This window comes from Brevibacillus brevis (assembly GCF_900637055.1).
Classification (GTDB): domain Bacteria; phylum Bacillota; class Bacilli; order Brevibacillales; family Brevibacillaceae; genus Brevibacillus; species Brevibacillus brevis.
The window spans coordinates 6092844-6150514 of sequence record NZ_LR134338.1 but is presented as its reverse complement, the minus strand read 5'-3'; the positions used below and the strand labels follow the sequence as shown (position 1 = coordinate 6150514).

The 57671-nt window shown below is 49.2% G+C and carries 61 protein-coding genes (2 of these 61 cut by a window edge); 59 read left to right on the top strand and 2 right to left on the bottom strand.

The window, feature by feature from the left end; all coding sequences use genetic code 11:
• From fsa to spoIIR, 13 genes are all read left to right on the top strand, one after another.
• Nucleotides 1–128: the end of a fructose-6-phosphate aldolase gene (gene fsa, locus EL268_RS29885; RefSeq protein WP_015893657.1), read on the top strand. 517 nt of this gene lie to the left of the window's left edge; the window shows 128 of its 645 coding nt (coding positions 518–645); its start codon lies off the left edge, out of view; it ends in the stop codon at nt 126–128.
• 79 nt (nt 129–207) lie between these two features.
• Complete coding sequence (locus EL268_RS29880; RefSeq protein ID WP_106654795.1) at nt 208–1491, top strand: UDP-N-acetylglucosamine 1-carboxyvinyltransferase; 1284 nt, start codon at nt 208–210, stop codon at nt 1489–1491.
• Between the two features lie 28 nt (nt 1492–1519).
• Nucleotides 1520–2482 (top strand): class II fructose-bisphosphatase, encoded by a 963-nt coding sequence (gene glpX / locus EL268_RS29875; RefSeq protein WP_106654794.1) that lies wholly within the window; start codon nt 1520–1522, stop codon nt 2480–2482.
• Nucleotides 2483–2545: 63 nt separating this feature from the next.
• Nucleotides 2546–3826, top strand: a complete 1281-nt coding sequence (gene rho / locus EL268_RS29870) for a transcription termination factor Rho (RefSeq protein WP_017252384.1) — start codon at nt 2546–2548, stop codon at nt 3824–3826.
• Between the two features lie 75 nt (nt 3827–3901).
• Entirely contained in the window at nt 3902–4804 is a 903-nt protein-coding gene (locus tag EL268_RS29865) for a M23 family metallopeptidase (protein ID WP_106654793.1), read from the top strand.
• A 70-nt stretch (nt 4805–4874) separates the two neighbouring features.
• Nucleotides 4875–6140 (top strand): radical SAM family protein, encoded by a 1266-nt coding sequence (locus EL268_RS29860; protein WP_106654792.1) that lies wholly within the window; start codon nt 4875–4877, stop codon nt 6138–6140.
• A gap of 106 nt (nt 6141–6246) precedes the next feature.
• On the top strand, nt 6247–6447 hold the full coding sequence (gene rpmE / locus EL268_RS29855; protein WP_106654791.1) for a 50S ribosomal protein L31: 201 nt from the start codon (nt 6247–6249) through the stop codon (nt 6445–6447).
• A gap of 84 nt (nt 6448–6531) precedes the next feature.
• Nucleotides 6532–7983 carry a cryptochrome/photolyase family protein gene (locus tag EL268_RS29850; RefSeq protein ID WP_106654790.1) on the top strand — a complete coding sequence of 484 codons (1452 nt, stop codon included), beginning with the start codon at nt 6532–6534 and terminating at the stop codon, nt 7981–7983.
• Between the two features lie 32 nt (nt 7984–8015).
• On the top strand, nt 8016–8591 hold the full coding sequence (locus EL268_RS29845) for a thymidine kinase (RefSeq protein WP_106654789.1): 576 nt from the start codon (nt 8016–8018) through the stop codon (nt 8589–8591).
• Between the two features lie 85 nt (nt 8592–8676).
• Nucleotides 8677–9180 (top strand): sporulation protein, encoded by a 504-nt coding sequence (locus EL268_RS29840; RefSeq protein ID WP_106654788.1) that lies wholly within the window; start codon nt 8677–8679, stop codon nt 9178–9180.
• Between the two features lie 235 nt (nt 9181–9415).
• Nucleotides 9416–10492, top strand: coding sequence for a peptide chain release factor 1 (prfA, locus tag EL268_RS29835; RefSeq protein WP_047069834.1), 1077 nt, complete (start codon nt 9416–9418; stop codon nt 10490–10492).
• A complete protein-coding gene (prmC, locus tag EL268_RS29830; RefSeq protein ID WP_106654787.1) occupies nt 10476–11366 on the top strand; it encodes a peptide chain release factor N(5)-glutamine methyltransferase in 891 nt (296 codons plus the stop codon). The genes prfA and prmC overlap by 17 nt, the downstream gene beginning before the upstream one ends.
• A gap of 111 nt (nt 11367–11477) precedes the next feature.
• On the top strand, nt 11478–12254 hold the full coding sequence (gene spoIIR / locus EL268_RS29825; RefSeq protein ID WP_106654786.1) for a stage II sporulation protein R: 777 nt from the start codon (nt 11478–11480) through the stop codon (nt 12252–12254).
• A gap of 58 nt (nt 12255–12312) precedes the next feature.
• Here the strand turns inward: spoIIR and EL268_RS29820 are convergent, their stop codons facing one another.
• Nucleotides 12313–13110, bottom strand: a complete 798-nt coding sequence (locus EL268_RS29820) for a DUF3298 and DUF4163 domain-containing protein (RefSeq protein WP_106654785.1) — start codon at nt 13108–13110, stop codon at nt 12313–12315.
• Between the two features lie 230 nt (nt 13111–13340).
• On the opposite strand from EL268_RS29820, the gene EL268_RS29815 reads away from it, so the two are divergent.
• From EL268_RS29815 to EL268_RS29775, 9 genes are all read left to right on the top strand, one after another.
• Nucleotides 13341–14420, top strand: coding sequence for an L-threonylcarbamoyladenylate synthase (locus tag EL268_RS29815; RefSeq protein ID WP_106654784.1), 1080 nt, complete (start codon nt 13341–13343; stop codon nt 14418–14420).
• 56 nt (nt 14421–14476) lie between these two features.
• Complete coding sequence (locus EL268_RS29810) at nt 14477–15037, top strand: manganese efflux pump MntP (RefSeq protein ID WP_106654783.1); 561 nt, start codon at nt 14477–14479, stop codon at nt 15035–15037.
• 33 nt (nt 15038–15070) lie between these two features.
• Nucleotides 15071–15541 (top strand): low molecular weight protein arginine phosphatase, encoded by a 471-nt coding sequence (locus EL268_RS29805; protein WP_106654782.1) that lies wholly within the window; start codon nt 15071–15073, stop codon nt 15539–15541.
• Nucleotides 15542–15681: 140 nt separating this feature from the next.
• Nucleotides 15682–16137 (top strand): ribose 5-phosphate isomerase B, encoded by a 456-nt coding sequence (gene rpiB / locus EL268_RS29800; protein ID WP_007725502.1) that lies wholly within the window; start codon nt 15682–15684, stop codon nt 16135–16137.
• On the top strand, nt 16138–16707 hold the full coding sequence (locus EL268_RS29795) for a TIGR01440 family protein (RefSeq protein ID WP_106654781.1): 570 nt from the start codon (nt 16138–16140) through the stop codon (nt 16705–16707).
• 19 nt (nt 16708–16726) lie between these two features.
• Entirely contained in the window at nt 16727–17977 is a 1251-nt protein-coding gene (locus EL268_RS29790) for a serine hydroxymethyltransferase (protein ID WP_106654780.1), read from the top strand.
• Between the two features lie 181 nt (nt 17978–18158).
• Nucleotides 18159–18788, top strand: coding sequence for a uracil phosphoribosyltransferase (upp, locus tag EL268_RS29785; RefSeq protein ID WP_047069825.1), 630 nt, complete (start codon nt 18159–18161; stop codon nt 18786–18788).
• 18 nt (nt 18789–18806) lie between these two features.
• The gene (gene wecB / locus EL268_RS29780; protein ID WP_106654779.1) at nt 18807–19955 is read left to right on the top strand and encodes a non-hydrolyzing UDP-N-acetylglucosamine 2-epimerase; all 1149 of its coding nucleotides are present in this window, start codon (nt 18807–18809) and stop codon (nt 19953–19955) included.
• Nucleotides 19956–20177: 222 nt separating this feature from the next.
• On the top strand, nt 20178–23342 hold the full coding sequence (locus tag EL268_RS29775) for a phosphodiester glycosidase family protein (RefSeq protein WP_106654778.1): 3165 nt from the start codon (nt 20178–20180) through the stop codon (nt 23340–23342).
• A gap of 140 nt (nt 23343–23482) precedes the next feature.
• Here the strand turns inward: EL268_RS29775 and EL268_RS29770 are convergent, their stop codons facing one another.
• Nucleotides 23483–23674 carry a hypothetical protein gene (locus tag EL268_RS29770; RefSeq protein WP_106654777.1) on the bottom strand — a complete coding sequence of 64 codons (192 nt, stop codon included), beginning with the start codon at nt 23672–23674 and terminating at the stop codon, nt 23483–23485.
• A 91-nt stretch (nt 23675–23765) separates the two neighbouring features.
• Between EL268_RS29770 and bioA the strand changes: the two genes are divergently transcribed.
• From bioA to mreB, 37 genes are all read left to right on the top strand, one after another.
• Nucleotides 23766–25148, top strand: a complete 1383-nt coding sequence (bioA, locus tag EL268_RS29765; RefSeq protein WP_106654776.1) for an adenosylmethionine--8-amino-7-oxononanoate transaminase — start codon at nt 23766–23768, stop codon at nt 25146–25148.
• A gap of 5 nt (nt 25149–25153) precedes the next feature.
• The gene (gene bioD, locus EL268_RS29760) at nt 25154–25873 is read left to right on the top strand and encodes a dethiobiotin synthase (RefSeq protein WP_106654775.1); all 720 of its coding nucleotides are present in this window, start codon (nt 25154–25156) and stop codon (nt 25871–25873) included.
• 20 nt (nt 25874–25893) lie between these two features.
• Nucleotides 25894–26889 carry a biotin synthase BioB gene (gene bioB / locus EL268_RS29755; protein WP_106654774.1) on the top strand — a complete coding sequence of 332 codons (996 nt, stop codon included), beginning with the start codon at nt 25894–25896 and terminating at the stop codon, nt 26887–26889.
• A gap of 15 nt (nt 26890–26904) precedes the next feature.
• Complete coding sequence (gene bioF, locus EL268_RS29750; protein WP_106654773.1) at nt 26905–28104, top strand: 8-amino-7-oxononanoate synthase; 1200 nt, start codon at nt 26905–26907, stop codon at nt 28102–28104.
• Nucleotides 28101–28838, top strand: a complete 738-nt coding sequence (locus EL268_RS29745) for an alpha/beta fold hydrolase (protein WP_106654772.1) — start codon at nt 28101–28103, stop codon at nt 28836–28838. The genes bioF and EL268_RS29745 overlap by 4 nt, the downstream gene beginning before the upstream one ends.
• Nucleotides 28807–29625 carry a malonyl-ACP O-methyltransferase BioC gene (gene bioC, locus EL268_RS29740; RefSeq protein WP_106654771.1) on the top strand — a complete coding sequence of 273 codons (819 nt, stop codon included), beginning with the start codon at nt 28807–28809 and terminating at the stop codon, nt 29623–29625. The genes EL268_RS29745 and bioC overlap by 32 nt, the downstream gene beginning before the upstream one ends.
• Before the next feature lie 100 nt (nt 29626–29725).
• The gene (locus tag EL268_RS29735; RefSeq protein ID WP_106654770.1) at nt 29726–31714 is read left to right on the top strand and encodes an ABC transporter substrate-binding protein; all 1989 of its coding nucleotides are present in this window, start codon (nt 29726–29728) and stop codon (nt 31712–31714) included.
• A gap of 149 nt (nt 31715–31863) precedes the next feature.
• Complete coding sequence (locus EL268_RS29730; protein ID WP_106654769.1) at nt 31864–33054, top strand: acetyl-CoA C-acetyltransferase; 1191 nt, start codon at nt 31864–31866, stop codon at nt 33052–33054.
• Between the two features lie 165 nt (nt 33055–33219).
• On the top strand, nt 33220–33393 hold the full coding sequence (locus EL268_RS29725; RefSeq protein WP_307724157.1) for an AtpZ/AtpI family protein: 174 nt from the start codon (nt 33220–33222) through the stop codon (nt 33391–33393).
• 13 nt (nt 33394–33406) lie between these two features.
• The gene (locus tag EL268_RS29720; protein WP_106654768.1) at nt 33407–33775 is read left to right on the top strand and encodes an ATP synthase subunit I; all 369 of its coding nucleotides are present in this window, start codon (nt 33407–33409) and stop codon (nt 33773–33775) included.
• A 111-nt stretch (nt 33776–33886) separates the two neighbouring features.
• Nucleotides 33887–34681: a F0F1 ATP synthase subunit A gene (atpB, locus tag EL268_RS29715; RefSeq protein ID WP_106654767.1), complete on the top strand. Its 795-nt coding sequence runs from the start codon at nt 33887–33889 to the stop codon at nt 34679–34681.
• Nucleotides 34682–34724: 43 nt separating this feature from the next.
• The gene (gene atpE / locus EL268_RS29710; protein ID WP_017252354.1) at nt 34725–34955 is read left to right on the top strand and encodes a F0F1 ATP synthase subunit C; all 231 of its coding nucleotides are present in this window, start codon (nt 34725–34727) and stop codon (nt 34953–34955) included.
• Between the two features lie 175 nt (nt 34956–35130).
• On the top strand, nt 35131–35634 hold the full coding sequence (gene atpF, locus EL268_RS29705; protein ID WP_106654766.1) for a F0F1 ATP synthase subunit B: 504 nt from the start codon (nt 35131–35133) through the stop codon (nt 35632–35634).
• Nucleotides 35631–36158, top strand: coding sequence for a F0F1 ATP synthase subunit delta (locus tag EL268_RS29700; RefSeq protein ID WP_106654765.1), 528 nt, complete (start codon nt 35631–35633; stop codon nt 36156–36158). Before atpF ends, EL268_RS29700 begins: the two co-directional genes overlap by 4 nt.
• Before the next feature lie 43 nt (nt 36159–36201).
• Entirely contained in the window at nt 36202–37713 is a 1512-nt protein-coding gene (atpA, locus tag EL268_RS29695; protein ID WP_106654764.1) for a F0F1 ATP synthase subunit alpha, read from the top strand.
• 74 nt (nt 37714–37787) lie between these two features.
• Complete coding sequence (atpG, locus tag EL268_RS29690) at nt 37788–38651, top strand: ATP synthase F1 subunit gamma (protein ID WP_048035081.1); 864 nt, start codon at nt 37788–37790, stop codon at nt 38649–38651.
• A 48-nt stretch (nt 38652–38699) separates the two neighbouring features.
• Nucleotides 38700–40109, top strand: coding sequence for a F0F1 ATP synthase subunit beta (gene atpD / locus EL268_RS29685; RefSeq protein ID WP_106654763.1), 1410 nt, complete (start codon nt 38700–38702; stop codon nt 40107–40109).
• Between the two features lie 27 nt (nt 40110–40136).
• Nucleotides 40137–40535: a F0F1 ATP synthase subunit epsilon gene (locus tag EL268_RS29680; protein ID WP_106654762.1), complete on the top strand. Its 399-nt coding sequence runs from the start codon at nt 40137–40139 to the stop codon at nt 40533–40535.
• 221 nt (nt 40536–40756) lie between these two features.
• Entirely contained in the window at nt 40757–41497 is a 741-nt protein-coding gene (locus EL268_RS29675; RefSeq protein WP_106654761.1) for a DUF6042 family protein, read from the top strand.
• 292 nt (nt 41498–41789) lie between these two features.
• Complete coding sequence (locus EL268_RS29670; protein ID WP_015893615.1) at nt 41790–42161, top strand: NADH-quinone oxidoreductase subunit A; 372 nt, start codon at nt 41790–41792, stop codon at nt 42159–42161.
• The gene (locus tag EL268_RS29665; RefSeq protein WP_007725455.1) at nt 42152–42670 is read left to right on the top strand and encodes a NuoB/complex I 20 kDa subunit family protein; all 519 of its coding nucleotides are present in this window, start codon (nt 42152–42154) and stop codon (nt 42668–42670) included. Before EL268_RS29670 ends, EL268_RS29665 begins: the two co-directional genes overlap by 10 nt.
• On the top strand, nt 42667–43926 hold the full coding sequence (locus tag EL268_RS29660) for an NADH-quinone oxidoreductase subunit C (RefSeq protein WP_106654760.1): 1260 nt from the start codon (nt 42667–42669) through the stop codon (nt 43924–43926). Before EL268_RS29665 ends, EL268_RS29660 begins: the two co-directional genes overlap by 4 nt.
• A 3-nt stretch (nt 43927–43929) precedes the next feature.
• Nucleotides 43930–45078, top strand: coding sequence for an NADH-quinone oxidoreductase subunit D (locus tag EL268_RS29655; protein ID WP_088909743.1), 1149 nt, complete (start codon nt 43930–43932; stop codon nt 45076–45078).
• Nucleotides 45075–46085, top strand: a complete 1011-nt coding sequence (gene nuoH / locus EL268_RS29650) for an NADH-quinone oxidoreductase subunit NuoH (protein ID WP_174769447.1) — start codon at nt 45075–45077, stop codon at nt 46083–46085. The genes EL268_RS29655 and nuoH overlap by 4 nt, the downstream gene beginning before the upstream one ends.
• Before the next feature lie 135 nt (nt 46086–46220).
• Nucleotides 46221–46634: an NADH-quinone oxidoreductase subunit NuoI gene (nuoI, locus tag EL268_RS29645; protein ID WP_007722093.1), complete on the top strand. Its 414-nt coding sequence runs from the start codon at nt 46221–46223 to the stop codon at nt 46632–46634.
• Between the two features lies 1 nt (nt 46635).
• Nucleotides 46636–47145: an NADH-quinone oxidoreductase subunit J gene (locus EL268_RS29640; protein WP_017252344.1), complete on the top strand. Its 510-nt coding sequence runs from the start codon at nt 46636–46638 to the stop codon at nt 47143–47145.
• A complete protein-coding gene (gene nuoK, locus EL268_RS29635; protein WP_007722089.1) occupies nt 47142–47453 on the top strand; it encodes an NADH-quinone oxidoreductase subunit NuoK in 312 nt (103 codons plus the stop codon). The genes EL268_RS29640 and nuoK overlap by 4 nt, the downstream gene beginning before the upstream one ends.
• A gap of 27 nt (nt 47454–47480) precedes the next feature.
• Nucleotides 47481–49394, top strand: a complete 1914-nt coding sequence (gene nuoL / locus EL268_RS29630) for an NADH-quinone oxidoreductase subunit L (protein WP_106654758.1) — start codon at nt 47481–47483, stop codon at nt 49392–49394.
• The gene (locus EL268_RS29625; RefSeq protein WP_106654757.1) at nt 49387–50919 is read left to right on the top strand and encodes a complex I subunit 4 family protein; all 1533 of its coding nucleotides are present in this window, start codon (nt 49387–49389) and stop codon (nt 50917–50919) included. Before nuoL ends, EL268_RS29625 begins: the two co-directional genes overlap by 8 nt.
• A gap of 3 nt (nt 50920–50922) precedes the next feature.
• Nucleotides 50923–52455: an NADH-quinone oxidoreductase subunit NuoN gene (gene nuoN, locus EL268_RS29620; protein WP_106654756.1), complete on the top strand. Its 1533-nt coding sequence runs from the start codon at nt 50923–50925 to the stop codon at nt 52453–52455.
• Nucleotides 52456–52558: 103 nt separating this feature from the next.
• Nucleotides 52559–52789, top strand: coding sequence for a DUF1146 family protein (locus EL268_RS29615; protein ID WP_106654755.1), 231 nt, complete (start codon nt 52559–52561; stop codon nt 52787–52789).
• Between the two features lie 98 nt (nt 52790–52887).
• Nucleotides 52888–53631 carry a YwmB family TATA-box binding protein gene (locus EL268_RS29610; protein ID WP_106654754.1) on the top strand — a complete coding sequence of 248 codons (744 nt, stop codon included), beginning with the start codon at nt 52888–52890 and terminating at the stop codon, nt 53629–53631.
• Nucleotides 53632–53649: 18 nt separating this feature from the next.
• Nucleotides 53650–54975 (top strand): UDP-N-acetylglucosamine 1-carboxyvinyltransferase, encoded by a 1326-nt coding sequence (murA, locus tag EL268_RS29605; protein ID WP_016740202.1) that lies wholly within the window; start codon nt 53650–53652, stop codon nt 54973–54975.
• A gap of 172 nt (nt 54976–55147) precedes the next feature.
• A complete protein-coding gene (gene spoIID / locus EL268_RS29600; protein ID WP_106654753.1) occupies nt 55148–56164 on the top strand; it encodes a stage II sporulation protein D in 1017 nt (338 codons plus the stop codon).
• Nucleotides 56165–56251: 87 nt separating this feature from the next.
• Nucleotides 56252–56986: a M23 family metallopeptidase gene (locus EL268_RS29595; RefSeq protein ID WP_106654752.1), complete on the top strand. Its 735-nt coding sequence runs from the start codon at nt 56252–56254 to the stop codon at nt 56984–56986.
• A 180-nt stretch (nt 56987–57166) separates the two neighbouring features.
• Nucleotides 57167–57451, top strand: coding sequence for a sporulation transcriptional regulator SpoIIID (spoIIID, locus tag EL268_RS29590; protein ID WP_003388385.1), 285 nt, complete (start codon nt 57167–57169; stop codon nt 57449–57451).
• An 81-nt stretch (nt 57452–57532) separates the two neighbouring features.
• On the top strand, nt 57533–57671 hold the 5' portion of the coding sequence (gene mreB / locus EL268_RS29585) for a rod shape-determining protein (RefSeq protein ID WP_047069792.1). 878 nt of this gene lie beyond the right edge of the window; 139 of the gene's 1017 nt are visible here — the first part of the coding sequence; it begins with the start codon at nt 57533–57535; the stop codon falls past the right edge of the window.

Below are 57671 nucleotides of genomic sequence, written 5' to 3'. Positions count from 1 at the left end.
AGGCAGCGCGCCGTGGTTCTCACTTCGCTACCATTCCAGCGAAAGTCTTCAAACAACTCATTGCCCATCCACTGACAGACAGTGGCTTGGAGAAATTCCTCGCTGACTGGGCAAGCATGCAAAAATAAGGACACGTGTTGAAAGTCCAAGCACCTTTTCCATTGGGGAAGGTGCTTCTTTCCCGATTACGCCTGAGGAGAGCAAAGCATGGATAAGCTGATCATCAACGGTGGAAAACCGCTCGCGGGGACGGTGACCATCAGCGGAGCAAAAAACAGCGCAGTCGCACTCATCCCAGCAGCGTTGCTGGCAGATGGACCCGTTGTTATTGAGAATCTCCCCCGTATTCAGGATGTAGGTATTTATCACGAGCTCTTGCAGGAAATGGGAGCTGACGTGCTGTTCGAAGAAGATTGGATGGAAATAGACGGACGCAGTATGAGGCTGATGCTCATGCCAAATGGTCGCATCAAAAAGCTTCGTGCCTCGTACTATTTGTGGGGAGCCTTACTCGCCAAGTTCGGTGAAGCGCAGGTTGGCTTGCCAGGTGGATGTGATTTGGGCCCGCGTCCAGTAGATTTGCATATCAAAGGCTTTGAAGCAATGGGCGCCGAGGTGGAGAACAAGAACGGCGTCATGACCATCCGTGCCCAAAATGGACGTTTGCAGGGTGCGCGAATTTATCTCGATCTGGTCAGTGTTGGTGCGACGATTAACATCATGCTGGCTGCTGCCAAAGCAGATGGTGTGACGATTATTGAAAACGCTGCCCGTGAGCCTGAAATCGTCGATGTAGCGACCTTGCTCAACAACATGGGAGCAAACATCAAAGGTGCCGGAACGGACATGATCCGCATTAAAGGCGTGGAACGATTGCGTGGATGCCGTCATACGATTATCCCCGATCGGATCGAAGCGGGGACGTATATGATTGCGGCAGCGGCTACGAACGGCAATGTTATGGTGGAGAATGTCATTCCAAAGCATTTGGAGTCTGTAACGGCCAAGCTGCGCGAAATCGGTGCGCAAGTGGTAGAACAGGATGACAGCATCCAAGTCATCGGACATGATTCTTATCGATCAATCGACGTGAAAACGAGTCCGTATCCGGGTTTTCCAACGGATCTCCAGCAGCCGATCACGACCTTGCTGACTCTTGCCAAAGGCTCAAGCATCGTGACGGACAATATTTACAGCTCGCGTTTTCGACATGTAGATGAATTGCGTCGCATGGGAGCTTCCTTGAAGATTGAAGGAAGATCCGCTGTCATCGAAGGCGGAAGCAAACTGAATGGTGCCAAAGTGGTAGCTTCGGATTTGCGTGCGGGAGCAGCTCTGTTCATTGCCGGCTTGGCAACGAACGGCAAGACAGAATTAGAAGGACTTGAACATATAGATCGTGGCTACGAAAACTTGGTGGGCAAGCTGCAAGCCTTGGGGGCCGATATTACTCGGGTAGGCCTGCAAAGTATGGAAAACCACCAGCGTTAACCAATCACCAGGAGAGGAGTCTTCCAGAATGGAACGCAGTTTAACACTTGAACTGGTACGTGTAACTGAAGCCGCTGCTTTGGCTTCTGCCAGTTGGATGGGTCTCGGAAAAAAAGATGAGGCTGACGATGCGGCAACGACCGCAATGCGCAATGAATTTATGAAAGTGCCGATGGATGGCGTCGTAGTAATTGGCGAGGGCGAAATGGACGAAGCGCCGATGCTATACATCGGTGAGCGTCTGGGCCAGGGAGTGGCTCCGGCAGTCGATGTGGCTGTAGACCCTTTGGAGGGAACGAATATCCTTGCAAAAGGAACATGGGGAGCGATTTCGGTCATTGCCATTGCAGACCGGGGAAATTTATTGCATGCTCCTGACATGTATATGGAGAAAATGGCAGTAGGGCCTCAGGCAGTCGGCAAGGTCGATATCAACGCACCGGTTCGAGATAACCTGAAAGCGGTAGCGCAGGCACAAGGGAAAGATATCAGCGATTTGGTCGCTATTGTGCTTGACCGTGATCGTCACTCTAAGGTGATCCACGAAATTCGTGAGGCAGGTGCGCGTATTCGCCTCATCTCAGACGGAGACGTAGCCGCTGCGATCAATACGGCTTTCCCGGATACAGGTGTAGACATTTTGTTTGGTTCTGGAGGAGCTCCTGAAGGTGTTCTGGCAGCTGTTGCCTTGAAATGCCTCGGGGGAGAAATTCAGGGCAAGCTCTTGCCACAAAATGAAGATGAGATTAAACGCTGTGTCAAAATGGGATTGACTAACCCTCATCAAGTGCTGTTCATGGATGATTTGGTGAAAGGTGATGACGCCATTTTTGCAGCGACTGGTGTAACGGATGGCGAGTTGCTCAAAGGGGTTCGCTTCCAAGGAACTCGAGCGACGACCAATTCCGTAGTTATGCGTGCAAAAACCGGAACGGTACGTTTCATTGAAGGGAACCACCGCTTAGAACGCAAGCCGATGAACGGTTTGTAAAAACAATTTTTGCATTTGTATGTTGAGCTAGTTTTTCAAGAGTAAATAAAGAGTGGTGGATGTATGTTACTTTCTGAACTAGAAGAAAAGAAGCTGACCGACCTCTATAAGCTGGCTAAGGAATATCACATTCCGTACTACTCCCAGCTGAAGAAGAAGGAATTGATTTTCGCGATTCTTCGGGCACGAGCGGAGCGGGATGGTCTCATGTTTATGGAGGGGGTTCTCGAAATATTGCCGGAGGGATACGGCTTCCTCCGCCCCATTAACTATCTCCCCAGTTCGGAAGATATCTACATCTCCCAGTCGCAGATTCGCCGTTTTGATCTGCGGATGGGGGATGTGGTATCCGGAAAAGCAAGACCACCGAAGGAGAATGAACGTTATTTTGGACTCCTTCAAGTAGAGGCAGTGAACGGAGAAGACCCTGAGACAGCCGCAGAGCGTCTTCATTTCCCCGCATTGACACCGTTGTATCCTCAAACCAAGCTTGTACTGGAGACAGCCCCTGCACGTGTTTCCACTCGCCTGATGGATCTTCTTTCTCCTGTTGGACTGGGTCAGCGTGGATTGATTGTAGCTCCGCCAAAAGCGGGGAAAACCATGCTGATCAAAGAAATTGCCAACAGCATTACCGAAAGCCGCCCGGATATTCACTTGTTTGTCCTGCTCATTGATGAGCGTCCGGAAGAGGTGACGGATATGCAGCGATCTGTCAAAGGAGAGGTAGTTGCCTCTACTTTTGACGAGTTGCCTGAGAATCACATCAAAGTTGCTGAGCTTGTCTTGGAGCGTGCAAAGCGATTGGTTGAGCACAAAAAAGACGTGGTGATCCTGCTGGATTCCATTACGCGTCTCGCTCGTGCCTACAACTTGGTTATTCCGCCAAGTGGTCGGACCTTGTCCGGTGGTATTGATCCGGCAGCCTTCCATCGTCCGAAGCGCTTTTTTGGTTCGGCGCGGAACATTGAGGAAGGCGGCAGCTTGACCATTTTGGCGACTGCTTTGGTTGAGACCGGCTCCCGTATGGACGATGTGATCTATGAGGAGTTTAAAGGAACCGGAAACATGGAGCTTCATTTGGATCGCAAGCTGGCGGAGCGCAGAATTTTCCCGGCGATCGATATCCGCCGTTCGGGTACGCGCCGCGAAGAGCTTCTGCTCACCAAAGAAGAGCTGGATAAGCTGTGGATGATCCGGAAGAACATGAATGAAACAAATGAGTTTGTAGACTCCTTTATTAAAAAGTTGGCAGATACAAAAACAAACGAAGAATTTTTGCAAACCCTTGAGTCTAAGCAACAGGGCAGAGGGAAAGCAGCTAGCACGACGGTGAGTTCATAATGACTCACCGTCATTTTTTTTGTGGTGCTGGCATACCGTTAGGAAGGGAGCTGGAAAAGAAGGAGGAGATGCTTCGTGGAGTACGTGCAAGTTAGCGCTCCGGTGGAGTCACAGATGGAAGCGAAAAAAGCAGTCGTGGAGCAAGCGCTATTTCAAGCGTTTAATCCCTACGCCAGTCTGGCTTCGCCTGCACCAGCAATAAAAGGAAATTCAGTGGTGTACGCTGTTCGGCAAGGAGATACGCTATCCGGTATTGCCCAGCGCTACGGTCTTTCTTTAAAAAATCTGGTAGAGGCGAATACCATTACGAATCCCCATTTGTTAAGTGTGGGTATGAAGCTAATCATCAAGCGTGATGAAGTCGGACATATGGTGAAACGGGGAGAAACACTGGATTACATAGCAAGGCGGTACGGTGTGAGTCGGGAATCGTTAATCGAGCGAAATCCGCTGCTTAAATGGCTGTCGGACAACCTGTATGTCGGACAGGTCGTGTATGTCCCCATCGATAAAGGCAATCCGATGTTGGGCAACGATCCGGAGCAGAAGCGAAGTGCCGTTCAAGCGGCAAGTCGACAAGTCGTCACGAGGATTCGCGGCGGCCTCAGTTGGCCTGTCAGAGAAGCTACGATTACAAGCGGATTTGGAGCCCGTTGGGGAAAAACACACAAGGGTGTGGATTTGTGGAATGAACAGGAATCAAAGACCCCGATCTTGGCAGCGAGGGCGGGAGTTGTGGTGGAGGCAGGCGCCAACCGGTCAGGGTATGGGCGGATGGTCGTGATTGATCACGGAGATGGCTTGCAAACCTTTTATGCCCATATGCGTCTCTTGCTGGTGTCACCTGGCCAAACCGTAGAAGCAGGTGAGATATTGGGATACATGGGGCAAACGGGTAACTCTACGGGCTACCATTTGCACTTTGAAGTGCGACAGGATGATGTGCCGATCAATCCACTTCCCTATCTTGCCAGGTAACCCTATACAATTTACATTGCTTTTTCAATGCGATACAATGGGCAAAGCAAAGAAGCGAGGCGATTTTCCCATGTATTTAGTTTACGCAGATGAAAAAGGCAATGTATACGACCACCCAGGTCTTTTTGCAGTGGCTCGTAACGGAGATATATTGACAGAAATTCTGGAAGAAGAACTGATCCCGCTTCCGGAAGGATCGACGCTGGTCAGTTTGCCGGACACCGAGCCGATCGGAATGGACCCTGACACAGGTGAAATGGTCAAGTTGGATGGCTGTACAGCAGTAGGCGCACTTGTGCCACAAGGAATTACAAGGCTCTTGCTGCCAGGCTACGTGAAAACGAACAAGGAAAGCAAGCTGCCTTTGTTTGGCTACTCCGCAGTGGTCTGGAAGGATAACCGCTTCTGGGTAACGGGGCGTGAGAGTGACGATATTTACAAATGGGACCCGTTGAACTTCCCGATGGATGAACTGCGCCAGCGAGTGGCAAAGACGTTGGAGACGTTTCCGCAAAACCGCATTTTGAACCACTTGTCCCACTGTGCGTTGGAGTACGAATGCTTGACGGCCTCCAATAACTTTTTCAACCGCTGGGAAGGCAGCTTGCCTGTTTCCTATACCTGTAATGCCGGTTGCTACGGCTGTATTTCCGAGCAACCAGATGACAGTGGATTCCCTTCTCCACAGACGCGGATGAACTTCAAGCCGACAGAGGACGAGCTGGTAGAAGTCATGTTGCACCACCTCAAGACACCAGAGAGCATCATCAGCTTCGGACAGGGCTGTGAGGGTGAGCCTTCTACGATGGCTTCCATCATTGTTCCAGCGATGCGTCGTGTACGGGAAACGACAGATATGGGCTTTATCAACATCAATACGAATGCGGGCCTGACGGATCACATCAAAGGCATTGTCGATGCCGGCCTTGATCTGATGCGTGTGAGTATCATCAGTGCGATTGACGAACACTATAATGCCTACTACCGCCCGCGCAACTACACGTTGGAAAATGTAGCGCGTTCTGCTGAGTACGCTGCATCCAAGGGTGTGTATACCTCCATTAACTACTTGTGCTTCCCTGGCGTGTTTGACCGCGAAGAGGAAATGGAAGCGATGATCGAATTCATCCGCAGAACAGGTATTAAACTGATTCAGTTGCGGAATCTGAATATCGATCCAGAGAGTTATCTGGCGATGATTCCAAAAGCGCAAGGCGAAGTATTCGGCATGAAGCAAGCCATCGAAATTTATCAGCAGGAGCTGCCAGATGTCGTAATCGGTTCGTTTACACATATTCCTCCAGATCAACTCCAGCGCAGGAAAAACATGGCGTAATCGGCCAACCAGTTGCATTTCGGCAGTGTTTCATGCTACTATCTGATATGTGTTTATATAACTCTGTTTCGGCAAACGATTCAGGGCGGAAAGAGGTGTAGAAGAGATGAAACAAAACATTCATCCTAAGTACAACGTAGTAACAGTTAGCTGCGCATGCGGTAACGAATTTGAATCCGGTTCCGTGAAACAAGCGTTGAAAGTGGAGATCTGCTCCAACTGCCATCCTTTCTTCACAGGAAAACAAAAATTCGTTGATGCAGGCGGCCGTGTAGACCGTTTCAAACGCAAATACAATCTGTCCTAATCAGAATGTATGGGAACAACCAGGTAGAGCAATCTGCCTGGTTTTGTCTTTTTCTGGCACTGATTTTTTTCGGGAGGACAAACGATGACTGCCATAGTTTGGTTCCGCCGGGATCTGCGCTTGCATGATCATGCTGCTCTGCACGCAGCCATGCTCGCAGGCGACCCGATTATTCCTGTTTATATAGTAGAGGATTCGCTTTGTCTTTCTTCGACTGTAGGAGATAAGCGACTGCATGCGCATTTTTCTGCGATAGCTTCACTCTGCGACGCTTGGGCTCAACTGGGAGGACGCCTCTTGATTCGCCACGGTAACCCACTGCAAGTGCTCTGTCAATTAGTGCAAGAGACAGGTGCAGATAAGCTGTTTTTCAATCGGGATTATACACCAGAGGCTCGCAAGCGAGACGAGTTGGTGTCAGAAGTGTTGAGCAGTCACGGCGTGTTTGTACATACATGCAAGGATTTGGTTTTGCATGAGCCCGGGGAAATTATGACGAAGCAGCGGACGCCGTATGCCGTTTTTACACCTTATCGCTGCGTTTGGCAGACGCTGCCTAAAGAGAGACCGTTCCCTCAGCTGTCAACATGGAATCTATTTGATCGGTTGAAGGAATTAGCGAGTGAGCCGGTTCCTACCGTGGAAGCGTTTGGACGAAAACGACCGATTGGCACCGAGTGGGAAATGGAGCAGTTCGGGGAGCGAGCGGCACGTAAACGATTGCAGCAATTTTTAGATGAAGACATTTATACGTATAAAGAAAAACGCGACATGCCAGGGGTGAATGCGACCTCCCGGCTATCTTTTGCCCTAAACGCAGGTACTCTGTCTATACGGACGGTGTATCATAGCGTACAGGAAGTGCTTGCTTCCGCGCAGGGTGAGCAGGTTGCCTCGATCGAAGCTTTTCTTACGGAACTCATTTGGAGAGAATTTTATCAGCAGGTTCTTTATTTCCATCCGCACACGACTGACCATGCCTACCTGCCACAATTTGAAACGGTCGCTTGGGAAAATAGGAAGGATTTTTTTACCCATTGGTGTCAAGGGGAAACGGGCTACCCGATTGTCGATGCCGCCATGAAGCAGTTGAATGAGACGGGATGGATGCACAATCGGCTGCGGATGATCACCGCTTCTTTTTTGACGAAGGATTTGCTTGTGGATTGGCGTTGGGGAATGGCCTATTTCGCACAGCAGTTGATCGATTTCGATGAAGCGGCAAATATCGGGGGTTGGCAGTGGAGTGCTTCGACTGGTACCGATGCGCAACCGTATTTTCGGATTTTTAATCCGGTCACACAAGGGGAAAAGTTTGATCCAGACGGTGCATTCGTCAAAAAATATCTTCCCGTACTGCGTGAAGTACCTCTACAATATATTCATAAACCGTGGGACATGCCGGAGCATATCCAAGAGCAAGCAGGCTGCAAGATTGGCTTCGACTACCCGATTCCTTGTGTGGACCATGCACAAAGAAGAAAGCTGGCCATGGCCTTGTTTCAGGAGGCAAAAGACCGCCATGCAAAGACTTAAGTAACGACTTTTAGGCAAAGGGAGACAGAGACGTGGCACAACTATATTTTCGGTATGGAGCGATGAATGCTTCCAAATCCATTCAATTATTGACCGTTGCCCACAACTACGAGCAATCGGGGAAAAAAGTAGTAGTGTTTACTCCAGCAGTTGATGATCGCTATGGCGTGGGAAAAGTTGCTTCGCGTGTTGGGATTAGCAGAGAAGCGATTCCGATTAACGAAGAGACCGATCTGTATCAAATCGTAGAAGCAGAGTCAGTCAAGCCGCATTGTGTGTTGGTTGACGAGGCTCAGTTTATCAGCCGCCACCATGTGGACCAGCTCGTCAGGATCGTAGACAAGCTGGGAATCCCCGTAATCGTCTATGGCTTGTTGAAAAATTTCAAGAATGAGCTCTTCCCTGGCAGCGCCGCTCTGTTGTGCGAGGCTGATAAAGTAGAAGAAATTAAAACGGTTTGTGTTTACTGCAATAAAAAGGCGACGCATATTCTCAAGTTCAAAAATGGACAACCCGTCTACTCTGGGGAGACGATTGAAATTGCTGGGAATGATACATACAGCAGCGTCTGTCGCAAGCATTACTATACCCCTCCAGTTACCGAATAAAGAAAGCATAAGCCACCCCTGTTTGTCCCGTGCATGAGCCCAAGAGGCGATGCGCAGACTAAGCAAAACAGGAGGTGGCTTTTTCATGTGGACACAACCTAATTGGCTTTTACGCAGCTCGCGTGTCGTTCTGGGCTTGGTTGTACTTACGACTGTCCTCACTGTCGGATGCGGGGGAAATACGGCTAGGCAGCAGGGCTACAGTCCGGATATGAGGAATACGCAGCACGATATGAAGATCAGAGGGGATCAAAGTGGCAATACCCTGCAAGGACGTGCGCCTGTTGCTGCGGATCGTGACCCGTTAATGGGGCGCAATCAAAATCCGAATATGGTTATCGGCCACTGGAACTCACGCAATACCCAAGTCTACGCGACCAATATGGAGAGGATCGCCATGTCGGTAGAAGGTGTGGAAAATGCTCGCATCACACTCAGCGATGCCAATGCATATGTTACTCTTGACCTTGTGCATAACATCACTGCGAATCAAGCGCGAACCATCGAGCAGCAGGTGATTTCGCTTCTTCAGGAAAGAATCCCGCGTTACGATTTTCACTTAACCTCGCATGACGGTTACCATCGCTGACAGGTGAGCAGGACGTATGTAGCAAGGCTCGGCATAGCCGGGCCTGTTTGGCATCGGTAAAACATTTCCAGTAATAATGCGCTTTGACTTCTTGCGCCATTCCTCCTATAATTTATCTGTTATAACCGTTTTTATGGTAGATAGCATTTTATCGCAATTCATATCTAACATACATGCTACCAAGGCTTCGCCTGCGCCAAAAGGCTATTATTCTTTGCGATGGGGTGAAATAAAAATGTTTACACGCTTATCTGCAGTCGAAGAGCGTTTTGAAGAAGTAACCAACCTCCTATGTGACCCCGACGTCATTAGTGATACAAAACGCTTGCGTGAACTGTCCAAGGAACAATCTTCGTTGGAAGAGACGGTAACGACATACCGTGAATATAAATCAGTGGTGAGTCAAATCGACGACGCGAAAGCGATGCTGGAAGAGAAGCTGGATGACGAGATGCGTGAAATGGTCAAGCTCGAGCTCAATGAATTGTCAGCACGCAAGGAACAACTGGAAGATCGCTTGAAGATCCTGTTGCTTCCAAAAGACCCGAACGATGAGAAAAACGTGATTGTGGAAATCCGCGGTGCTGCGGGTGGCGATGAAGCTGCACTGTTTGCCGCTGTGCTTTTCCGTATGTACACGCGTTTTGCAGAGCGCAACGCTTTTAAAATTGAAGTGTTGGAGGCAAGCCCAACCGATATCGGCGGATACAAGGAAATTGTCTTCTCGCTGTCCGGTCGTGGTGCCTACAGCAAAATGAAATTCGAAAGCGGCGCGCATCGTGTGCAACGCATCCCGGCTACCGAATCCGGCGGACGCATCCATACTTCTACTGCGACTGTACTGGTTCTGCCAGAAGCAGAAGACGTGGAAGTGGAAGTACACGAAAAAGATATCCGCATCGATACGTTCTGCTCCAGTGGTGCAGGCGGTCAGAGCGTTAACACGACCAAGTCTGCGGTTCGCGTAACGCATATTCCTACAGGTATCATGGTTTCTTGTCAGGACGAGAAATCCCAGCATTCCAATAAAGACAAAGCGCTGCGTGTATTGCGCGCTCGTCTGTATGATTTCTACATGCAACAACAAAATGCGGAAGCAGATGCTACGCGCAAAAGCTTGGTGGGTACTGGTGACCGAAGCGAGCGCATCCGCACGTACAATTATCCACAAAGCCGCGTGACCGACCACCGCATCGGTCTGACCCTGCACCGACTGGAATCGGTATTGGAAGGCGAATTGGATGAAGTGATCGACAACCTGATCCTGCATGAACAAACGGAGCTTTTGAAAAGCCATGCACACTCAGCTTGATTGGTCTGATGTCACGACGATTCGAGAAGCCCTCTTACGGGCTTCTTCCTTTTTGCGGGAAAAAGGGACAAAGGATCCTTTGTTCGAAGCGGAGCTAATGATTCGTCACTGTCTCGACTGGGATCGGACGCGCTTTTTAATGGCGATGACGGATTCTATCGATGCAGAAACATTGGGGAAGCTGGACGGACTGTGCATGCGCAGGGCGAATAACGAGCCATTGCAATACATGTTTGGCGAACAGGAGTTTTACGGGCGTTCTTTTACGGTGCGACCAGGTGTGCTGATCCCTAGGCCGGAAACGGAAATACTGGTGGAGCAAGTGATGGCTGCCGCTGCAAAGCTCTGGCCTGAGCGGGAAGAGCTGGCGGTGGTGGATATCGGCACAGGGAGCGGAGCCATCTGCATTACGCTCGCGTTAGAAAAACCGCAATGGCGCGTGACTACGGTGGACCTGTCTCCTGAGGCAACGGCAATCGCTCGGGAAAATGCAAGTCGTCTTGGTGCAGATGTCCGCTTTCTACAAGGGGATTTGGTGCAGCCGCTTTTGGAAGCAGGCGAAAAGGTAGACATCCTCGTGTCCAATCCGCCTTATATCCCGAGTCGTGATGTCGAGGAGCTGGACGATGAAGTGCGCGTACATGAACCTCGCTTGGCTTTGGATGGCGGCGAAGATGGTCTGGATTGCTATCGTCGACTGTGTGAGGCGTTGCCGAATCTATTGAAAGAAAGAGCGGTCGTAGCGTTTGAGGTAGGCATTTATCAGGCTGGAGATGTAGCGGCATTGATGCGGGCATCCGGTGTCATGGATGAAGTAGAGATTGTTCCAGATTTGGCGGGGATCGAGCGGGTTGTTATCGGAGTGAGACGATAGCGCTGACTCGTCTCGCCTTTTTTACATAGGGAATGAATGTTTGAAATCGTGTGAATCTGTCCATACTGATTGCTAAAGAGAGAAGATCAGTATAGAGGGAGACGGATAACGATGAAACGGATGTTGTTGATGGCATTTAGCCTGTTTATGCTTATGATGAGCTGGGAGGGACAGCTTACTTCGGCCAATGTGTTGGATAATGGGCCGATCCCTCAGGAATCCGTTCGCTTGCGTATTATTGCGAACAGCGATTCTGTCCAAGATCAATGGTTAAAGCGCGAAGTCAGAGATGCGATTATCGCTCAAATGAATACGTGGGCGGAAGATATCGAGACTTTGGAGGAAGCAGAGCTAGTGATTCAATCACAATTGCCTGTCCTTCAACAAGTCGTAGACAAAACGATCAAGGAGCGCGGTTTTTCGTACAAAGCTGTAATCGACTTTGGCCAAGTCCCTTTTCCGACGAAGCTGTACGGCTCCTATGTGTATCCTGCGGGTAATTACCGAGCAGTCCGTGTTCAAATTGGAGAGGCAAAAGGTCAAAACTGGTGGTGTGTCCTGTTCCCGCCGCTCTGCTTTATTGACATGTCCAATGGCGACGCTGTACAAGCCGAGCCAACTCCAGAGCCTGAAGAATCGGAGCAAACGACAGCAGCTGTACCAGAGGAAGACTATGATCGGTTTGATAGAAAGCCAGTAGCGGTCTTACCCTTAGAAGAGAACGAAGTAGGGCGACATTCCGAATCAAATAGTGTGGACGCTGAGCAAACAAAAGTAGAGGCAGAAGAGTCCGAAGAGGTAGAAAAAGTAAAGGAAATAACCGCCTCTGCTCCTGAAGTAGAAGTGAGATTTTACTTATGGGAAAAAATTGAGAGCTGGCTCTCCTAAGCTGGACATAAAAAACGACACCCGCCGCATGTGCAGGTGTCGTTTTGAATTGCTATCCTTACTTTTTGAACAAAGCCTCACGAATCTCAGGCTTCAACAGACCTTGGTAACGATGAGCAGGGATCGCGAACTCTGGCATTCCTGCTGCATAAGCGGCAATTTCGTATTGACCAAAGTGGATCATCAAGTTGCCATCTTTAAAGGAGAATCCTTGATCCTCTCTGATGCTTTCGAATCCATCGTAAGGATTAAAGCCATCCGTCTGGGTTTTTTCTTTGATTTGTTGTGCAATGATTTGAGTGAGAATGGTACGGTAGTCATAGCCAGACTGGAACAGGTCAGCCAGCTTCAATTGTTTTGCCTTGGCTTGATTATCGATGGTGTAATACGTAACATCCGTCATGCCATGTGCTCCGCCTGTATAAATGTATGTCTGTACCGAGAAAGAAACGAGCTTGCCGGCATTGTGTACCTCATAGGAGATGTCGAGCGAATGAGGACGTGGCTCCCAGCCGTGTTTTTTCGCTTCTGCCGCATCTTCTTTGCCGGCTTTTTGTCCTTCCGCCAAGCCTGTTTGTGCTTCTTTCAGCAGAGTAGCGTTCAGTTTTGCTTCAAAAGCTTTATCCTTCATCCCGCTAATCACTGGGATGGATACTTTACCTTGAAATTCTTTCGTATCGACCGTAATGGTTTTTGGTGTGAACACGACACCGTTAGCTTGTGGCTTTGGCGCTTGTACAGCAGGCTTTGTGGAGGGTGCAGGTGAAGCAGGTGCTGCAAATACTGGAGCAGCGACGGCTGTTAACAATACAGCTGTGCCAAGCAGGCTGGAAGCTAAGGATTTAAAAGATGACATTTCATTCACGGTCCTTTCGATAAAGGGAAAGTTATTGTTTTGTTTTCGTATTCATTCTACTACAAGCCTATGACGGATGAAGTTAAAAAAAGGTAACAATGTTCCGTTTTCCACGCTGTTCAGAAAAGTTATTCACAAGTTACCCACAGCCTGTTGAAAACTTTTTGGTGCACATCTATACTTAAGGCACTCCTTACAAAGAAACGAGCTAGAGAAAGGATTTTTTAACGATGGAAATGAATTTTGTGACAAAAGTCTGGTCTGTGGATAACGATGTGGAAAATCAGCATAGTTGTGCACAGATTGTGGATGCAGCCCGTTTTCTTCGAGAAGGGGCAGTTGTCGCGTTTCCCACGGAGACGGTTTACGGCTTGGGAGCGAATGCATTATCAGATGAAGCAGTGGAAAAAATATTTACAGCAAAAGGCAGACCCAGCGATAATCCGCTGATTGTACATATTGGAGCGTGGGACCAGTTGTCCACGGTAGCAAGTGAGGTTCCGGAGAAAGGGAAAAAGCTGATGGAGGCGTTTTGGCCTGGACCCTTGACGGTGATTTTGCCAAAAACGGATCAGGTAGCTTCGCTGGTAACGGCAGGACTGGATTCAGTCGGGGTTCGCATGCCTGATCATCCGATTGCCTTGGCGCTGATAAAGGAAGCGGGAGTACCGATTGCAGCTCCGAGCGCCAATCGCTCTGGACGTCCGAGTCCAACGACAGCGGCGCATGTATTGGCTGATTTGGATGGACGCGTAGCAGGTGTGGTCGATGGTGGGGCAACAGGTGTTGGGGTAGAGTCTACTGTCATTGATGTGACGCAGGACCCGCCTATGATTCTGCGGCCAGGGGGCATCACACGGGAGCAAATGGAACCAGTGATTGGCTATGTGGAACTCGACCCTTCTTTTCAAGTGGGAGCAGCCGAGGCACCGCGCTCTCCAGGGATGAAATATACGCATTACGCTCCTGAAGGGGAAATGTGGCTAGTGTCAGGAGAGAGTGAAAAAGTTCGGGTGAAAATGGAAGACATGCTGCAACAGGCGAAGCAGCACGGTCAAAAAACGGGTGTGCTCGCAAAGGAAGAAACAGCTCCGTTTTGGCAAAGCCACGCGGCGGCAGATGTCGTTCTGGTGGTCGGATCACAAGCGGATCTGGAAGTGGTTGCCCAACAGCTTTATGCTGTGCTGCGGGAATTCGACGACCAAGAAGTGCAGTATATTGTTGGTGAGACTTTCCCGCGAAACGGGTTGGGTATGGCTGTGATGAATCGCTTGGAAAAGGCTGCTGGAGGCCGTGTCTTGTCCGTGTAAACCTGTCCTAAACTCCCCCTTGTCCGCATAAGGTGAAGAGACGGGAGGGGAGCTGCTTGGACCAGGTGTTATTCCAATGGGGGCAATTTTTGACGTTGCTCATTATTGCTTTCGCCTTAAGTATGGATGCCTTTTCGTTGGGAATTGGCGTAGGAATGGTCGGGATTCGGTTACGAGAGATTGTCAAAGTAAGTATCACCATCGGACTGTTTCACATTATGATGCCGATCATTGGGATTGTCGTTGGAGCATACTTGTCCGATTTGGTTGGAGATATAGCCGTGTTTATTGGCGGCGGTGTCCTGATGATCATTGGCTTGCATATGCTATGGAATGGCTTCGTCCAAGGGGATCAAAAAAGTGTGTTGAAGACAAAAGGGTTCGGACTTATGCTCTTCGCATTAAGTGTCAGCCTGGATGCTTTCACCGTCGGCTTCTCGTTCGGCTTGATCGAGGTCAATCGAATTTTGGCCATCTCCCTTTTTGGAATCATGGGTGCCACCATGTCTTACTTCGGTTTATTGTTAGGCAGGAGTGTGGGAGGGTGGCTTGGGGATTATAGCGAATTAGTAGGTGGACTTATTTTGTTTGGTTTTGGGTTAAAATTTATGATATAACCGGACTAATTAAGAGGAGAGGAGGAACGATACGTGAAACGGATACTATTCGTCTGTACGGGAAATACGTGCCGAAGCCCGATGGCAGAAGCGATGTTCCGTGCGAAGACAGACGGACAGGGACTTGAGATACGCTCAGCTGGAGTGGCGGCATTTGCCGGTCAGGATGCCTCCTTGCACGCCAAACAAGTATTAGATGAGCGAGGAATTGCCCACGATCATAAGGCCAGCAAGGTAGACGAAGGGTTGATTGAATGGTCTGATGTCATTTTGACGATGACGCACGGTCATAAGCGCGCGATCTTGACGTATTTCCCCTCAGCGGCTGAAAAGGTTCATACCCTGCAGGAGTTCGTTGGGATAGAAGGCTTTAGTGATATTGCCGATCCATATGGGGGATCACTGATGGATTATCGCAGGTGTGCCGAAGAAATCGAAGAGTCACTGGAAAGGCTCTCCATGATGTTTAAGGACCCAGGTCTTCGTAAATCAGTGGATGAATAAGGTGCTGGTGTATAGCCAGGGCCTTGTTTTTTATGAGAGTACGAACGATTTTTTAATGACCAGATAAAAATGTTCACTTTTTACTTATTGTTTTTTGATGTATACTAGACGAAGATTATGAGACAAGCGAGGGATGACAGATGAAAGTAGCACTTGCTGCTGATCACGGTGGATACAAGCTAAAAGAGGAGATCAAGACTCTGCTGGCCTCCATGAACATCCAGACGGAAGACTTCGGCTGCACCTGCGAGGAATCGGTTGATTATCCCGATTATGCTTTGCCAGTAGCAGAAAAGGTGGCAGCGGGGGAGTTTGATCGAGGCATTCTCGTTTGCGGAACAGGTATCGGCATGTCAATCGCAGCCAACAAGGTTCCAGGCATTCGTTGTGCACTCGTGCATGATACGTTTTCTGCACGCGCTACCCGTGAGCATAACAACACGAATGTGTTGGCGATGGGTGAGCGGGTCATTGGACCGGGTCTTGCGCTTGATATCGTGAAAATTTGGTTGGAAACAGAGTTTCAAGGTGGTCGCCATGAGCGTCGTGTGGAAAAAATTTCCCAAATTGAAGCGAAGCATGCGGGAGTGAAGTAAGTGGATTTATCCGCTATCGAAAAACAAATCAGTGACATTGTCGCAGAAGTAGCCGATATGGCAGAGCTTGCAGCCGGACAACTCATGGTGATTGGATGCAGTACCAGCGAGGTGCTCGGGGAGCATATCGGAAAAGCTGGCAGCCAAGATGTAGCAAAAGCTCTGTATCGTGGAATCCAATCTGTTGTAGAGAAACGCGGCTTTGCTGTTGCCTTTCAATGTTGTGAACATTTGAACAGGGCTCTGGTCGTCGAGCGCGATGTGGCATTGCGATACGGACTGGAAGAGGTTTCGGTTGTTCCCGTTCCGACTGCTGGAGGCTCTATGGCTGCGCATGCATTTACACAGTTCACGGATGCAGCCCTTGTGGAGCAAATTCGCGCGCATGCAGGCATAGACATCGGCCATACGCTTATCGGCATGCATCTAAAGCATGTGGCAGTACCGGTTCGTCCGACATTGCGTCTCATTGGACAAGCACATGTTACGGCAGCGCGCACACGTCCCAAGCTGATTGGCGGACCGCGCGCCGTGTATGAGAAGACACTACCGAATGAAAGCTGCACGTAAAAGAGGAGGAGAAACTACTATGCTAGATTTTTTGCGTAAACAAGACCCGCAAGTAATGGAAGCCATCCAATTGGAGCTCGGAAGACAACGCGACAAGATTGAGCTGATTGCTTCTGAAAACTTCGTAAGCCGCGCAGTTATGGAAGCAATGGGAACCGTTTTGACGAACAAATACGCAGAAGGTTACCCAGGCCGCCGCTATTATGGTGGTTGCGAGTATGTGGATATCGTGGAAAACATCGCGCGCGACCGCGTAAAAGAAATTTTCGGCGCTGAACATGCAAACGTACAACCACACTCCGGTGCTCAGGCGAACATGGCTGTATACTTCACGATTCTTCAGCCAGGCGACACTGTACTGGGAATGAACCTGTCCCACGGTGGTCACTTGACGCATGGTAGTGCAGTAAACTTCTCCGGTACTCTGTACAATTTCGTTGATTACGGTGTAGATGAAGATACTCACCTGATCAACTATGAAGTTGTTCGTGCAAAAGCATTGGAGCACAAGCCAAAACTGATCGTTTGTGGCGCGAGTGCTTATCCGCGTACGATTGATTTTGCCAAGTTCCGTGAGATCGCGGATGAAGTGGGCGCATACTTCATGGTGGACATGGCGCACATCGCTGGTCTGGTTGCGGCAGGTCTGCATCCAAACCCAGTACCGCACGCGCATTTCGTTACTTCTACGACGCACAAGACTCTGCGTGGACCACGTGGCGGTTTGATTTTGTGCAAAGAAGAATTCGCGAAAGGCATCGACAAATCCGTATTCCCGGGCGTTCAAGGTGGTCCGTTGATGCATGTGATCGCAGCAAAAGCGGTTGCCTTCGGCGAAAACCTGCAACCAGAGTTCAAGGATTACGCAACTCGCATCGTCAAGAATGCACGTGCATTTGCTGAGGCATTGACGGCAGAAGGACTGACGCTCGTTTCCGGCGGAACGGATAACCACCTCGTATTGGTTGATGTAAGCAAAATCGGCCTGACAGGTAAAGTCGCTGAGCATCTGTTGGACGAGGTAAGCATTACTACGAACAAGAATACCATCCCTTACGATACACAAAGCCCGTTTGTTACAAGCGGTGTCCGCATGGGTACGCCAGCAGTAACGAGCCGTGGTTTTGATGAGGAAGCAATGAAAGAAGTAGCAGCGATTATCGCTCTGACATTGAAAAACCCAGAGGATGCTGCGAAGCACGAGGAAGCACGCCAACGTGTGGCAGCTTTGTGCCAACGTTTCCCGATGTACGAAGGATTGAATATCTAAGCAAGGCAACGAGAAGCAGACCCAGTGGAAATTTTCCCATATGGGTCTGCTTTTTTTTCACTTGTCCACTGTTGATAGGGATCAAGGATGCGAAAAAGTACGAAGATTAGGCAAATTGACGGAGCCACTCTCACCAGCTATTATGGAAAGGATGCATTGATAGGGAAACGGAGGAAATGACATGAGCCGTGTATATGTGTTTGACCATCCGCTGATTCAGCATAAAGTTACGTATATTCGTGACAAGAATACAGGGACCAAGGAATTTCGCGAACTGGTAGATGAAGTGACTACTCTGATGGGCTATGAAATTACTCGTGATATGCCGTTGGAGGAAACCACCATCGAAACGCCAGTGGCTACCTGTCAGTCGAATGTAATTGCTGGTAAAAAAGTAGGGTTGGTACCGATTCTGCGTGCTGGTCTTGGTATGGTGGATGGCCTGATGAGGCTGATCCCTGCTGCCAAAGTAGGACACGTAGGTCTTTACCGTGATCCGGAAACCCTGCAGCCTGTTGAGTATTATGTGAAGCTGCCATCCGATGTTGCTGAGCGTGAGTTGATCGTAACTGACCCGATGCTGGCGACTGGTGGTTCTGCTGTTGCCGCTCTTACTGCTTTGAAAAAACGTGGAGCGAAAAACTTGAAATTGATGTGCCTCATCGCTGCTCCAGAAGGCATCAAGCTGGTTCAGGACGAGCATCCTGATGTAGATATTTACGTAGCGGCTGTTGATGAATATTTAAACGACCATGGATACATCGTGCCAGGCTTGGGCGATGCGGGTGACCGCTTGTACGGCACGAAGTAATCAGAGAGGGAAAAACGGATGAAAACTGTAAAAGTAATGACGGTATTCGGCACACGTCCGGAAGCGATTAAAATGGCGCCGCTTGTCCATGAATTGAACAAGTACAGCGAACAGATCGAATCGGTTGTTTGCGTGACGGCCCAACATCGTCAAATGCTCGATCAGGTTTTGGACATTTTTGATATTCAACCAGACATTGATTTGAACATCATGAAGGATCGCCAAACACTGGTGGGTGTAACCACTCGCGCATTGGAGAGCCTGGATGAAACGATGAAGGAAGTAAAACCAGACATTGTCCTCGTACACGGGGATACGACAACCACTTTTGTTGCGAGTCTGGCTGCTTTTTATAATCAAGTCGCGATCGGGCACGTGGAAGCGGGGTTGCGCACATGGGACAAGTACTCGCCGTTCCCGGAAGAGATGAACCGTCAGTTGACAGGGGTAATGGCTGACCTTCACTTCTCTCCGACCAATGGATCGGCTGACAATCTTCGTCGCGAAGCAAAGCCGGAAAAGAGCATCTACGTGACAGGAAATACAGCGATTGACGCGCTGAAAACAACGGTTCGCGAGGATTACACGCATCCGGTGCTTGATCGCGTAGCTGGTCAGAAGCTGGTGCTGATGACGGCACACCGCCGCGAAAATTTGGGCGAGCCGATGCGCCGTATTTTCCGTGCAGTTCGAAGACTGGTGGACGAGCATCCTGAGATTGCTGTTGTGTATCCGGTTCACTTGAATCCTGCTGTACAAGAAGTGGCGCAGGAGATTCTCGGAAACCACGATCGTATTTCGTTGATCGAACCATTGGATGCCCTTGATTTCCACAACTTCGCTCGTCGTGCCCATCTCATCCTGACCGATTCTGGCGGGGTGCAAGAGGAAGCGCCGTCTCTTGGCGTACCAGTTCTGGTTCTGCGCGATACGACAGAACGTCCTGAGGGTATTGAAGCAGGCACGTTGAAGCTCGTGGGAACCGACGAAGAGCAAGTTTATGCAATGGCAAAAGAATTGCTGACCAACCAAGCGGCTTACGATGCAATGGCGCACGCTGTCAACCCGTACGGGGATGGCGAGGCTTCCCGCCGTATCGTAGAAGCAATCCTCTATCATTTTGGTTTGCGAGCTGAACCACCAGAGCCTTTCCAACCAGGTCAGTAACATACAGCTAGGAAAACCCGCCAGGTACCGTTCGTCAAAACCGGGCGGGTTTCTTGTTGGAGAGGGATATTTTAGTTTTGATGACTGACGATTTGGTATGTTTTTCTAATAGAGAATCAAGAGAATTGGCGAAACTATCCATGACCTTTTGCGTCTAATATTTAGTTGCTTGGCTTAGAGGGTAGAAAGACAGAGTTTGGAATACGGAGAGGAGTTACCAACATGAGAGCGCAAAGGATAGTGACGCTGCTCACGGCCACGACCATGGCCTGGGGAGCTTTTGTTCCGTTTGTGCCGTTTGCGACCAATGTCGCACACGCCAGAGCGGAAACCAGTGCATTGAATATGATGTGGCAAACCCCAATTGGTGAAGGGACCACTTTGCAGAAATATACGAAATCATTTGCCAACCAAGTAGTCACGATCATGGTGACCAAGGTTGACATGAATAATCCTTACGTTGAGGTCAAACCGGTATACGGAACGAAAGGCAAGCTGACAGACAGGCAGACGGTTACACAAATGGCGCGTGAAACAGGAGCTGTAGCAGCGATCAATGCCGACTTTTTTAACATGTCGAAGCGGGGAGCGCCGTTTGGCATTGTCATGAAAGATGACGAACTCATTTCTTCCATGGGCTTGGTCTCCTACTGGTACGCGCTAGGCTTGACTGGAGACAAGATGGCTATCGTCGACAAGTTTGGCTTTGGCGGCAAGGTTACAGCTCCTAATGGCGCTACCTATTCGATTCAAGGAGTTAACAAGGAAGAGTACAACCCGAGTGATGGGCGAAAAAGTCACCAGAACCAACTGAACGTCTATACCCCTTCCTTTGGCAAAAACAGCTTGGGGACCATATCGGGCTACAAAGATGTCGTCGAGATTCTGTTTGTAGACAACGTAGCCAAAGAAGTTCGTGTGAATCAACCTGGCGTATACATACCTTACAACGGCTATGTCCTTTGGGGACATGGAGCAGCAGGAGCCTTTCTCAAACAAAACTTCCCAGTAGGCGCTACTGCAACAGTTGAGTACCAAACAACACCGCAGACACTCGACTTGAACCATGCGGTGGGTGGCAATGTCCTTTTAGTCGATCAAGGGAAAGCACTTTCGTCCTTTCCAGCGGACAAGTCCATCACGAACAAAACGGCACGCACAGCGGTCGGTGTTTCCCAGGACGGGAAGACCTTGTACATGGTCACGATCGATGCGAGCCAAGGTGTTTATTTGGACGAACTGGCAAAAATCATGGCGGAGCTCGGCTCTTATCGGGCTGTAAACTTTGACGGTGGTGGCTCTACGACCATGGCAGCTCGCATGCTGGGTGAGACACACGCGAATCTGGCGAATAAGCCGAGCGGCGGTGCTGAGCGTCGAGTGCCTACTGGACTGGCCGTATACAACACGGCACCTGCTGGAGAATTGAAAGGCTTCCAAATCGATGTACCGGCAGATGTGCTTATCGGACAATCTATCCCGCTCAGCGCATCCAAAGGATATGACGTTCATTACCAGCCATATGCGATCAATGCAGGCGACGTGAGTTGGGATGCGAGCCAGTCCGAAGCAGGAACCGTAAATGGCAAGCAATTCACACCAGCTCGCTCCGGCAAGATCACATTGACAGCGCGATTGGGCAATGTGACGCAAAATAAAGACATTCAAGTCATTTCCGGCAACGATGTCCAGCAAATCATCGTTTCCCCGAATCCGATCACGATTGCACCGGGACAATCCCTTAATCTCGATGTCAAAATCAAAACGAAGAAGGGCTCTACCGTACAAGCAACGCCACTTAGCGTAAAAGCGAGTGTCGATTCTTCTGTAGCAACGATTAACGACAATCTGCAACTGGTAGCAGGCAATGAGCCGGGCAACGGAAACCTGACGATTACGTATGATGGCGTGGCGACAACCGTACCATTTGCCGTCGGACAATTTGAGCAACCATGGCTCACCTTCGATAATCAGGCAGGCATGTACCATGCGGCAAATCCATCCAGCATCAGTTCCGCTGGCTCGTTCGCGCTCGTTTCTGATCAGACATTCCGCACGAAAAAGGCAGCGAAGCTGGTGTACAACTTCTCTGGAGCACCTGCGAACAACATGCGGATTTCGTACGGCGTTCTGGGGGCAAAGCCTGTGACCATCCCTGGCAAACCACTCGGATTGGGCTTGTGGGTCAATGGTGACAACAGCGGACATTGGCTCCGTGCAGAAGTAGTCGATGCAAACGGCAAGCCGGTCTATGTCGATCTGGCAAAAGAGATCGATTGGACAGGCTGGAAGCAGGTCAAAGGCTACTTCCCGAGCAATGTTGCGTATCCGTTGCAGCTGAAGAGTGTGTATGTCGTTGACCAAGCCAATGATGGCATTACACACGACAAAGGAACACTGTACTTCGACGAATTCTCGCTCCTCTTGGGCAACCAGACAGGTCAACCGAGCGATGCGGCCGTTGTTCCTGAACTGCCAGGCAGCATGTCCCTCGGGGCGGAGCTGGATCTCCATTATTCCTTTGCAAATACTGCACCTTACCTAGATAGTGCGCTCATTGATGTGGAGTCGATTGTGACCCAGCCAATGCCAGGCTATGTGCCTGCTGATTATTCGTTTACGATTAAGCCGGGCGAACTAAAAGCGGGACAAGAGGACGCGATTTCCACTTCTTCGATTCAGTTGACCTTAGCACCGAAGCAATGGCTCGCTGGAAAAGGCGTTGGACTCTTGTACGTAAACGAAGTGAACAATACATTGGATCCGCTGCTTGGAACCATGAATGCTCAAGGGCAGTGGGTATATGAAGTCAACGGCTACGGCAAGTACATTCCGTACTACCTAGACAATGCAGGCACGAGCAGCGCTGGATTTACCGATATCACGAAGCATCCAGCCAAGGCGGAAATCACCTACATGGCGGAAAAGGGCTACGTGAAGGGTTTGACGGAGACGACGTTCGGTCCAGAGGTTTCCTTGACCAGAGCACAGTTCGTCACCCTGCTCGCGCGCACTTTTGAATGGGACCTCCCTTCCTCGCCAAAGCTGAAATTCAAGGATAAGGTGCCTTCCTATGCGCAAGGTGCCGTACAGGTTGCTGTTTCCAAAGGCCTGGTGAAAGGGTATAAAGATAACACCTTCCGTCCGGATCAGCCAGTGACTCGCGCAGAGGCTGCAGTCATTCTCGATCGTCTCGTGAATAAAAAGGGAGCGACGAAAAAGGTATCCGATAAAGGGACCTGGCCATCCTGGGCATCTACATCCATCAACAATATGGTCGGACTCGGTCTGATTGATCCAGTTGGAGGAAATTATCAGCCGAATAAACCGACGACGAGAGCAGTGTGTGTCGTAGCGCTTTATCGCATCCTGCATCAAGATAAATAGACGGAGTATAAAAGGTCAAGCTTCTCTAACGAAGAGGAGCTTGGCCTTTTTCTGTCGCCTTCCGGAGTTTTAGAAGGTATTGATGAACTGACAAAGCTGGTGAGAAGAAAAAGTGCAGGGCTCGTAGACCTTGACAACGCCTACCCAGTCGGAACTTGCAAAAGGGGACCACGCTTGTCGAACACTTCTTCCTTGAGAAGCTTCCGCCCGTAGGGTGGCTTTGGCTCGACGGTCCCCTTTTGGAAGTGTAGACGGACAGTAAATCCCCCCTGCTGGCGTGTCAGAGTCGAAGAGAACTGCGCTTTTTCTTCTCCTCCACTATGTTGACTCAAACCAGAAGGACCTTCTTGCTAATTTTTCAAAGTCGAGAAAAAAGCTTTGCCAAAATAGGTTAACCAATTTAAAATAACGGTTAACAAATATATGTTAACCAAGGTTGTGATTTGGTTGTTAAATAATTATGCAGAGCTCTCCGCCAAAAACAAGCAATACGTTTGGCATCCCTTCACCCAAATGAAAGACTACGTCGCACAGGAGCCGTTAATTATTGCGAGAGGAGAAGGGATCAAGCTGTTCGATGTGAACGGCAAGGCTTACTACGATGGTTTTTCCTCAGTGTGGTTGAACGTCCATGGCCACAACGTTCCCGAGCTGAATCAGGCGATCACGGACCAGCTCGACCAGATTGCCCATTCTACCTTGCTCGGCATGGCAAACGTCCCATCCATTTTATTAGCGGAAAAGCTGATCCACCTCGCTCCAAAAGGATTGAGCAAAGTCTTTTACTCTGACAACGGGGCAACGGCGGTCGAAATCTCACTGAAAATGGCGTTCCAATACTGGCAAAATCGCGGGCAGACCGGCAAGCATTCGTTTATCACGATGAACAATGCCTATCACGGAGATACGATTGGAGCCACCAGTGTGGGAGCCATCCCTCTCTACCATCAGGTCTACAAACCGCTGCTCTTTTCTCCGCATGTCATTCCATACCCTTATCCATACAGGCAAGGCGGCGAAGAAGCAGCCGTTCAGGCCACATTGAGCAGTCTGGAAAGCTTGCTGAAGCAAAGAGCTCATGAGATTGCGGCGATGATCGTGGAACCAGTCGTTCAGGGAGCAAGCGGCATGATTATCATGCCGGACGGTTGCTTGAAAAAAATCGCGGAGCTGTTGCGCGCCTACGATGTATTGCTGATCGCCGACGAAGTAGCGACAGGATTTGGACGCACGGGCAAAATGTTCGCTTGTGAGCATGATGAGGTCGTGCCAGACATCATGGCGGTCGCGAAAGGGCTCACGGGAGGGTATTTGCCAGTAGCGGCTACCTTAGTAACCGAGCAGATTTATGATGCCTTTTTCGCCGACTATGAGGAACAGAAAACCTTTTTCCACGGACACTCATTCACGGGAAATCCACTTGGCTGTGCAGTTGCGCTCGCTAACCTGCGGCTGATGGAGGAGCGCGAAGTCGTTCAACAAGTAGCACAAAAAGCAATCGATCTAGATCAATTGCTAAAGCCACTTCGCGACCTGTCTCATGTAGGAGAAATCCGGCAAAAAGGCTTGATGGCGGGAATCGAGCTGGTTCGGGATAAAGAGATCAAAGAGCCTTATCACTGGAATGAGCGGGTCGGTGTGCGTGTCTGTCAGGTAGCGAGAGAAAAAGGGCTTCTGACACGACCGTTGGGCAATGTTATCGTTTTTATCCCACCGCTAGTATCTACAACCGAGGAATTGGCTGACATGGTTCGGATTTTGGCGGAATCGATTCAGGAAGTAACGTCAGGTGATACGGAGGAGTGATTGGTATGGCTGATCGGCCCTTTTCCGGATTGTTCATCACAGGAACAGATACAGGGGTGGGCAAAACGGTTGTGACTGCCGGAATCGCATCCGTGTTGCGTGAGACAGGAGTGGACATAGGGGTTTGGAAGCCAGTCCAGTCAGGTGCACGAGCACATGATGAGGGCAGTGACGCTATGCACTTGAGATCGTGGAGCGGAGTGCCTGACGCGTGTGAGGAGATAGCCCCGCTCTGTTTTGAGGCACCGCTTACCCCTTTATTGGCTGCGGAAGCAGAGGGGAAAAGCTTGACTATGGAGGAAGTACTTGCTGGAGGGCGACCTCTGATGGAACGTTATCCGGCACTCCTTGTCGAAGGAGCAGGTGGTCTGATTGTTCCATTGACCCCAACCGAAACGATGGCGGATCTTGCTGCTCGACTGAACCTGCCGATGCTCATCGTGGCTCGGGCTGGGCTCGGCACGATTAACCATACGCTCTTGTCCGTTTGGTATGCACGGGAACTCGGAATCGAAGTTGTAGGTGTCATCCTGAATCAAACCAACTCAGCTGGTGTCATCGATGAGAGTGTCAAAACAAACGCGAGCATGATTGAGAGCTATGGGGGAGTTCCCGTATGGGGCGTGCTTCCATGGATAGACCAACCGTTTGAGCGCCAGCAGTTGACACAGCTAATCCGAGAATGCGTAGACATCGGTCAGTTGTGTCAGTGGAGCCATAAATAACAAGAAGGGGAGACGAGAAAATGAAGCAAAGCACCTGTCTGGATTGGAAGGGATACGCTCATAAAGCGATGAACAAAGAAGAGTTTACGCAGGAAGAAGCAATGAAGGTGTTGCAAGCGCCAGATGATGAGCTGCTGCTGGTCATGAACGAAGCTTTTCGCGTCAGAAAGCACTTTTTCGGAAAAAAGGTCAAACTGAACATGATCATCAACGCCAAGAGTGGCCTATGCCCGGAGGATTGCGGTTACTGCTCGCAGTCGATTGTCTCGAATGCACCCGTATCCAAGTACACGATGCTGGACAAGGAGACATTGCTCGCAGGTGCGCGAGAAGCCATGAATCGAAAAGCAGGTACATACTGTATTGTCGCCTCAGGGCGTGGTCCCACGGAAAGAGAGCTGGGCCAGGTCATCGAGGCAGTCAAAGAAATCCGCGAGACGATGCCGCTGAAAATTTGCGCGTGCTTAGGGATATTAAGCGACGAACAAGCGACGCGCCTAAAAGACTCAGGTGTTCACCGCTACAACCATAATCTCAACACGAGTCGCAACCATTACGAAGCAATTACGACAACACATACGTACGATCAGCGTGTACAGACGGTTGATACCGTGAAAAGAGCAGGGATGTCGCCATGCGCAGGCGTGATCATCGGCATGGGAGAGAGCGATGAGGAGATCGTCGAAATGGCGTTTGCCCTGCGCAATCTTGACGCAGATTCCATCCCGATCAATTTTTTAAATGCGATTCCAGGAACACCGTTGGAGGATAAAGGACGCACCCCGGCAATGAAGGCTCTTCGTGTTCTAGCCTTGTTCCGGTTTATTTGCCCGGATAAAGAAATTCGCGTTGCAGGTGGTCGCGAAGTGAATTTGCGCACCTTGCAGCCGCTCTCCTTGTATGCAGCTAATTCATTGTTCGTGGGCGACTATTTGACTACGCCCGGGCAAGAAATCACGACAGACCATCAGATGATTGAAGACCTCGGGTTTGAAATCGAGCTGTGTGCGCTGTAGGACAGTAGGTCTGCCATGAACAAACGATACACATGGTTGGAAAAAGAATACGATTCATTGCGGAAACAATCGTTGGCAAGGGAATGGAATACCGTAGAGTCAGCCAGTGATCGCACAGGCACGTGGATTCAGGTCGAAGGAAAACGATTATTAAACCTGTCATCGAACAACTATTTGGGCTTGGCCCACGATCAACGAATCGTGGAAGCTGGCAAGATGGCGGCAGAGGAGTGGGGGGCAGGAGGAACTGCCTCTCGTCTCGTCCATGGCAACTACGCTTTGTACGACGAGCTGGAAAAGCAGCTTGCGGCGTGGAAAGAGCGAGAAGGTGCGCTTGTCTTTGCGAACGGCTATCAGGCAAATACGGGGGTAATTGCAGCACTTGCCGGAAGAGGCGACGCTGTTTTTAGTGATCGGTTGAATCACGCCAGCATTGTCGATGGGATCGTGCTCAGTCGGGCGGAGCATTTTCGGTACAGACATAACGACATGGAGCATCTGGAATTTTTGCTGAAAAAGCACCAGGATGCAAGACGGAAGTGGATTGTCACGGACAGCATATTCTCCATGGATGGTGATAAAGCCCCTCTTCTTGAATTGGTACAACTGCGAGATCGTTACGATGCCATGCTGATGGTTGACGAAGCCCATGCAGGGGGAGTGCGTGGTGAAGAAGGGCAGGGCTTGTGCCACGAGCTGGGCATCGCCGGACAAGTCGATGTTTTGATGGGAACCTTCAGTAAGGCATTTGGTGTTTATGGGGCATACGTATGCGCAGATGAGATCATCATTCGTTACTTGATGACAAAAGCGCGCTCACTGGTGTATTCGACAGCTCTGCCTCCTACTGTGATTGGCTCGAATCTGGCGGCGTTGTCTGTGGTGCAAACAGAGTCTTGGCGAAGAAAAGCAGTGAGGCAGAATGCGCTCATGTTTCGCCAGTTGCTTCGCTCACGCGGGTTTACCGTAGACGAAGAAGATACGCCAATCATCCCGCTCACATTAGGAGAAAATGAGTGGACTTTGCAATTCAGCAAAAGGCTTCGGCAGCGAGGGATTGCAGCAGTGGCGATTCGACCCCCTACCGTGCCAGCAGGAACCGCACGTATCCGCTTTACGGTGATGGCTGCCCATACGTTCGAAGAGCTGGAGTGGGCTTGCGAGCAAGTGAGCGATATCAGAGACGAGCTTCTTAGAGGAGGGACGATAACGTGAGAAAAGTGATGCTGTGGCTAACCGGGTGGGGAATGCCGGAATGCAGTTGGGATGCAGTTCGCTCACAATTTCCTTCCTATCAGCACATCATTCCTACTTATTCGGACGTCACTGACTCCTTGCAATTTTACGAGAGAGTAGAAGAGGCAGTCCGCTCTCTGTCGGCGCAGGAACTGATTGTTGTGGGGTGGTCCATGGGAGGCATGCTCGGAATGCGCCTCGCTGCCCAGTACCCAGTCTCAGGACTTGTTTTGATCGGCACCACAGCACGTTTTACCTGCGAACAGCAAGACCTTCGCAAAGGGTGGTATCCTGTTGTTTTGCAAAGGATGAAAAGGCAGCTTTCCGTAGCACGCGAGCGGGTGATGGACGTATTTGTCGAACAGATGCTAACACCAGGAGAGCGTGAGCTAACAGACTTGCGCGTGGGGGTGGATAGCCAGAAGTGGAGTACGGCGGCATTGATTGCGGGCTTGTCCTATTTAGAAGAAGAGGATTGCCGCCCGTTCCTGTCTTCGCTGACTACTCCCACTCTCGTTATTCATGGAACGGAGGATGCTATCTGTTCGCTCGCAGCCGGAAAAGAACTGGCGAGTAGCATTACGGGTGCGAATTTCGTGCAAATTCCTGACTGTGGTCATGCTCCGCATGTATTTGTTCCAGAGGTTGTAGGAGAATCGCTAAAGAGGATGGTGGAGCAGCTTGCAGAAGAGGGCAATCAGCAGCCGATTTAGTGAGAAGGCTGCCTCATACGAAAAATATGCACGCGTGCAAAAGAAGATGGCCGATCATGTGAGTCAAATGGTGACAGAAATAACGAACGAGAATGAGGTGCGAAACATTCTGGAGATTGGCTGCGGGACAGGGGGATTAACCCGCGTCATTCGCAGCCATTTTTCTGATGCCCATTACGAAGCGGTAGAGATGGCGTCAGGTATGCTGGAGCAGGCAAGGAACAATCTGGAGCAGTACGGCCTGATTTGCTCATTTTTTCAAGCCGATGCCGAAGAATGGGTTTGGGAACAACAGGCGAAGTCGAAGGATTTGATCGTTTCAGGAGCGTGTTTTCAGTGGTTTGCCAAGCCAGCGCATACGCTAAAAGGATTGGGAAGAATCCTGAAGCCCGGAGCACCTTTGGTATTTTCGACATTTGGACCCGATACTTTTTGGGAGCTGCATGATTCGTTTGCGAATGCACATGCGATTTTGGGGGAAAAGGGAGTACGCCATGGCTTGGAGTTTCTCTCTGCACGTGATTGGCACGGGCTTTTGGAGCAAGCAGGGTTTACGGATATAGAGGTGATTAGGAAATATGAACGGCTAACTTATCCGGGGGTACGGGAGTTCTTGCATGCCGTGAAAGCAGTGGGCGCCAGTGCAAGTATGGAGCAAGGGAGCGGTCTTGGGCGCAGAAAACTTCTTGGAGAAATGATTCGTTACTATGAGCAGACGTATAAAAGAGAAACGGGGATTCCAGTCACCTACGAAGTTATTTACGTTCGCGCCGTTTCATCGATGTAATGCGCTTTCTATAGATATTTGCTATAGAAATGAGAATGGTTATCAAATAGAATGAATAGAAGAACGATGGGAGGGCTATCAAGGAGTTGATTGTAGGACAATGAACGTGAATGATCATATTTTTCTATGGAATCAGGCAAGTGTGCGATTACATGATGTACGGCATATCGTCATGCGAGCCGGAGAGCAGCTGCGATCCTATCAATTGCCGGCTAGTGCCTTTCTATTCTCGGTGAGGGGCAGTGGGCTGATTCGTCTTGATGGGAATGCGCATGCTATTAAGAATTGCTATATGGCCCATGCTGGCAAAGGTACTTACGTGGATATCGAGGAAATCAAGGGTGAGCTGGAATACTATCTGATTTTATACAAAGCTCATTTGCCGTTGCCTTGTCGGCAAGAGCTGCTACGTTTACTGGAGCAAACACAACCTTTTCACATCCAATACGGCTTTACTCCCATGCATCAGGCAAATGTATTTGTCGCAATATCACGTATGCAGCAAGCATGGAATCAGAACGGCAACCTGGACAAGCTGCGAGCCAAGGCCCTGCTTTATCAACTCGTATGTGAGCTAATGGCACAGATGGAGTCGCAAGGAATCGGAGTAACGGTACCGAATTTGGTCGTTCAGGCCGTCAGGTATATCGAGGAGCATTACGCAGAGGCTTTCACACTCGATGATTTTGCCGCGCTCTTAAACTGTAGTCCCCGATCCCTGCAACGCACTTTTAAAGCCCAGCTAGCGGTCGGTCCTATCGACTATCTGATCCAGGTGCGCATACAAAAAGCGCAGGAACTGCTGCGTCAAACGAATTTGGGGCTTAAAGAGGTAGCGGAATCAGTAGGTTATACAGACAGCTATTATTTCAGTCGTATCTTTAAAAAATATACAGGCTTCTCCCCTTCTGTGTATAAGGAAAATCAGCTGACATCGGAAATTCGTCGCCAAAGTCCATCACTCTTGTCGCGATATTCCATTGCTGGTCAAAAGCTGTGGAAATATAATGATCACATTGAAAATGAAAATCAAAGTCATTTGCGATCAAGAGATGGGGGAGCCGTACCGATGTATAAGAGTACAAAAGCGATGCTGGCGCTGAATCTGATGCTTAGCCTTACCTTGCTGCTCGGAGCCTGCTCAGCTGGCGGCACGAATACTAGCAATACGGGGAGTACAGCCACTGGCGCTACGAATCAGGTAGCGACGCAGTCGAATACAACGCAACCCGCCGCGAATCAAGAAGCGAAGAAAAGCGAACCGCGTACGATTAAGCACATGAAAGGCGAGCTGAAGCTTGATTTTAAACCAGTGAGAATCGCCGTGCTGGATACACAATATGCAGATCAAATGATTGCCTTGGGCGAATTGCCTGCAGGCAGTGTGATTACAACGGGGGACGGTACGAAGTTTCCCGAGTATCTCATGGACAAACTAAAAGATGTACATGTACTCGGGACAAAGGACGAGCCTAATTCCGAAGCGGTCGTAGCTATGGAGCCTGACTTGATTATTTGCACGGAGTTCCAGGATAAAATCTATGATAACCTGTCCAAAATCGCTCCAACCATTATGTTTGGTCGAAACGAGGACTGGCGGGAGACACTGCTTACATTCGGAAAAATTCTTGAAAAAGAACAAGAAGCTGAGCAAATCGTAAAGGACTACCAGGAGAAAACGAGCAAATTGAAAGCGGAACTGGCAACCAAACTCAAGGGTGAGTCTGTCGCACTGATTCGTCCGCGTGACAATGCCATTCGACTGCATACCATTGAACACCGTACAGCTGCCATCTTATATACCGATTTGGGGCTGACTCCGCCTAAGCAAGCCATGGATAAATCAGATACTGCTACGATGATTTCGCTAGAGGTAATGCCAGAGCTGAAGGCTGGTCACTTGTTTGTCGTAACGGACAAAGCCAATCAAGCATTGACAGATGAGTACAAAAACAGCTCCATTTGGAAAGGCTTGAAAGCTGCCAAGGAAAACAAGGTCTACGAGGTAAACACCACGGTGTGGATCGCCTATTACGGCCCGATTGCCATTAATAACGTCGTCGACGAGATTGCAGAAGCACTCCTGTAAAAAACGGGACCGTCACTCTCTTATTCTCATGAGAGGTGACGGTTTTTTCATCATGATGGAAAGAAAGCGATTTCTTTGCAGGAATTATCCGCAAAAGATGGAATTTTAAGAAGGTTGCCTATCCTGTGTATTCGAGGGGTGTGTGGAAGATGAGTCAAAGAGAAATCGTCATTGCGAGTGCTGTGCGCACTGCTATAGGTAGCTTTCAAGGAACGCTTGCAGGTGTCAGCGCGACAAAGCTGGGCGGGATTGTACTGGAAGCAGCGCTAGAACGTGCAGGTGTTTCCAAGGATGCGGTCGATGAAGTGATTATGGGGAATGTACTGTCAGCAGGCTTGGGTCAAAATCCGGCGCGCCAGGCTTCTATTCACGCTGGCCTTGCTCATGAAGTTCCCTCCCTGACAATCAACAAGGTTTGTGGTTCAGGTCTAAAAGCCGTTCATCTGGCCGTTCAGTCAATCCTTGCAGGTGAGGCAGAAGTTGTCTTGGCTGGTGGGATGGAAAATATGAGCCAGGCACCATACTTAATGGAAGGTGCGCGCTCAGGCTACCGCATGGGAGATCAGAAAGTTGTAGACTCCATGATTCGTGACGGGCTGTGGTGTGCTTTCAACGACTACCACATGGGCATTACAGCGGAGAATCTTTGCACCAAATACGAAATCGGACGCGAAGAGCAGGATGAATTTTCAGCGTGGAGCCAGGAAAAAGCTCAGCAAGCGCTCACTAGCGGCCGTTTTCAAGAAGAAATCGTGCCGGTCCCGATTCCGCAGCGCAAGGTTGATCCGGTGCTGTTTGCCGTGGACGAATTCCCGCGTGCTGGCGTGACAGCCGAAGCGCTAGGCAAGCTGAAGCCTGCATTTAAAAAGGATGGAACTGTGACAGCTGGAAATGCATCCGGCATCAACGATGGAGCAGCAGCTCTCTTGATTATGACACGCGAGAAGGCAGAAGAGCTGGGAGTGAAGCCTCTAGCCCGTATCGTAGCCAATGCGAGTGCAGGTGTTGATCCGAGCATTATGGGGTACGGTCCTGTTCCTGCGACTAAACGCGTACTGGAAAAAGCGGGACTGTCGATTGCTGACATCGATTTGATCGAAGCAAACGAAGCTTTTGCCGTCCAATCGCTGTCTGTTGGCAAAGCATTAGGCTTTGATCGCGAGAAGCTGAATGTCAACGGCGGAGCCATTGCTTTGGGACATCCAATCGGTGCGAGTGGCGCGAGAATTTTGGTCACGCTCGTGCATGAATTGCAAAAGCGCGAAGGGGCAAAATATGGGTTAGCGACTCTTTGCATTGGTGGTGGACAAGGGGTCTCCACAATTGTCGAGAAAATTTAATTTTTAAATTGTGAACGCTTTGTGTACACAGAAACGCTTGCGTTGACAAAGGGAATAAATCTTCGTTAATATGGATGAGGGCATTTGGAAATTGTGTGCCCTCTCCTTATGTGAAAGGAGAAGGATAAACTGGCGAAACTTGACAATCCATGGCGAGCACTTGGTTTGGTCAGCGTACTTGGTCTTGACTTTGCCATTTGTGTGGTTGCCGGTTTTATGATCGGCAGATACGCGGATCGCCTACTAGCGACTGATCCTTGGTTCTTGCTTATCGGCTTGATTACAGGGATTGCTGTTGGTGTATACACTGTCTATCGACTCATTCGCCCGTATCTGTAGGGGGTGACGAACGATGGAAGCGTTTGCTTTAGCGATGCGAAAGACTTTTCGCTATTCTTTTTGGTGTTTGGCCTTGTTTGTAATCCTATTAGTTTTATTGCCTGATCACAAAGTTTTCTTACAGAGTTTGTTACTCGGAACCGTGGCAGGAATCATTAATACCATCGTTCTGGCTGGCAAGGTCTGGGTCGTAGGGCAAATAGCAGATAACCCTGATGTAAGACCAAAAGGAACAGGGACGATGCTCCGGTTTATGATTGCCGGCCTTTCAGCCTATCTTACCTTTCTTTTTCCTCACATCTTCATGTTATCTGGGGTCCTGCTTGGATTGTTTTTGATCCAAGGGATCGGCTTTCTACTCGTATACCGCAATTTCAAATAGATTTGGTACAGCTTTACTAAACATGAAATGAATTAACAGAGAGCGTTCGATAGCAGTGCTTAGACAGATGTTTCGGACAACCTCTATCTATTGATGGAAAGGGGTGAAAAGATGGGTCATCATTATACGTTACGGTTTGAGTGGGCTGGCATGGTATTTGACATCGCTACTATTCTTATGATGCTTCTTACCGCACTGCTTGTGTTTGTTTTCCTAGTTGTAATGACGCGGAAGCTGGAAACCGGAGTTCCGGGTGCCAAGCAAAACGCAGTCGAGTGGATTTTTGACTTCGTCAAGAATGTTTCCGCAGGATACATGGATCATAAGAAAGTCATGATGATGATGACGCTTGGTATTACGCTGTTCCTCTACATCTTCATTGGGAATCAGCTGGGTGTTATCGCCAACGTGACTACAGTGCACAAAGGTGAGATCAGCGAAGGCGTTATGAAGATGCTGACTGTTGCTACTACGCCAGAAGCCGAAGCGAAAAAGCGCGAAACCGTTGAGCACGAGCTAGCTGAAAAAGGGGCTCACGTTGTCTGGTGGAAATCGCCAACTGCTACGCCAAGCGTAACATTTGGTTTGGCATTGGTGGTATTGCTTTACTCCCACTACCTCGGTATCAAGAAAAGTCCAGGTGGTTGGTTCAAGCACGTATTCCTCAACCCGATTCACATTCTTGAGGAGTTTATCATTAAACCGTTGACGCTTCCTCTGCGTTTGTTCGGTAACCTCTTTGCAAAAGAGATCATGATTGCCTTCCTGTTGAGTGGGGGTATTTTGGCCGCAGCACCATTGTTTATCTGGCTCGGCTACTCCGTCTTCGTAGGTGCAATTCAGGCGTTCATTTTCTTGACTCTTTCTATGGTTTACATTTCACAACTTGTGAATGATGAACACTAAAATCTAGTTTTGGTTAACAACAATTTAGGGAGGTATTTTTAACATGGAAGTTATGGGTGTAGCTATTGCTATGGGTCTTATTTTCGGTTTGGCAGCACTTGGTGGTGCTTTTGGTGCAAGTAACGTAATCTCTAAAACAATTGAAGGTGTTGCTCGTCAACCTGAAGCTCGTGGTAACCTGATGGGTATCATGTTCCTCGGTATGGGTCTCGTAGAGGCGATTCCAATTATCGCTGTAGCTGTAGGCTTCATCTTGATGGGTCGTCTGGGCTAAGCGAACAGTTGAACAGTATTAAATAGGCGGAGGGTCACCTTCGCCTATCTTTTAGTAGGGAAAAATCAGGCTTCGGCCACAAGCTTGGCATGGAAGTCTTCTAGTAATAATTCTGGTAAGTACGCAAAGAACTTATTGCAGAATCTTTCGTTTGTCAGGAAGGAGTGAACTAAAAATGGTTGAGTTTGGAGCCGTATCCCTGGAATGGGGCACATTACTACTCCAGGTGATTATTTTCGTTTTGCTGTTGATCGTTGTTTCCAAATATGCAACAGGACCGATTGCGAACGTATTGGAAAAGCGCCGTGCTCATGTTGAGAACGAGCTCGCTACTGCGGAACGCAACCACAAGGAATCCGAAAAGCTTTTGGCTGAACAACGCCGTCTTTTGGATGAAGCTCGCGCTGAATCTAAAGCGATCATCGACCGTGCTGCAAAGCAAGCGTCTGATGAAGCAAGCAAAATCGTTGCTGAAGCACAAGCAGCTTCTGAGCGCATGAAAGCAGATGCAAGTGCTGAACTCGCTCGTGAAGTAGAAAAAGCAAAACTCGAACTGCGTGAGCAAATGACTGGTCTTTCCGTGCTCTTGGCTTCCAAGATCATTGAGAAAGAACTGGACGAAGCAGCTCAAAAGTCTACTGTTGACAAATTTCTCGCACAAGTGGGAGATCGCCTATGAGTAGCGCAGTAGGGAAACGTTATGCTCGCGCTCTCTTTGAAGTAGCGAGTGAGCGTAGCAAGATTGATCAGGTGGAAGCAGACCTGGGTGCAATCGTAGAAGCGGTTGAAGGCAACGAAGATCTGAAAAAGATCATGCTGCACCCGCACATCGCAGCAGATGCAAAAAGCCAGCTCGCTGACGAATTGTTCAAAAGCCATGTAGGGGAAGAAACCTTTAATTTTCTAAACGTCCTGATTGAGAACGGACGCGAAGTTGATCTGGTTGATATCTACCGTTCTTTTGTACAATTGGCGAACGAAGCTCGCGGATTCGCAGATGCGATTGTGACAAGTGCAAAGCCGCTTTCTGCTGAAGAACAAAATGAGCTGGCTGAGAAGTTCGGCCAAACGCTGAACAAAAAGCTGCGTATGACAGCAGTCGTAGATCCAGCGATTCTCGGCGGCATTATTATCAAAATTGGCGACCGTCTGTATGATGGCAGCCTGAAAACAAAGTTGGAAACCTTTGCGCAAAAGGCGTAAAGTTCGATGGCTTTTAAGAAGTTGGATGAATGGGGTGAATTAAGTGAGTGCAATCAGACCAGAAGAGATTAGCTCCCTCATTAAAGAGCGGATCGCTAACTTTAAATCTGAAATCGAAGTTGTGGATGTAGGCACAGTCATCCAAGTAGGTGACGGTATTGCTCGTGTTCACGGTTTGGAAAAGGCCATGCAAGGGGAGCTTCTCGAGTTCCAAAATGGCGTAATGGGTATGGTACTCAACTTGGAAGAAGATAACGTGGGTGTCGTTATTATGGGACCTTTCCGCGACATTAAGGAAGGCGATACTGTAAAACGTACCGGCCGCGTTATGGAAGTTCCAGTAGGGGAAGCGCTGCTCGGCCGCGTTGTAAACCCACTGGGTCAACCAATCGATGGTCAAGGCCCTATTGCAAATAACGGTTTCCGTCCAATCGAGAGCCCAGCTCCTGGCGTTATGGCACGTAAATCCGTACACGAGCCGCTCCAAACAGGTATCAAAGCGATTGACGCGATGATCCCAGTTGGTCGTGGACAGCGTGAGTTGATCATTGGCGACCGCCAAACTGGTAAAACAGCAGTGGCGCTCGACACGATCATCAACCAAAAAGGTAAAGATATGATTTGTATCTACGTTGCTATCGGTCAAAAGCAATCCACCGTTGCAAACATCGTAGAAACTCTGCGTAAAGCAGGGGCTCTGGAATACACAATCATCGTTTCTGCTACTGCGTCTGACCCAGCTCCAATGTTGTACCTGGCTCCATATACAGGTGTAACAATGGCTGAGTACTTCATGTACAAAGGCGGACACGTTCTGTGCGTATACGATGACCTGTCCAAACAGGCTGCTGCATACCGCGAAATGTCCCTCTTGCTCCGTCGTCCTCCAGGTCGTGAAGCATATCCTGGTGACGTATTCTACTTGCACTCCCGCTTGCTGGAGCGCGCAGCGAAACTGTCTGATGATCTGGGCGCTGGTTCCATTACAGCTCTGCCATTCATCGAAACCCAAGCGGGTGACATTTCCGCATACATTCCAACCAACGTGATCTCCATCACGGACGGTCAGATCTTCCTGGAGACAGACTTGTTCAACGCAGGTCAACGTCCAGCGGTTAACACCGGTCTTTCCGTATCCCGTGTAGGTGGTTCCGCGCAAATCAAGGCGATGAAAAAGGTAGCAGGTCCACTCAAGCTCGAGTTGGCTCAATACCGTGAGTTGGCTGCGTTTGCTCAGTTCGGTTCCGATCTGGACAAAGCGACCCAAGCTCGTCTGACCCGTGGTGAGCGCTTGATGGAAATCATGAAACAAGGTCAGTTCGATCCAATGCCTGTTGAGAAGCAAGTTGCTTCTATCTATAGCGCTACAAGAGGTTACCTGGATGACATTCCAGTAGCAGAAGTGCGCCGCTTTGAGAAAGAGCTGTTGTCTTTCTTGGATTCCAACAAACCGCAACTGTTGGAGCACATCCGCACAACGAAAGACCTTCCAGATGAAAAAGAATTCAACGCAGCGATCGAAGAGTTCAAAAAAGGCTTTTCGGTAACTCGCTAATCGTTAACCTGATAGACATCAGATGCATGCCGGGCCATTTGCCCGTGCATGCGTCCTCAAGGTGGTGAAAACGAGTGGCTAAAGGAATACGTGAGATTCGACGCAGTATCAAAAGTAAAAAAGATATGCGCCAAATCACGAAAGCGATGAAAATGGTGGCGGCTGCAAAGCTTCGCCGTAACCAGGATAAAGCTGAGGCGGCACGCCCGTATGCTGACAAGATCCAAGAAGTGATCGCAAGCATCGCGAGTGGGAACTCTGGTTCCAAACATCCAATGTTGCAAAATCGTCCGGTGAAAAAGACTGGTTATATTGTCATCACTTCCGACCGTGGACTTGCTGGGGGTTACAATGCCAACATTCTCCGTAAAGTGGTAACTACCATTAACGAGAAGCACAAGTCCAAGGATGAGTACGGTATTTTTGTGATTGGCCGCAAAGGTCGTGACTTCTTCAGCAAGCGGAACTACCCTCTGTTGGAGGAAGTTACAGGTCTGCCAGTCAGCCCAGCCTTTGCTGATATCAAGAAAATTGCCGGTGCAGCAGTCCAAATGTTCGAGAATGAGCAGATTGACGAACTGTACCTGTGCTACAACAAGTTCCAAAGTGCAATTTCGCAAATACCTACCGTAAAACAATTGCTGCCTTTGGAAGCTCCCGAGAGCAACAATGCGCGCGAATTGAATTACGAGTATGAGCCGTCCTCGGAAGAAGTATTGGCGGATCTGTTGCCGAAATATGCGGAAACACTGGTTTACAGTGCACTTCTCGAAGCAAAAGCTTCCGAAGAAGGTTCCCGTATGACGGCAATGGGCAACGCGACAGACAATGCTACGGATATGATCAACCGTTTAACGTTGAGCTACAACCGTGCTCGTCAGGCAGCCATTACACAAGAGATTTCCGAGATCGTTGCAGGTGCAAACGCACAGGCTTAGTGGCAGCGAATAGCTCCCAATTTAGCTTTACAGGAGGGAAGAAGTAAGATGGCGAATGGACGCGTGGTTCAGGTAATGGGTCCGGTTGTTGACGTCGAGTTCGACCGCGGACACCTGCCTGCCATTTACAATGCGATCAAGATTCAACATAAAGCACAAAGCGCTGGTGAGCGCGACATCGACTTGACTGTTGAGGTTGCTACTCATTTGGGCGATAACTTGGTTCGTACCGTTGCAATGTCTTCCACTGACGGTTTGGTTCGTGGCATGGAAGCAGTTGATACCGGTGCAGCTATCTCCGTTCCAGTGGGTGCAGTAACCCTCGGACGCGTATTCAACGTATTGGGTGAGCCGATCGACCTGCAAGAACTCGGTCAAGTAGATCGTCGTGACCCAATTCACCGTAAAGCTCCTGAGTTCGTAGACCAAGCAACGACTGTTGAGATCCTGGAAACAGGTATCAAAGTTATTGACCTCTTGGCTCCGTACATCAAGGGTGGTAAGATCGGTCTGTTTGGTGGTGCGGGTGTAGGTAAAACCGTTACTATTCAAGAGCTGATCAACAACATCGCGCAAGAGCACGGTGGTATTTCCGTATTCGCTGGTGTAGGTGAGCGTACCCGTGAAGGTAACGACCTGTACCACGAGATGAAAGACGCAGGCGTTCTGCCGAAAACCGCGATGGTATTCGGTCAGATGAACGAGCCGCCTGGTGCACGTCTTCGTGTAGCGTTGACTGGTCTGACTATGGCGGAATACTTCCGTGATGAAGAAGGCCGCGACGTTCTTCTCTTTGTTGATAACATCTTCCGCTTTACTCAAGCGGGTTCCGAAGTTTCTGCTCTCTTGGGCCGTATGCCATCCGCGGTAGGTTACCAGCCAACACTGGCTACCGAAATGGGTCAGTTGCAAGAGCGTATTACTTCCACGAAAAAAGGTTCCGTAACGTCCATTCAAGCGATTTACGTACCAGCGGATGACTATACTGACCCGGCTCCTGCTACTACGTTTGCTCACTTGGACGCTACAACGAACCTGGAGCGTTCCATCGCTGAGTTGGGTATCTTCCCTGCGGTAGACCCACTCGCATCCACTTCCCGTGCTCTGGCTCCTGATATTGTAGGACAAGAACACTATGATGTGGCTCGTAGCGTTCAGAAAATCCTGCAACGTTACAAAGAACTGCAAGATATCATCGCGATTCTCGGTATGGACGAGTTGAGTGACGATGACAAGCAAGTAGTTGGACGCGCACGCCGCATTCAACGTTTCTTGTCCCAGTCCTTCCACGTTGCCGAGCAGTTTACTGGTAACCCAGGCCAATACGTGCCATTGAAAGAAACCGTTCGCAGCTTCAAGGAAATCCTCGAAGGTAAGCATGACCACCTGCCAGAGGGCGCGTTCCTGTACGTAGGTACAATTGAAGAAGCGGTAGAAAAAGCGAAGAAAATGGCGTAAGACACCCTGGAAAGGGGAGACGAGTAAGTGAGTAAGATGACAGTTGAAGTCGTAACTCCTGAACGGGTTGTCTACAGCGGTCAGGCTGAAATGGTGATTGCTCGCGGCTTGCAAGGGGAAATCGGTATTATGCCGAACCACGTGCCGTTGGTAACCCCGCTGAAAACAGCGCCAGTTCGGATTAAGACAGAAGGCGATAAAGAAGTAAAGATGGCTGTAAGCGGCGGCTTCATGGAAGTGCGCGGCGATAAAGTAACCATCCTTGCTGAAACGGCTGAATTGCCGGGAGACATCGATGTTGAACGCGCGAAGTCAGCGAAAGAGCGTGCTGAAAAGCGTTTGGCTGAGAAATATGCCGAGCTCGACGTCAAGCGTGCAGAACGCGCGCTGCAACGTGCGATGGCACGTCTCGACGTAGCGAAGTAAAGCGTAAGCTTGATATCCCCGCGCCCATGTGGCTGCGGGGATTTTTCGGTTATAGGACGATGAATGATGAGCCATGGAAATCGGGCATGATATTTCCAGTTGGTAATTGCCTAATGTTTCTGTGTATAATAGACCTAATGCCCTGCCGACGAGCTACGTTAGCATGAAAAACAGCGGGAAAAAGCGGCATTGGCTATTGGGATTAAAGGAGAGTGTAATTGATGCAAACCGTTCGCGATATCCGCCACAATCAAGATGGCGTAGTGATTCCTAGCAGCTTTGCGGCTAATGGCTGGACAAGCGTGCTATCTCATGAAATGAATGTTCTTTTCCAGGCAATGTGCTATGTAGTAACGAAGCATGAGACAAAAGAAGAAATGAGAAAAGCTCTGGACGAGTTCGATGCATTGAAAGGCACATTCACCGAGCCTGTTCAAGAAGGCTTTAAGTCTGAAGCAGATTTCAAAGGCTACGTGAACCTCTTGAACAGATTCAAAGCGTTCATGAGCCGTTCCGATTATGCATATCCGACATCTCTTGATGAAGCGATTGGGCTTTTCGTGAAGTGGGGTCTGGTAATTGATAATGGAGATGCTTGGGATGTACCGGTTTATCCGTTCCCAGATGCATCTGAGTTGTTCAAGTTGAGTGAAGCAGAATCTCTTGCATTGGCTCATGTTAAACTGGAAGCATTGGTTCATCCGATGTTTAGCCGCCTCGTGATGAAGCTGCACGAGGAAGAAGAAAATACGTTCAGCATGTCCAAAGCAGAAATGAAGCAATTGCTGAACACCAATGACCAGATGCTGGCAGAGGTTCTGATCAAGCTGACTCCATATATGGAAGATGCGATTGAAAATATGCTGGAGATCCCAGAAGACGAGAAGATGAACTTCACGATTGTATGGGAGCGAATTTACGAGGACTTCCTCGGACAGCAATTTTCAAACAACGTTCAATAATTAAGAGAATAAGAGAGCCAGACGGGCATATTCGTTTGGTCATCATACTATGCTGGAAAAACTCAGGGAGAAATCCCTGGGTTTTTTCCCTTTATATGGCACAAAAGGAAGGCTTTCGTTAGACACCCTATTGGCAATTTGCTATAATGATAAAGGTATTTTTTTCTAGCAGCGACAGCGTTCATACCTACACCTTGATGCTGCGAGCAGTACCCTTTTGAGGGAGTCTCGACTTCTTCTGGAGGACAGCGCAAGACGATTCATACCTTTCTCAAGAGCGGAGGGAACGTGGGTGAGTGACATCTATACCAACAATTATGTGATTGTCGCGATCTTTTTGATTCTAGGTGTGTTGTTGCCCGTGGCTACAGTCAGTTTTGTTGGTCCATTGCTTCGTCCAAAGAAACCGACACGGGAGAAGCAAACTACTTATGAAAGCGGTAACATTCCTGTTGGTGACAGTTGGGTGCGTTTCAACGTGAAGTATTACATCTTTGCCCTCATGTTTGTCATCTTTGATGTAGAAACACTCTTTCTGTATCCGTGGGCCGTCGCTTACAAAGAACTGGGGCTCTTTGCCTTAGTCGAGATGGTCATCTTTATATCCTTGCTCGTCGTAGGATTGATTTACGCGTGGAGAAAGAAGGTGCTGGAATGGAACTAGACCTGACAAGCATTGCGCCTGAATTGCAAGAGGAATTGAATCGCAACGTCATGTTTACGACATTGGAAACAGTGAAGGGATGGGTTCGCAGCAACTCGTTGTGGCCGTTAACCTTTGGCTTGGCCTGTTGCGCGATCGAGATGATGGGAACGGGTGGAGCGCGTTATGACCTCGACCGGTTCGGCGTTATTTTTCGAGCATCCCCAAGGCAATCTGATGTCATGATCGTAGCTGGAACCGTCACGAAAAAGATGGCACCACTACTGCGCAGGCTGTATGATCAAATGCCTGAACCAAAGTGGGTGATTGCCATGGGCTCCTGTGCGACAGCGGGAGGTCCGTACGTGCGCTCGTACAGCGTGGTAAAAGGTGTAGACCAGATTGTGCCTGTCGACGTATATATTCCGGGTTGTCCGCCAAACCCTGCCGCTTTGATCTACGGAATCAATAAGCTCCAAGAAAAAATCCGTTACGAAGCGAAGACTGGGAAGCAGGTGACCAATCTATGAGCGACGAGAAACGCAAGCCGACGCCGGAGGAAAAGACAGCGGCAGCGGCTGAAGCCCGTGCCAAGGCCGAAGCTTTGCGAAAATTAAGAGAACAGGAAGCGCAGGCTTCCCAAGAGGCGAGCCCAGTAGAGGCATCTCAAGAGCCACAAGAGGAAGTCTCTGCTCCGGAAGCAAAACCTGTGTCAGAAATGACACCTGAGGAAAAAGCCGCAGCGAAGAAAGCAGCAGCGGCCGAAGCGATTGCCAAGGCAAAAGCGGCGAAGGAACAGACAGAAGCTGCTTCACCACCAGCAAAGCCTGTGTCGGAAATGACGCCGGAAGAAAAAGCCGCAGCGGCCGAAGCGATTGCCAAAGCAAAAGCAGCGAAGGAACAAGCAGAAACTTCCCCACCACCAACAAAGCCTGTGACCGAAATGACGCCTGAGGAAAAAGCCGCAGCCAAGAAAGCCGCTGCCGCAGAAGCACTAGCCAAGGCAAAAGCAGTGAAGGAAGCAAAAGAAGCCGCGGAAAACGGAGCCGATACAGCTGATTCAGTTCCAGATGCGGATGCCAAGGCGAAGGCCGCAGCTGCCGCAAAAGCCAAGGCTGCCGCAGCAGCCGCTGCTAAGGCAAAAGCCGCACGTGAAGCAGGCGGCGATGATTCCGGTGATGATGACGCCAAGGCAAAGGCCGCAGCTGCCGCAAAAGCCAAAGCCGCCGCCGCAGCAGCAGCGAAGGCAAAAGCAGCGCAAGCGAGTGGGGATGAGGCTCCGGCAGAGGAAGTGCCAAAAGCACCTTCCAAAAACCAGCCCTATCTTGATAAATACGTGTCACGAATTTCCGAAGCATTTGGACAGGAAGTCATCGAGGCTTCGTATATTAACGAGCTGGGAAAGGAAGTTCCGACCCTCACCATTCAAAACGAGCGTTGGCATCAAGTTGCCCAATTTTTAAGAGATGACGAGCAATTGAGCTTTGAGTACCTGTCCGATCTTCACGGTGTCGATTACGAGGATCGCCTGGAGGTATACTACCACTTTTATTCCTACAAAAATCGCCAAAGCTTGGCAGTAAAGGTCAAAACGAGCAGAGAAGAGTCAAAAGTTGCTTCTGTAATGGACCTCTGGCATGGGGCAAATTGGAATGAAAGAGAGACTTTTGACCTTTTGGGTATTCATTTCCCGGGACATAAGGATTTACGTCGAATCCTGTTGCCGGATGATTGGGTTGGGTATCCACTGCGCAAAGATTATGTGCAATACGACGAGGAGGTTTAGCAGATGAACCATAACATCCTCACGACTCATGTTGATACCTCTTCTGAAACAGGACTTCGTACGGAAGAGATGTTATTAAACGTAGGTCCACAGCATCCGAGTACACACGGGGTATTTCGCTTGGTAGTAAAAATCGATGGGGAAACCATTAAAGAAGCGATTCCGGTGATGGGCTACCTGCATCGTGGTACTGAGAAGCTGGCAGAAAACTTGACCTATACACAAATTATTCCCTATACAGACCGTATGGACTACGTGTCCGCCATGACCAACAACTACGTTCTCTGCCATGCAGTAGAAACGATGATGGGGTTGGAGATTCCAGAACGAGCTCAGTTTCTGCGATTGATCGCAATGGAACTGAACCGGGTGGCCAGCCATTTGGTTTGGTGGGGAACGTATCTTTTGGACATTGGTGCGATGGGGCCCTTCCTGTATGCATTCCGTGATCGGGAGACGATCCTGGATTTGTTTAATGAGCTGTGCGGGGCGCGGATGACATTTAACTACATGCGCGTAGGCGGAGTAAAATGGGATGCACCTCCTGGCTGGATCGACAAAGCCAAAGAATTTGTCCAGTACATGAAGAAAGAATTGAATAACTACCACCAGCTGGTGACAGGGAATGAGATTTTTATCAACCGTCTCAGAGGGATTGGAAAGTTCGATACAAAAACGGCATTGGATTACTCGCTATCAGGTGTCATGCTCCGCTCGACAGGTGTCAAATGGGACCTGCGCAAGGACGAACCGTATTGCATTTACGATCGTTTTGAATTTGATGTGCCGACAGCAACCGAGGGAGATTGCATGGCGCGCTATCATCTGCGCATGGCTGAAATTGAGCAATCACTGCGAATTCTTGAGCAGGCATTGGAGCAGTTTCCGAGTGAAGGCGAAGTCATGGGGAAAGTACCACGTGTGATTCGCCCGCCTGCTGGGGAGACTTATGTGCGCATTGAGTCACCGCGGGGAGAAATTGGCTGCTACATTGCCAGTCAAGGCAAGGATAAACCGTGGAGATTGAAGTTCAGACGGCCTTCGTTTACCAATCTGCAAATTCTGCCTAAGCTGTTGCAGGGGGAAAACCTCGCGAACATGGTTGCCATTCTGGGCAGTATCGACATCGTGCTCGGGGAGGTTGACTGTTGATGAATACTCTCTTGCAGCAAGCCCCTTCATGGGGGACCACGCTTTGGTTTATCGTAGCGGCAGTATTACTGCTTGCAGTCGTGTTGGGATTCGTTACGTACGCCATTTACTTTGAGCGTAAAGTGATTGGGTGGATGCAGCTGCGCATCGGGCCGAATCGAGTAGGACCATTGGGACTTCTCCAGACGGTTGCGGATGTTGCCAAGCTGCTATTAAAGGAAGATGTCCGTCCGCAGCACGCTGACAAAGCGTTGTTCACTCTAGCACCAATATTGGCCTATGCCCCTGCTTTCGCTGTATTGGCGGTCATGCCTTTTTCGGAGAGCATTCGGTTCGCTGATCTGGGAATAGGGCTGTTGTACTATATCGCCTTGTCTGGGATCACCGTATTAGGCGTGATCACGGCTGGCTGGGCCTCGAATAACAAGTACTCGCTGATCGGGGGTCTCCGCTCCGCTGCGCAGATGATCAGCTATGAAGTACCGCTGGTCATGTCCGTGGTGGGTATCGTTCTATTGACGGGCAGCATGAATCTCGAGGATATTGTCAATGCACAGCAGGATGTCTGGAATATTGTTCCGCAGTTTATCGGATTTGTTGTATTTATCATTGCTGCCCAGGCTGAGCTGAACCGTACGCCGTTTGACTTGCCAGAAGCAGAGTCGGAGCTCGTTGGCGGTTACCACGTCGAGTATTCGGGTTTCCGCTTTGCGATGTTCATGCTGGCTGAGTATGTATACATGTTCGGGATGGGTGCCTTGATCACGATTCTCTTTTTTGGTGGATGGTTGCCGATTCATCCATCGCTGGACTTCATTCCGGGAATCGTTTGGTTTATCCTTAAATTTTCTGTTTACGTCTTCCTCCAGTTTTGGATTCGCGCCACGATGCCGCGCTTACGTGTCGATCAACTGATGTCGTTTGCCTGGAAAGTGCTGTTGCCCGTGGCATTGTTCAACATCCTGCTCACAGCCGTAGTGGTTTCTTACCAAAATGGCATGTTCTAGTAGCGACTTGATCGAAAACGACTACGTTCCACTGTTTTCATAGCGCAGGCTTCGCCATAGGCTTGCTTCGCCAAAAGCTTGCTTTCATCAAAAACGTGGTGCAGCCAAGTTCTCAAATCCTGAGGGGTGACACACATGCTAGGACTGGCCAAAGGCCTGGGGTATACATTTAAAAAGCTCACGGAGAAAAAAGTAACCCACTTCTATCCGGATGTGCCCTTTCCAATGCCGCCTCGCTTTCGCGGTATTCAGCACTTTTCTCCTGAAAAATGCATCGTCTGCAACCAATGCGCACGCATTTGTCCGACGGAGTGTATTCAACTGACAGGGAAGCCCCATCCTGATCCGGAGAAAAAGGGAAAGATTATCGATACGTACGATATCAATTTTGAGCTGTGCATTCTATGCGATCTGTGCACAGAGGTTTGTCCGACAGAAGCGATTGTCATGACAAACAACTTCGAACTGGCTGCCTATAGCCGGGATGAATTGTATAAGAACTTGAAATGGCTCGACGACAACAATACGAACGTCAGGGAGGAGAATTAGTATGACAGGCGAATTCGTTGCCTTTTTTATCCTGTCTCTTCTGACGATCGGTGGCGCGGTGTTTATGATCAGCTTTACGCGCGTCGTCCACATGGTTATCTCATTGGGCGTTACGTTTATCAGCATTGCAGGTCTCTTTGTTTTGCTGGGAGCGGAGTTCGTCGGGGTCGCACAAATTCTGGTTTATTCAGGGGCTATCTCCATTCTGATGCTCTTTGGAATCATGCTGACCAAGCACGATGCGAATGATGAGGGAACAGGCCGGACATGGAAAAACCGTTTTATCCTGCTCTTCGTAATCGTTCTGTTCGGATTATTGTTCTGGGGTGTGCAAAATACACCGTGGCCTGCGCCACCGCCACCTGCAGAGGCTCCTGTAAACAATGCAAAAGAAATCGGTATCGAAGTATTCACCAAATTCGTCATACCATTTGAGCTATTGTCTGTTTTGTTGTTGGTCGCGTTGGTCGGTGCGATCGTCATGGCGAAAAAGGAGGGGGATAACGAATGACTGTAAGCATTTCCTCCTACTTAATGGTCGCGCTGATTCTCTTTTGTGTAGGCTTGTACGGCGCATTGACGAAGCGAAATGCAGTCGTCGTCCTGTTATCAATCGAGCTGATGCTGAATGCTGTAAATATTAACCTGGTCGCCTTTTCCAAATTCGGACTGTATCCATCCGTGACGGGACAAATCTTCACCTTGTTCACGATGACGGTTGCAGCTGCCGAGGTTGCCGTAGGGTTAGCGATTCTGATTGCGCTATACCGCAACAAGGAGACCGTGAACGTAGATGAAATGGACCAAATGAAACGATAAGAGGGAAACCTGAAAAGGAGGACAAAGATGGATACTCTAATGCACTATGCCTGGCTGATCCCTCTGTTTCCGCTTCTTGCTTTCATCGTGATCGTCTCATTTGGTCGCCAATTGAAAGAAGGAGCGGCCATAGTGGGCATTACCCTGACGGCTGTTTCTTTTGGAATCGCAGTGCTCATCTTCTGGGAGAGATTCCAGGGTGGGGGAACCGATTACAATTATGTGATAGATTGGCTGCATATTGGCGATATCGTGATCAACATGGGATTCGAAGTGAATCCGCTGAATGCCATGATGCTCGTCATTGTGACATTGGTCAGTCTGTTGGTCCAAATCTATTCCAAGGGCTACATGCATGGGGATGAACGCTTTCCGGTGTTCTATCAATACCTGGCGCTGTTCACGTTCTCCATGCTGGGATTAGTCATCTCGCCAAATTTGTTGCAAGTATATATTTTCTGGGAGCTGGTCGGGGTATGCTCCTTCCTGCTCGTTGGCTACTACTACTTCAAGAAAGAGGCAAAAGCAGCAGCCAAAAAGGCTTTTATCGTTACGCGCATCGGTGACCTTGGTCTGTTCATCGGGATATGTCTGTTGTTCTGGTGGACCGGAAGTTTCGAGTACAGTGCGATTTTTGAGAGTATCGCACTCGGACGACTGGAACCGTGGATGATTACGCTCGCGGCAATCCTCATTTTCGTTGGGGCCATGGGAAAATCAGGTCAATTTCCGCTTCATACGTGGTTGCCTGATGCTATGGAAGGTCCAACACCTGTGTCTGCATTAATTCACGCGGCAACGATGGTCGCGGCTGGTGTTTATTTGGTCGCTGCTACCTATCCGCTGTTTATCGCATCCGATACGGCTTTGACAGTGGTGGCGTATGTAGGAGGATTCACCGCCATATTTGCAGCTTCGATCGGCCTGACCCAACGGGATATCAAGCGTGTCTTGGCTTATTCCACAGTCAGTCAGCTCGGGTACATGATGCTGGCATTGGGTGTAGCTGGTGCTGCTGGTTATGTAGCGGGTTCCTTCCATTTGATGACGCACGCCTTTTTTAAAGCACTGCTCTTCCTTGGAGCAGGTAGTGTCATTCATGCGGTACATACGCAGGATGTATTTGAAATGGGTGGCTTGTGGAAAAAGATGCCGATCACCGCTTTGACTTTCTTGATCGGTTGCTTGGCGATTGCAGGGATCTTTCCGTTTGCTGGTTTCTGGTCGAAAGAAGCGATCCTGGGGGCTGTTTACGGAGCACATCGCTACGATTTGCTGTTCATCGCGCTCTTAGCAGCATTCTTTACCGCATTCTATATGTTCCGTCTGTTCTTCCTGACATTCGCAGGGAAGGCACGTGGCAAGCACGAAGCGCACGAATCTCCAAGAGTCATGACAGGACCGCTCTTGGTCTTGGCATTGCTTGCGGTTGTCGCAGGCTTTGTGAATACACCGTACGCGCCATTACTCTCTGATTGGTTGTTGTCAACGAACACAGGGACGGCAATCACGAGCATTTTTGGGGAAGGCAGTGAGCACGCGGCAGCGTGGTTGCAGATTGTGGCACTGTTGATCTCTATTCTCGGAGTTGTGCTGGCTTACCTGATGTACGGCAAGAAATCAATCTCCTCGGACACGATTCCAGAAGCAATGCCGTGGCTCTATCAGCTCTCATACAAGAAGTACTACATCGATGAGCTGTATCACAACGTCATTGTTCGTCCATTAGGCTGGCTTGGATTTGTCCTAGATGTATTTGATAAGTATATTGTGGATGGTTTGGTTGGATTGACAGCAAAAATCACCCAAGGAATTGGATCTTTGCACGCAAGAGTACAAAGTGGGCAGATTCAGTCCTATGGGGCAATGGTCATATTCGGTCTGTTACTCTTGATCATCGCCATCAGTTTGACGGCTAGGGGAGGTGGACTCTTTGGGTAATATCCTTTTGTCATCACTGGTGTTCTCTCCGCTGCTGGCGATTCTCGTCATGGCTTTTATCCCCAGTCGACATGCTGGTGTGATCAAGCAGGTCGGGATTTTTGGAACGTTGCCGGCACTTATCTTGGCAGGTTGGATGTTCGGCATGTTTGATTACGAGACAGCGAATCTACAGTTCGTAGAAAAGCACAGTTGGATTTCGATTCCGATTGGAATGGCTCAGGCAGGCACGGTTTTTGCTTTTGAGATCAACTATGAACTTGGCGTAGATGGTATTTCGATGCCATTGATTTTGCTGACGGCGATTATCGGTACTCTCGCAGCAATTGCTTCGTGGCAGATCAAGAAGAGGCAGAAGGAGTATTTTATCCTGTTTCACCTGCTATTGATCGGCATGCTGGGAGTCTTTGCTGCAGACAATCTGTTTCTGTTCTTCATTTTCTTCGAGCTGACACTCGTACCGATGTACTTCCTTATCGGAATTTGGGGTTATGGGGAGCGCGAACAAGCAGCGAACAAATTCCTTTTGTATAACGGAATCGGTTCAGGGATCATGCTGCTGGCTTTCATCGTGATCTTTGTCATCATGCGGACGCTCAATATGGATGAAATCACGGCGATCCTGGCGACACCAGGGCATCCGATAACCGAAATTCTTACGCCGGAAATGCGTTTTGGCATCTTCCTAGCGCTATTTATCGCTTTTGCGATCAAGCTGCCAGTATTTCCGTTTCACACATGGATGCTGCGCGTTCACGTACAGGCTCCACCTTCTATCGTCATGATTCACTCCGGTATTTTGCTGAAGATGGGGGCATACGGTCTTTTGCGGATGGGAATCGGCTTTTTCCCAGAGCAGGCCTATGATTTCTCTACGTGGATGGCGGTTTTGGGGATTATCAACATTTTGTATGGAGCTGTGCTGGCTTTCGTACAAAAGGATTTAAAAATGGTGCTGGCTTACTCCAGTATCAGCCATATGGGTATCGTCTTGCTCGGTTTCGCATCAATGAACACGATCGGGTTTCAGGGAGCGATGTTCCAGGTGGTATCCCACGGCTTTATCTCAGCACTGCTCTTCTTCTTGATCGGTGTCATTTGGGATCGGACGCAGACATCGATGCTCGACGATTTGGGCGGTTTAGCTAAGTCCATGCCGTTTGTCAGCGGCGTGTTCTTGGCAGGCGGGATGGCTTCACTCGGACTTCCGGGCATGTCCGGATTCATTAGTGAGTTCTTTGCCTTCCTCGGTCTGTTTGGTCGTTTGCCAGTAATGGCAGCAGTGGGAGCGATCGGGATTGTCCTCACCGCGGTTTATTTACTCAGAGCGATCTTGAAAACGACTTTTGGCCCTACTCCAGGTAGATGTACAGGACTTGCTGATGCACAGCCGATGGAGGTCATTCCGATGGTAGTCCTATTGGGATGTATTATTCTCATCGGGGTTTATCCGGCAGTTCTGGGGAATCCGATGCAGCAGGCGCTGAAAACGATCGTACCTATCGTAACGGGAATAGGAGGGTAATCCATGGAGGTTAAAGATATTTTCTCATATGACTGGAGCTACCTTCTGCCCGAGTTCATCATTCTTGGCTTTGCTACCTTTTTATCACTGCTGGATCTTTTTGCGGGCAAGCGTCTTGGCAAGCAGGTCATCGGTTGGCTATCCTTGCTGGGAACGGTCATAGCGGCGATCTTTGTGGTCATCAATATGAATGCTCTCGATAAGCCATACAGCTACATGATCGACATGATCCGAATCGATGATTACGGCAATGCGTTCAAGCTGATTTTCTTGGCAGGGACAGCTTTTGCCATTCTCATCTCGCTGTCCTATCTGAAATCAGGGGAAATCCAGCACAGAGGCGAGTATTACTATTTGCTGCTGACCGGGCTTCTCGGGGCTATGGTCATGGCTTCGTCGGCTGACTTGATTACATTGTTTGTGGGACTGGAGCTATTGTCTCTCTCGTCGTATGTACTGGTCGGTTTGCGAAAAAAATCACGGCTTTCCAACGAGTCGGCGTTCAAATACGTCGTTTCGGGGAGTATTGCCACGGCTGTGCTCCTGTTTGGGATGTCGTACGTGTACGGACTTACGGGAACCACACATATTTATGAAATCTCATTCCGATTGGCAGAAGCGGGAATGGCGGGCTATCAGTTCCTCGTCTATACGGCATTTGCGTTTCTCGCAGTAGGTCTTGCCTTCAAAATATCTGCAGCGCCTAACCACATGTGGGCGCCAGATGTCTATCAGGGTGCTCCTACTCCGGTCACTGCTTTCCTGGCAGTTGTGTCAAAGGCAGCAGGCTTCGCGCTGATCTTTCGGGTGATGATGATCTCGTTTTTCAACGTTTCCGATGGAACGGGTTCAGGACGGTTCTTTTTCGAAGAGGGAAGCCTCTATCTGGGGCTGATGGCAGCGGCCTCGATGATTATCGGGAACACGATGGCGCTCAGGCAGACAAACGTCAAGCGTATGATGGCTTACTCAGGTATTGCGCAAGCGGGCTATTTGCTCGTACCGTTTGTACCGCCGACCTCTCTCTTTTTCAGCGAAGTAATCTTCTATCTGTTCGGTTACTTGCTGGTCAGCTTTGGTGCTTTCGCTGTGATTATGGTTGTATCTCGTGAACAAGAGACAGAGGATTTGAAAGGATTCGCCGGATTGTATCATCGCTCACCAGTGATGGCCGTTGCGATGAGCATCTTCCTCTTATCCTTGGCAGGTATCCCGATTACGGTTGGCTTCTTCGGGAAGTTCTATCTGTTCATGGGTACATTAGTGGTAGAAAACTACTGGCTGGCGGCGATTATGATCATCACCAGCGTCATTTCCTACTACTACTACTTTGGGATTATTCGTCAGATGTACATGCGTCCTGGGACAACCGAAGCACCTATGGTTGTGCCAAAAGGCATTTGGACGTTTATTCTCATCATGGCAATCGCTACTGTATTCTTCGGTGCTTTCCCGGGTCTGGTCACCGACTATATCCAGATTCATTTCAATCCGTCCTTTGATTTTGGGAACATGCTCTCTCCCAGCTCTCAGTGATACTCGTAACTGAATAGCACTTCAGGTACAATAGAAGGGATGGCTCGTGATCGGGCCGTCCCTTTTTCTATGATTCTCGGAGGGCAATGAGGAGGTAACTAGCATGCCACAAGAAGTATATGGCTTGTTGAGCATCATTTTATCGATTGCGTTTATTGGGCTCGCTTGGTGGGCGTTGCAATCCTTTCGCTTTGATAAGATTTTGAAAAAACCAAATGGTGTTCAGGCGAAGCTGTTGCAAATTTTTCTTTCCATTGTGATTGGATATGAACTGTCCCGCTTTTTCCTTGATTACTTGGGCTGGTCCCTGACATTCGGGAATTTGTTCAACTAAATACGAGAAAGACGACGATTCGCTGGTATATCCACCCAGCTACATGTACAAAATGAGAAGTACAAAGAGATACATGTAAGCATAGGGAGAGGATATCAATGGGGAAATGGTCTGGTTGGTGCGTGCTGGCTCTATTGCTCGTGATGGGGGCCGTGTATTGGATGCCTGCACAAGCAAAGGAAGAAAAGCCGGTTGTGACAGAAATGATGAAAGTACTAGAAGATACGGGCGCAACGGGTGTATCGGTTCAGGTACGTATGCGTACAGCGATGGGAGAAGGCCTGCGTGCTGAACAAGTAAAAGAGTTGGCGACGAAATGGGCACAACAACTTGAGATTCCGTTTTCCCCAAGCGAACAATCGGGTAAACACAACATACTCGCATATAGGACTACATACACGCAAAACGGCGTGGATCTGAGCTACGAGGTGACAGGAGTGCCTAAAAATGGAGCATTTTCTGTATATCTAGTACTTCAGTTATCTGGAAACCGTGATTCGCTACTATATATTGGACAAGTACAGGAAACCTTCACGAATGCCCTGCAAAGCGCCGACTTTATTCCGCAAATTAGCACTTGTATTCGCGGATTGTACAATGTTAAGATGGGTGTTGACCAACAGGAGGGTAAAATATTGTCGATTTTTGGTACTCTCCAGGCGACAGAATTAGAACGTTTGCAAGATGAGACGGTTGTCAGTATTTCAGGGTATACCCCTATGTGGGAATCATTCATCGCGTTAAACGGTCAAAAGATGAATCTACAGGTGGCTACGCATCGTGATAGCCATTCTGGAACATGGATTACGGTAGGTACACCAATCATCACTGTGGAATATTAGCACGCGGAGGGGTACACATTGGATAAAATTATTGTCCGTGGTGGTAAGGCATTGGCTGGAAATGTAAAAGTATCTGGCGCCAAAAATGCCGTACTCCCTATTATTGCAGCATCTATCTTGGCAGAAGAAGGGACTTGCGTCATCTCAGACGTACCAGGCCTCGACGATGTCCGGACGATATGCGACCTTTTGAAATCGATGGGAATCTCCCTTACATATGATCATGAAGTGCTGACGATCGATGCTTCCAAGCTTACGAGTGTAGAAGCGTCCTATGAACTGGTCCGCAAAATGCGTGCATCTTTCCTCGTGATGGGGCCGCTTTTAGCCAGAAAAGGACAAGCTCGCGTCGCTCTTCCGGGTGGATGTGCCATTGGTACGCGCCCGATCGACCAGCACCTAAAAGGGTTTGAGGCTATGGGAGCCAAAATCGAAATCGGACAAGGGTTTATTGAAGCGACGGTAGAAGGACGATTGAAGGGTGCAAAAATCTATCTGGATATTGCTAGCGTCGGTGCAACAGAAAATATTATGATGGCCGCTGCTTTGGCAGAGGGAACCACATTGATCGAAAATGCAGCAGAAGAGCCGGAGATCGTTGATTTGGCGAACTTCCTGAACAGAATGGGAGCAAAAATCCGCGGAGCCGGTACAGGCTCAATCCGTATCGAAGGCGTGGAAAAGATGAAGGGCTGCACACATTGTGTCATTCCTGACCGCATTGAAGCAGGAACTTTCATGGTTGCTGCAGCGATTACTGGCGGGGATGTCTTTGTGGAAGGTGCGATTTGCGATCATCTCAAATCCGTGACCGCCAAGCTTCGTGAAATGGGCGTGGACATTGAGGAGCAAGAAAACGGCATTCGTGTACGCCGCACAGGCCCACTGAAAGCAGTTGACCTCAAAACGCTGCCATACCCTGGCTTCCCGACGGATATGCAGTCGCAAATGATGGCGCTTTTGCTTGTTTCAGAAGGAACGAGCATCGTGACCGAAACGGTATTTGAGAACCGCTTCATGCACGTGGAAGAGTTCCGCCGCATGAATGCGAACATCAAGATCGAAGGCCGCAGTGCCATCGTCGAAGGCGGTTCCAAGCTGACAGGCAGCAAGGTAGCAGCAACCGACTTGCGTGCGGGTGCAGCACTTGTACTGGCTGGGCTCGTATCCGAGGGAGAGACGGAGGTTTCTGCCCTGCACCATATTGACCGTGGCTACGTGAACTTTACGGAAAAGCTGCTGGCTTTGGGCGCAGATGTAGAACGCGTGGTTCCAGAAGAAAAGGCTCGTGAAAAAGCAGTTTCCGAAACCATTAAAGTGAGCTTCTCTCCTAATTTTGCTTGATAAATGCGTCAACCATATGGCAAAACGAAAGATTCTCTGCGTATGCAGGGGGTCTTTTTTTCGTTCTCTCGACTCTCTCATTCTCTCGTTCTACCGCTCTGTTGCAGAACATAGACTTTAGTAGGTTATTCAGACTTATCGTGTCTAGTACGTAACGGGGAGGATCTCTTGCATGAAACGCTATCTACTCATGTGGTTTATCGCTTTGCCGATCTTGCTCGTCCTGATGCCTGCTGCTCTGGTTTTTTGGTTTTCACCAGCAATTGGCCCTGTCAGTCAGCCAACTGTGGCCGTCTCGGAGCCTGCGATACCGGCGATGAAGGAATCGGCTTCCTCTCTGCCGGTAAAGGTGTACCGTACAGAAAAAAAGGCTGTGGAAACATTGCCGCTAGAAACGTATATTACCGGAGTCGTAGCGGCGGAAATGCCAGCCGAGTTCGAGCTGGAGGCTTTAAAAGCACAGGCGTTGGCGGCCAGGACCTATATCGTGCGCCGATTAAAAGAGGGCAAGTTTGATGATGTGCCATCAGGCGGTCAGGTCTTGGATACGGTGCAGCATCAAGTCTATATGGATGAGCAGCAGCGGCGTGAGCGTTGGGGAGACCAATACGAATGGAAAAACAAACGCATCCAGCAAGCAGTTATGGCAACAGCAGGGGTTATCCTGACCTACCAGAACGAGCCCATTGACGCGACGTTTTTTTCCACCAGTAATGGCTTTACAGAAAACTCGGATGAATATTGGGAAAAGCCCATTCCTTATTTGAAGAGCGTTGCGAGTCCTTGGGATATTCAATCTCCCCGCTATGAGGAAACAGTCGTCTTGTCCACTGTGGAGCTGGAAAAGAATTTGGGCGTCAAGCTCACGCAGGAGGCTTCTACCAATGGTTCTTGGTATCGGATCGAATCGCGTACAACCGGAAATCGCGTAGGAACCATCAGCATTGGCGGCAAAGAATTTACAGGAAGAGAGTTTCGTGAAAAGCTCAATTTGAATTCTTCTTCCTTTACGTTGGACTTGCGCGGCAATCAGGTTTTCATTACGACCAAAGGGTACGGTCATGGTGTTGGGATGAGCCAGTGGGGAGCAAATGGAATGGCCAAAAGCGGCAAAAGCGCGGAGCAAATCGTCAAGCACTTCTATCAAGGAATTAGTCTGCAAGAGTATACAAGAGTGATCCCAGCGTAAAAGAAAAGCAAATTTTTACTTTTCCCTACTCTCTCAGGTTTATACGCCAAAATTCTGGCGATACTGAGGGATGAGGTGATGAATAAAATGGAAGATCAAAAAAATCAAAATCAACCGATTCCATTCAAGAAGGCAAGCTCTTGGAAAAAAGTTTTGGGCAAGAAATGGGCGTTTCCTGCAATCTACATCGGCACCGCAGCAATCATTCTCGCTTTTGTGATGTGGTATCAGGGCAATGTCATGGACACGGTATCCAAAATGACGAATGGCACAGATGGCGTGGCAGTGACAACTCCTGCAGCTCCTGAGACGACTACACCGCAAAACGAAGAAGCGGTACCTGCTACAAGTGGCGTACAACCACTCGCTTGGCCAGTAGGAAAAGGCGTACAGTACAATGTGGGCATGAACTACTACGATGAGAAAGCCTCCAAGGAGAATCAGCAAAAAGCATTGGTGAGCTTCGACAACTCCTTCTACCCTCACACAGGTATTGACCTCGTATCCACGGATGGAAAGAGCTTTGATGTCGTCGCAGCTCTTGCGGGTAAAGTAGTAAAAGTGGTGAACGATCCACTTGTCGGCAACGAGATTGAGATTGAGCACGCAGACAAAATGATTACGGTATATCAAAGTCTGGAAAGCGTAACAGTCAAACCAGGCGATGAAGTGACACAAGGTCAAGTAATCGGGTCTGCTGGGCGCAACACCTTTGAAAAAGACGCTGGCGCACATCTTCACTTTGAAGTACGCATCGATAACAAGCCTGTCAACCCGGAGCAATACTTGATTCAGGCTGAAACGGAAGTAAAAAATCAATAACCAATGAATGTAGAAAAACACCTGCAAAATACAACAATTGCGGGTGTTTTTTTGTGTGTAGTACAAACTGTTGAAAAAAGATGCGGCCGTGCTGGCTTGTCAGGCTTGGAAACGTAGAATATGTGTCCCTACGCACCCATATATTGTATCAGACAATGTAGATACAAGGAGGCGAGTAATGTGCACGACTACATCAAAGAGCGGACCATCAAAATCGGCCGATATATTGTAGAGACAAGAAATACGGTTCGGATGATCGCCAAAGAGTTCGGTGTTTCGAAAAGTACTGTGCACAAGGACTTGACTGAGCGGCTGCCTGAGATAAATCCAGAGTTAGCGAACCAGGTTAAGGAAATTTTGGAATATCACAAAGCCATCAGACATCTACGGGGAGGCGAAGCAACCAAAATTAAGTACAAACGGCGTAGTAAAAAAGTACGAGTAGAACAGGAGGAAAGTGTGTAAGAAAGAATTTCCTTGTCCTCTCACGTAGAAGAGCCTATGATATTAGGTAGAAATGTAACTGGTAATCAGGGAGGACCTTTCATGTTTGGCAAAGATATCGGAATCGACTTGGGCACGGCCAATGTCTTGGTTTTTGTAAAAGGCAAGGGAATTGTCCTAGACGAACCATCTGTCGTGGCAATAGATAGTAAAACCAGAAAAGTTTTGGCCGTGGGAAATG

Bases quoted from the DNA above. Each gene is read 5' to 3' on its own strand.
- EL268_RS29880 (WP_106654795.1), top strand. From the start codon at position 208: ATGGATAAGCTGATCATCAACGGTGGAAAACCGCTCGCGGGGACGGTG.
- glpX (WP_106654794.1), top strand. From the start codon at position 1,520: ATGGAACGCAGTTTAACACTTGAACTGGTACGTGTAACTGAAGCCGCT.
- rho (WP_017252384.1), top strand. From the start codon at position 2,546: ATGTTACTTTCTGAACTAGAAGAAAAGAAGCTGACCGACCTCTATAAG.
- EL268_RS29860 (WP_106654792.1), top strand. From the start codon at position 4,875: ATGTATTTAGTTTACGCAGATGAAAAAGGCAATGTATACGACCACCCA.
- rpmE (WP_106654791.1), top strand. From the start codon at position 6,247: ATGAAACAAAACATTCATCCTAAGTACAACGTAGTAACAGTTAGCTGC.
- EL268_RS29850 (WP_106654790.1), top strand. From the start codon at position 6,532: ATGACTGCCATAGTTTGGTTCCGCCGGGATCTGCGCTTGCATGATCAT.
- EL268_RS29840 (WP_106654788.1), top strand. From the start codon at position 8,677: ATGTGGACACAACCTAATTGGCTTTTACGCAGCTCGCGTGTCGTTCTG.
- prfA (WP_047069834.1), top strand. From the start codon at position 9,416: ATGTTTACACGCTTATCTGCAGTCGAAGAGCGTTTTGAAGAAGTAACC.
- prmC (WP_106654787.1), top strand. From the start codon at position 10,476: ATGCACACTCAGCTTGATTGGTCTGATGTCACGACGATTCGAGAAGCC.
- spoIIR (WP_106654786.1), top strand. From the start codon at position 11,478: ATGAAACGGATGTTGTTGATGGCATTTAGCCTGTTTATGCTTATGATG.
- EL268_RS29820 (WP_106654785.1), bottom strand. From the start codon at position 13,110: ATGTCATCTTTTAAATCCTTAGCTTCCAGCCTGCTTGGCACAGCTGTA.
- EL268_RS29815 (WP_106654784.1), top strand. From the start codon at position 13,341: ATGGAAATGAATTTTGTGACAAAAGTCTGGTCTGTGGATAACGATGTG.
- rpiB (WP_007725502.1), top strand. From the start codon at position 15,682: ATGAAAGTAGCACTTGCTGCTGATCACGGTGGATACAAGCTAAAAGAG.
- EL268_RS29790 (WP_106654780.1), top strand. From the start codon at position 16,727: ATGCTAGATTTTTTGCGTAAACAAGACCCGCAAGTAATGGAAGCCATC.
- upp (WP_047069825.1), top strand. From the start codon at position 18,159: ATGAGCCGTGTATATGTGTTTGACCATCCGCTGATTCAGCATAAAGTT.
- wecB (WP_106654779.1), top strand. From the start codon at position 18,807: ATGAAAACTGTAAAAGTAATGACGGTATTCGGCACACGTCCGGAAGCG.
- EL268_RS29775 (WP_106654778.1), top strand. From the start codon at position 20,178: ATGAGAGCGCAAAGGATAGTGACGCTGCTCACGGCCACGACCATGGCC.
- bioA (WP_106654776.1), top strand. From the start codon at position 23,766: ATGTTAACCAAGGTTGTGATTTGGTTGTTAAATAATTATGCAGAGCTC.
- bioD (WP_106654775.1), top strand. From the start codon at position 25,154: ATGGCTGATCGGCCCTTTTCCGGATTGTTCATCACAGGAACAGATACA.
- bioB (WP_106654774.1), top strand. From the start codon at position 25,894: ATGAAGCAAAGCACCTGTCTGGATTGGAAGGGATACGCTCATAAAGCG.
- bioF (WP_106654773.1), top strand. From the start codon at position 26,905: ATGAACAAACGATACACATGGTTGGAAAAAGAATACGATTCATTGCGG.
- EL268_RS29735 (WP_106654770.1), top strand. From the start codon at position 29,726: ATGAACGTGAATGATCATATTTTTCTATGGAATCAGGCAAGTGTGCGA.
- EL268_RS29730 (WP_106654769.1), top strand. From the start codon at position 31,864: ATGAGTCAAAGAGAAATCGTCATTGCGAGTGCTGTGCGCACTGCTATA.
- EL268_RS29720 (WP_106654768.1), top strand. From the start codon at position 33,407: ATGGAAGCGTTTGCTTTAGCGATGCGAAAGACTTTTCGCTATTCTTTT.
- atpB (WP_106654767.1), top strand. From the start codon at position 33,887: ATGGGTCATCATTATACGTTACGGTTTGAGTGGGCTGGCATGGTATTT.
- atpE (WP_017252354.1), top strand. From the start codon at position 34,725: ATGGAAGTTATGGGTGTAGCTATTGCTATGGGTCTTATTTTCGGTTTG.
- atpF (WP_106654766.1), top strand. From the start codon at position 35,131: ATGGTTGAGTTTGGAGCCGTATCCCTGGAATGGGGCACATTACTACTC.
- EL268_RS29700 (WP_106654765.1), top strand. From the start codon at position 35,631: ATGAGTAGCGCAGTAGGGAAACGTTATGCTCGCGCTCTCTTTGAAGTA.
- atpD (WP_106654763.1), top strand. From the start codon at position 38,700: ATGGCGAATGGACGCGTGGTTCAGGTAATGGGTCCGGTTGTTGACGTC.
- EL268_RS29675 (WP_106654761.1), top strand. From the start codon at position 40,757: ATGCAAACCGTTCGCGATATCCGCCACAATCAAGATGGCGTAGTGATT.
- EL268_RS29665 (WP_007725455.1), top strand. From the start codon at position 42,152: ATGGAACTAGACCTGACAAGCATTGCGCCTGAATTGCAAGAGGAATTG.
- EL268_RS29660 (WP_106654760.1), top strand. From the start codon at position 42,667: ATGAGCGACGAGAAACGCAAGCCGACGCCGGAGGAAAAGACAGCGGCA.
- EL268_RS29655 (WP_088909743.1), top strand. From the start codon at position 43,930: ATGAACCATAACATCCTCACGACTCATGTTGATACCTCTTCTGAAACA.
- nuoI (WP_007722093.1), top strand. From the start codon at position 46,221: ATGCTAGGACTGGCCAAAGGCCTGGGGTATACATTTAAAAAGCTCACG.
- EL268_RS29640 (WP_017252344.1), top strand. From the start codon at position 46,636: ATGACAGGCGAATTCGTTGCCTTTTTTATCCTGTCTCTTCTGACGATC.
- nuoK (WP_007722089.1), top strand. From the start codon at position 47,142: ATGACTGTAAGCATTTCCTCCTACTTAATGGTCGCGCTGATTCTCTTT.
- nuoL (WP_106654758.1), top strand. From the start codon at position 47,481: ATGGATACTCTAATGCACTATGCCTGGCTGATCCCTCTGTTTCCGCTT.
- nuoN (WP_106654756.1), top strand. From the start codon at position 50,923: ATGGAGGTTAAAGATATTTTCTCATATGACTGGAGCTACCTTCTGCCC.
- EL268_RS29615 (WP_106654755.1), top strand. From the start codon at position 52,559: ATGCCACAAGAAGTATATGGCTTGTTGAGCATCATTTTATCGATTGCG.
- EL268_RS29610 (WP_106654754.1), top strand. From the start codon at position 52,888: ATGGGGAAATGGTCTGGTTGGTGCGTGCTGGCTCTATTGCTCGTGATG.
- spoIID (WP_106654753.1), top strand. From the start codon at position 55,148: ATGAAACGCTATCTACTCATGTGGTTTATCGCTTTGCCGATCTTGCTC.
- EL268_RS29595 (WP_106654752.1), top strand. From the start codon at position 56,252: ATGGAAGATCAAAAAAATCAAAATCAACCGATTCCATTCAAGAAGGCA.